This is a genomic window from Nocardioides piscis, from assembly GCF_011300215.1.
GTDB lineage: Bacteria > Actinomycetota > Actinomycetes > Propionibacteriales > Nocardioidaceae > Nocardioides > Nocardioides piscis.
The window spans coordinates 3,703,057-3,759,417 of the sequence record NZ_CP049866.1 but is presented as its reverse complement, the minus strand read 5'-3'; the positions used below and the strand labels follow the sequence as shown (position 1 = coordinate 3,759,417).

The window sequence follows — 56,361 nt, the reverse complement described above, 5'->3', positions numbered from 1 at the left end:
CGGTGGCTCGACCGGTGCAGGCAAGTCCACGCTGGTCAACTCGCTGGTGGGGCGTCGGGTGACCCAGCCGGGCCTGTTGCGCCCGACCACGCGCTCGCCGGTGCTGGTCCACAACCCCGAAGACGCGATGTGGTTCAAGCAGGACCGGCTGTTGCCCGAGCTCGAGCGGGTCGACCGCGCGACCAACGACCCCGAGGCGCTGCAGCTGGTCGCCTCGGACACGGTCCCGCCCGGTCTCGCGATCCTCGACGCCCCCGACATCGACTCGGTCGAGGAACGCAACCGCACCCTGGCTGCCCAGCTCCTCGCCGCGGCCGACCTGTGGCTGTTCGTCACCTCCGCCGCCCGCTATGCCGACCAGGTGCCGTGGGACTTCCTGCGCAAGGCCGCCGACCGCTCGGCTGCGGTGGCGATCGTGCTCGACCGCACCGCCCCCGAGGCCGTCGAGACCGTCTCCACCCACCTGGCCCGCATGCTGGCGAGCCGCGGGCTCAAGGACTCGCCGCTCTTCGTCGTCGTCGAGGGCCAGGTCGACGACGAGGGGCTCTTGCCGCCAGAGTCGGTCGCGGCGATCCGTGGCTGGCTGGAGTCGCTGGCGGCGGACGCCGAGGCGCGCACCGCGGTGGTGAAGCAGACCCTCGAGGGGGCGGTCCGGACCCTCGCCCGGCGCACCCACTTCGTGGCGGACGCCGCCACCGAGCAGATCGATGCCGTACGCCGACTCCGAGACGACGCCAACAAGTCCTATGACCAGGCGGCAGCCCAGATCGCCGAGGCCTCGGCCGACGGCACGCTCCTGCGTGGCGAGGTGCTTGCCCGCTGGCAGGAGTTCGTCGGGACGGGGGAGCTGCTGCGTTCGCTGGAGACGCGGGTCGGTTGGCTGCGTGACCGGGTTGTCAATGCCCTCAAGGGCAAGCCCCAGCAGGCCGAGCGGGTCACCGTCGCGGTCGAGTCGGGTCTCGAGACGCTGATCCTCGAGCACGCCGAGGCCGCGGCCGAGCGCACTGAGGCCTCATGGCGCTCGATCGCGTCGGGCCAGATCCTGCTGGCCGACGCGGGTGAGGACCTCGGTCGGGCCTCACGTGACTTCCGCCGCCGGGCCGAACGCGCCGTACGCGACTGGCAGTCCGACGTCCTCGACATGGTGCGCAGCGAAGGGGCCGACAAGCGGTCGACCGCCCGCTTCCTGGCCTTCGGCGTCAACGGCCTCTCCGTGGCGCTGATGGTGGTGGTCTTCGCCCACACCGCCGGGGTGACCGGTGCCGAGGCGGGCATCGCCGGTGGTTCGGCGGTGCTCGGCCAGAAGCTGTTGGAAGCGGTCTTCGGCGACCAGGCGGTCCGCACCCTGGCCGAGCGCGCCCGCCAGGACCTGGAGTCGAAGGTCTCCGAGCTCCTCGACACCGAGCGACGTCGCTATCTCGACCTCCTCGACAGCCTCGAGATCTCGCCCCAGGCCCCGGAGAACCTGCGCAACGCCTCGCGCCGCGTCGACGACCTGCGGTTCGCCGCCAAGGGTGGCGCACCCAAGGACGGTCGCCCGGATGCATAGGGTGATCCCATGACGTCGCTGCTCGAAGGGCCAAGAAGCTGGTCTCCCGCACCTCTGAGATCGGGACGCGCGTCCAGGGCCTGGAGGAAGCGGTCGAGCACGCGCAGGGGCGACTCGACGACGACGTCGTCTCCGAGGCCCGTGCAGTCGTCGATCGGGCGGCCGGGCGCCTCAAGCTCTCTGCTGAGCACACCGTGGTGGCACTGGCCGGCGCGACCGGGTCGGGGAAGTCGTCGACCTTCAACGCGCTGACCGAGCTGGAGCTGTCGGCGGTGGGCGTCCGCCGTCCGACGACCTCCTGGGCGACGGCGTGCGTGTTCGGTCGCGAGGGTGCCGAGGAGCTGCTCGAGTGGCTCGGCATCCCGGCTCGCCACCAGGTCACCCGCGACTCGATGCTCTCCACGGGCAAGGAGGACACAGCGCTGCAGGGTGTGGTGCTGCTGGACCTTCCCGACCACGACTCGACCGAGGTGACCCACCACCTGGAGGTCGATCGGCTCGTGCGGCTGGCCGACATGTTCGTCTGGGTGCTCGACCCGCAGAAATACGCCGACGCCGCCATCCACGACCGCTACCTCGCGCCCCTCGCATCGCACAAGGACGTGATGCTGGTCGTCCTCAACCATCTCGACACGGTCCCCGAAGCGCGACGAGAAGGCATGCTCGACGACGTCCGCCGGCTGCTCGAGGCCGACGGACTCGCCGGGGTGCCGGTGCTGGGCGTCAGTGCGCGTCACGGCTGGGGGATCCCGGAGCTGCGCAAGCAGATCGCCAAGCGAGTCGCGGAGAAGAAGGCCACCAGGAGCCGGCTCGCGGCCGACGTCCGCGCCGCCGCTGAGCGGATCCAGTCGGCGTCCGGAACCGCCCCGGTGCCGTCCATGTCGCGTGAGCGGGTCGCGGCTCTCAACGACGCCTTCGCTGACGCCGGGGCGTGCCCACCGTCGTGAAGGCCGTGGAGGACTCGACCCGGATCCGGGCCAACCGCGCCACTGGCTGGCCGGTCACCGCCTGGCTGTCCAAGCTCAAGCCCGACCCGCTCAAGCGACTCCACCTCGACCTCGGCGCCGCCGGCAAGCAGCTCACCGGCACCGCCCGCACCTCGGTGCCGAAGGCCTCTGGGGTCCAGCGCGCGCGGGTCGACACCGAGGTGCGCGCTTTTGCCGACCATCTCTCCGACGACCTGGCCCAGCCGTGGGCGACGGCCGTCCGTCGTGCTTCCACGTCGCGGTTGACCGACCTCGGTGACCGCCTCGACCGGGCTGTCGCCTCGACCGACCTCGGCGCCGAGCGGATCCCGGTGTGGGCCGGGCTGGTGCGGGTCCTGCAGTGGCTGCTGATCATGGCTGCCATCGTGGGCGGGCTGTGGCTGGCGTTGCTGGCGTTCGGCTCCTACGCCCGCCTGCCCGAACCCCCGACCCCCGAGGTCTGGGGGTTCGCTCTGCCGACCCTGCTGTTCCTCGGCGGGATCCTGCTCGGGATCCTGCTCGCCCTCGTCTGCCGGGTGCTGGTCGGCCTGACGGCGCGTCGGCGCGCGGCTGCCGCCAACAAGAGGCTGCGAGCGGCGATCGCCGAGGTCTCCGGCGAGCTGGTCATCGAGCCGATCGAGACCGAGCTGTCGGCATACGCCTCGATGCGCAGCGCTCTCGCGGTCGCCCTCAAGTAGCCCCTGGCCGGCCCGGCCGGGCCGCTGCGCGTCCACAGCCGCAGCCGCCACCCGGCCGTCCACAGCCGGCCCACGCGGGTGCGATCGCTGTCCGTGGGTCGCCGCACTCTGGGTGCCGAGGGCGGGCACGCCGTCCTCGACATCGAGGAAGGCACTTTGATGAACGACACCTACATCACCCTCACCGGCTGGGTCGGCTCCGAAGTCTCCCTGCGGGAGGTGACCGGCGGGGCCTGCGTGGCGACCTTCCGCGTGGCCAGCACGAGCCGCAGGTTCCGCAACAACGAGTGGTCCGACGGCACCACGACCTGGTATCAGGTCAAGGCCTGGCGCAAGCTCGCGGAGCATGTCGCCGCCTCGATCAACCGCGGAGAGCCCGTCGTGGTCCACGGGCGCCTCGAGGCCGACGTGTGGAAGAAGGAGGACGGCAGCGTGAGCACCCAGCTCGTGGTCACGGCGACCTCGGTGGGCCACGACCTCACCCACGGCACCGGGGCCTTCACCCGCCAGGTTCGTGGGGAGTCGGGTCAGGCGCAGCCCGGACAGCTGGGCCAGGAGCCGGTCTCCTCCGACCCGTGGATGGCGCCGCTGAGCCAGTCACCTGCCTTCGCCCAGGACGCGCCCACGCCTCGTCCTGCTGCCGAGGTGGACGCGGCCTGAGACCCGATCAGCTCGCCGGACGGGAGCACGAGACGGCGGCCCGTGTCGGTCACCCGGTGAACGCCACGGATCGCCGTCTCGAGGGCAGGCCTGCTTGTGGCGAGCGCCATGTGCGCCTCGGAGTCCGCCGGTTCTCTACGCGGTCGCCCTGACCCGTAGGCTCGGGGACATGGCTGAATACGTCTTTACCCTGCGCAACGTGCGCAAGGCCCACGGTGACAAGGTCGTCCTCGACAACGTCACCCTCTCCTTCCTGCACGGTGCGAAGATCGGGGTGGTCGGTCCCAACGGGACCGGCAAGTCCTCCCTGCTCAAGATCATGGCCGGGCTCGACCACGCCAACAACGGCGACGCGATCCTCGACCCGGACGCGACCGTCGGCATGCTGCAGCAGGAGCCCCCGCTGAGCGAGGGCAAGACCGTCCTCGAGAACGTCGAGGAGGCCGTCGGCGAGATCAAGGGCAAGCTCGACCGCTACAACGAGATCTCCGAGCTGATGGCAGATCCCGACGCCGACTTCGACACGTTGCTGGCCGAGATGGGCGACCTGCAGACCGACCTCGACCACGCCAGCGCCTGGGACCTCGACAGCCGGCTCGACCAGGCCATGGACGCCCTGCGCTGCCCCCGCCTGACGCCCTCGTCGACAACCTCTCCGGTGGGGAGCGGCGGCGGGTGGCGCTCTGCAAGCTGCTGCTGCAGCAGCCCAGCCTGCTCCTGCTCGACGAGCCCACCAACCACCTCGACGCCGAGTCGGTGCAGTGGCTCGAGGGCCACCTGGCGACCTATCCGGGGGCCGTCCTGGCCATCACTCACGACCGCTACTTCCTCGACAACGTCGCCGAGTGGATCCTCGAGCTCGACCGGGGCAAGGCCCACCCCTACGAGGGCAACTACTCCACCTACCTCGAGACGAAGAAGGACCGACTCAAGATCGAGGGGCAGAAGGACGCGAAGCGCGCCAAGATGCTCGAGAAGGAGCTGGAGTGGGTCCGCTCCAACGCCAAGGCTCGCCAGACGAAGTCGAAGTCGCGCCTGGCCCGTTATGAGGAGATGGCGGCCGAGGCCGACAAGGCCCGCAAGATCGACACGGCCGACATCAACATCCCGCCGGGCCCGCGCCTGGGCGACGTGGTCCTGGAGGGACGCAAGCTCGTCAAGGGCTTCGAGGGTCGCACCCTGTGGAACGACATCTCCTTCACGCTGCCGCGAGCCGGCATCGTGGGAATCGTCGGCCCCAACGGCGTCGGCAAGACCACGCTCTTCCGGATGATCACCGGCGACGAGCAGCCCGACTCCGGCGAGCTGCTCGTGGGACAGACGGTCAAGCTGTCGTACGTCGACCAGAGCCGCGGCGGCATCGACCCCAACAAGAACGTCTGGGAGGTCGTCTCCGACGGACTCGACTTCATCAAGGTCGCCAACTTCGAGATGAACTCTCGTGCCTATGTCGCCTCGTTCGGCTTCAAGGGGCCGGACCAGCAGAAGAAGGCAGGGGTGCTCTCAGGTGGTGAGCGCAACCGCCTCAACCTCGCGCTGACCCTCAAGCAGGGGGGCAACGTGCTCCTCCTCGACGAGCCCACCAACGACCTGGACGTCGAGACGCTCTCCGCGCTGGAGGACGCGCTCCTCGACTATCCCGGCTGCGCCATCGTGACTTCGCACGACCGGTGGTTCCTGGACCGTGTCGCGACGCACATCCTGGCGTGGGAGGGCGACGAGGAGGACCCCGCCAAGTGGTTCTGGTTCGAGGGCAACTTCGCCTCCTACGAGGAGAACAAGATCGAGCGCCTCGGCGCCGAGGCGGCCAGGCCGCACCGCGTCACCCACCGGCGGCTCACCCGCGACTGACGAGAGCCGCTGGCCGGTGCGAGCCGGTCAGCGGATCTCCATCTCCGGGTGCCCCGAGATGAGCTCGTCGGCGACGGCGTCCATGACGCGGCCCAACGCGACGAAGTCGTCGTCGGCGGCGACGTCGACAAGGTAGGAGCGGACGCCCTCGACGTGCATCGGCGCGGCCTTCTCCAGGAGCTCCAGCCCGGCGTCGGTCATCGTCGCGACGATCCCGCGCCCGTCCTCGGGCGTGGCCGCACGGACGACCCAGCCGGCGCGTTCCATCCGGGCGATGGTGTGCGTGACGCGACTGCGCGAGTGGGCCAGCGCGTCGGCGAGCTGCGCCATACGCAGGCTGCGGCCCTCACGCTCGGAGAGGCGGACCAGGATCTCGTACTCGGTGAGCGAGATGTTGAAGTTGCGCCGAAGGTCGTCGTCGAGACGGTCCATCAACAGGGTGGTCCCGATGACGAGGGCGCGCCAGGAGCGCTGCTGGACCTCATCGAGCCAACGTGGATCCCGAGACGCATCATTCATGTTCTTGTTTTCTCCCTCTTACGCCGTCCCCACGGCGTTCTGTACCCCTGAGGGTAGCCACCGGCGGTGACAACCGCAGGTGTTCTGGTCGACGTGGCAACGGCCGACGTGAGCAGTGTGCTCGCGCCGGCCGTTGCGTGGAGTCAGCCGGCGGTCAGCTCAGCCGCTCCATGATGAGCGCCATGCCCTGGCCGCCACCCACACACATGGTGATCAGGCCGGTGGACTTGTCGTGCCACTCGAGTGAGTTGAGCAGGGTGTTCTGCAGGCGGGCGCCGGTCATCCCGAACGGGTGCCCGACCGCGATCGCGCCGCCGTTGACGTTGAGCCGGTCGAGGTCGATGCCCAGGTCCTGGTAGGAGGGGACGACCTGCGCGGCGAAGGCCTCGTTGATCTCGACCAGGTCGATGTCGCCGATGGACATGTTGGCGTTGGCCAGGGCCCGCTTGGTCGCCTCGACCGGGCCGAGGCCCATGATCTCGGGCGAGAGACCGGAGACGCCGGTGGAGATGATGCGTGCCAGCGGCTTCAGGCCGAGCTCGGCGGCCTTGGTGTCCGACATCAGCACGACTGCTGCGGCCCCGTCGTTGAGGGCGCAGCAGTTGCCGGCCGTCACGACGCCATCGGGCCGGAACACGGGCTGGAGGCCGGCGAGGCTCTCATAGGTCACCCCGGCACGCGGACCGTCATCGGCCGAGACGACCGTGCCGTCCGGAGTGGTGACCGGCGTGATCTCGCGGGCCCAGAAGCCGTCCGCGATCGCCTTCTCGGCGAGGTTCTGCGAGCGGACGCCGAACTCGTCGAGCTCCTTGCGGTCGAGCCCGCGCAGCCGGGCGACGTTCTCCGCCGTCTGGCCCATCGCGATGTAGGCGTCGGGGAGGAGACCGTCCTCACGCGGGTCGTGCCAGTCCTGGCCGCCTTCGGCGAGCTTGGCCGTCCGGGCAGCCGCGTCGTCGAAGACCGTGTTGCGGGTGTCGGGGATGTGGTCCGACGTGCCCTTGGCGAAGCGCGAGACCGTCTCGACCCCGGCCGAGATGAACACGTCGCCCTCGCCTGCCTTGATGGCGTGGAACGCCATCCGGGTGGTCTGGACCGAGGAGGCGCAGTAGCGGGTGATCGTCGCGCCGGGGACCTCGTCCATGTCGTTGAGGACGTTGACGATCCGGCCCATGTTGTTGCCCATCTCGCCGCCGGGCAGTCCGCAGCCGAGGTAGAGGTCGTCCACGGTGCGCGGGTCGAGGCTGGGGATCTTGTCGAGTGCAGCCTTGACGATCAGGGCGCTCAGCTCGTCGGGTCGGAAGTCCTTGAGGGACCCCTTGTTCGCGCGGCCGATGGGGGAGCGGGCTGCAGAAACGATCACTGCCTCGGGCATGGAATCTCCGAATCTCGAAAGCTGGTGGGATGCATCGCACCCTAGTGCCACCTCTGCGGGCAGCGAACGTGTCCTTCCTCATGCTCCGGGTGCAGCGGGATCGCCGTCGGCGTCGTTGGTCAACGACCGGACGAGGAGGTCGAGCCCGTCGGCGACGAACTGCTTCCTCTGTGCCCCGGGTCGGAGAAGTGCTGTGATCAGCAACCCGTCGACGGCGGCGACGATGATCGCCGGGACGGCACCGGCGTGCGGCTGCCCGCTGCGGGCCAGGATGCCTGCCACGACATCGGTCAGGCCGGCACGGAGGTCGCTCACCTGGGTGGCCAGGGTCTCGTCACGGGTCGCTGCCAGCGTGATCTCCAGGCGGGCCTTGAGCCGGTCCGGCGAGTCCAGCCAGCGCTGAAGGGTGTCGACGGTCGCGGCGATGGCTGGTTCCGGTTCGCCGTGATCGGCCAGACCGGCGGCCAGCTTCTCCACGTCGGCCGTGATGGCGCTGAGGACGTGCGTCGCCAACGCCGCCCGGAGGGCTTGTCGGGAACGGTAGTAGGCGGAGCTGGACCCCTCGGGAAGGCCTGCCTCACGATCGATCGCGCGGTGCGTCAGGCCGCGCCAGCCGTGCTGCGCGAGGACCGTGACGGCGGCGTCGAGGATCTCGCGCCGGCGGGCTGAGAGGTCGTTGGGAGGAGGCAAGTCGGTGGTGCTCCTCGTTCTTGGCTTGCGCCTGGACGCAATGGCTGGAGAGGGACTCGGGTGAGGTGACCGAGGACACTACTCACCCCGCTTGGTCCCTAGGGGTGGAGCGAGTATCTTCTACATATGTAGAAATTCTACAGCCGTAGAAAGGTGGATCGCCATGACTCTCGACTTCCTCATCCCCTTCGCCATCGCCGTCCTCGTGGTCGCCGGGGTCACCGCCCTGCTGACGGTGGGCGCGGCCGCGGAGTTCCTCGCCCGGCACCGCCCGATCCGGATGGCACGCCACGAGTCGATCCCTGCCTACTACGGCGGTCTGATCGGCGTTCGCTGACTGCTGTCGCTGAGGTGGCGCCCGCCTGAGACCATCGAGCGGTGCGCCACCTCTATCAGTGCCCCATGCGTTGGGCCGACCTCGACCTGCTGGGACACGTCAACAACGTCGTCTACGTCGACTACCTCCAGGAGGCGCGCGTCGACATGATGCGCTCCCACGGCCCCGCGATCCGCGACGAGGCCGGTGACGGTCTGGCCGAGGGCGTCGTCGTCGTGCGGCACGAGGTGAGCTACCAGGCCCCGCTGAACTTCCGGCTCCGCCCGATCAGCATCGAGTGCTGGGTGACCGAGATCCGGGCTGCCAGCTTCACCATGGCCTACGAGGTCTTCGACGAGACTCCCGAGGGCCGAGTGGTCCACCTCCGGGCGAGCACCGTGCTGACGCCATACGTCTTCGCCAACGAACGACCGCGACGCCTCACCCCGTCCGAGAAGCAGGCCCTGGCCGTCTTCAAGGAAGAGCCGCTGCCACAGTCGGCGAAGATTCCCCCGGTGGACCCATGGGATCCCGGCCACTACGCACTGCAGGTCCGGTTCTCCGACGTCGACGTCTATGGACACGTCAACAACGTCAAGTACTTCGAGTACCTGCAGGAGGCGCGGGTGCCGATGATGAGCCGGGTGGCTCGCGACCTGCCCGGCGTCGAGGCCCTCCACGTCGTGGTGGCGCAGACCGACGTCGACTACAGACGGCCGATCCTGTTGCGCGCGGCGCCCTACGACATCCACTCCAGGATCACGCACGTGGGCCGGAAGTCCTTCACGATCGCCTCGGAGATCCGTGACGGCGACGAGCTGCTGGCCAGGGCGCGGGTCGTGCTGGTCTGCTTCGACTCCGCGACGCAGCGCTCGGTGGAGCCGCCGCCCGCCTACAGGGACGCCATGATGGCGGTCGTCGCCTGACGCCTTCGCTCAGTCGAGCGTGTTCACCATGAACTGGGCCGCGTGGGTGACATAGGCCCAGAACTGTGCGTCCTGCTCCGGCGTGAGGTCGGCCCCGTCGAGGCCGGCGCGGAAGTGGACGAGCCACCGCTGGGCGGACTCCTCGGTGACGGCGAACGGGGCGTGGCGCATCCGCAGCCGCGGATGACCCCGTGAGTCGGAGTATGTCGACGGGCCACCCCAGTACTGCATCAGGAACAGCGCGAAGCGGTCCTCCGCCGGCCCGAGATCCTCCTCGGGATAGAGCGGTCGCAGGACGGGGTCGTCGGCCACGCCCTTGTAGAACGTGTGCACGATCTGGCGAATCTTCGCCTCGCCGCCGATCTCGTCGTAGAAGGTGCTCACGCCTCCATTGTGGCTGGGACCCGGAGGGACAGGAAAACGGGGCGTGGAAGACTCGATCACCGACCATCTGTTCCCACTGCTCAAGGAGCCTCCATGCCCACCACCCGTACCGCAAGCACCCACTGGGAAGGCACCCTCTTCGAGGGTGCAGGCAAGGTCACCCTCGACTCCTCAGGCCTCGGCACCTATGACGTCTCATGGCCCGCGCGGACCGAGGAGCCCAGCGGCAAGACCAGCCCCGAGGAGCTCATCGCGGCCGCGCACTCGTCGTGCTTCTCGATGGCGTTCTCCAACGGCCTCGCCAAGAACGACACCCCGGCGACCTCGCTCGACACCAGTGCGGACGTCGACTTCACGCCGGGCACCGGCATCACCGGCATCAAGCTCACCGTGCGCGGAGTCGTGGAGGGCATCGACAACGACAAGTTCGTCGAGCTGGCCGAGGCCGCCAAGGCGGGCTGCCCCGTCTCACAGGCCCTGTCCGTCGACATCACCCTCGACGCAGCCCTGGCCTGACGAGATCCTCGCCGGGGGTCCGGCTCAGGCCGGACCCTCGGCCCGGGCCGGACCCTTCGCCGGGGGCTGGTCGTCCTGCTGCTCGGGGCCGAGGGGACGGGTTGCTCCCGGGCGTCTCGCATCCACACGACCCGCTGGGCGAACGGCATCTCGATTCCCTCGTGGTCGAAGCGGGCCTTGATCCGTTGGCGCATCTCGCGTGCGACGGCCCACTGCTCGAGCGGAGCTGTCTTGAGCGCCACCCGCACGACCACCGCGTCGGGCCCGAGGTCCTGGACGCCCCACACGGACGGCTCCTCGATCACCCGGCCCTTGAAGTCGTCGTCGTCCCACAGGTCGTGGGCGACGTCGGTCAGCACGCGCTGCACCCGGGCGATGTCCTCGCCGTAGGCGACGCTGATGTCGAGCACCGTGCGCGCCCAGTTCTGGCTCATGTTGCCGACGCGGAGGATCTCGCCGTTGCGCACATACCAGACGGTGCCGTTGACGTCCCGGAGCCGGGTGACGCGCAGGCTCACGGCCTCGACGGTCCCCACGGCTTCGCCGAGGTCGACCTCGTCGCCGACGCCGTACTGGTCCTCGAAGATCATGAAGATCCCGGAGAGGAAGTCCGAGACCAGGCTCTGCGCACCGAAGCCGATCGCCAGGCCCAGGATGCCGGCACTGGCGATGATGGGGGCGATGTTCACGCCGATCTCGCTGAGCATCATCGTCACGACGACCGCCAGCACGATGCCGGTCACGACGCTCTTCAGCAGCGTCCCCATCGTCTGTGCACGCTGGACCCGTCGGGTCGTCCCTGCCGCCTCATGCAGGTTGAGGGCTGTCCCGACCTTTCCGCCGGTGACTGCGCGACTCAGGCGGTCGGGCAGCATCCCGTGCTCGGCACGCTTGACCAGACGATCGATGATCCTGTGCAGGACCCACCTGATCGCAAGTCCGAGCAGCGCGAGCCCCAGCAGGGCGCTCGGCTTGCCCACCAGCCAGTCGGCGAGGTTGGCCAAGGTGGCGTTGTCGGTCTCGGTGTGGACCCATTCGCAGATGTCTTCGCCTTCTGCGCAGGACTCGGAGAGCGAAAGCATGCCCGCCAGTATGTCGATTGGGTGCCCGAACCCAAGTCGTCGACCTCGTGCGGCGCGCCGGTGTGAGCGATCCGACCCCGACCGGCGGGTGGAGCCGGCCGTCGTTGCCGATATCGTGTGCGGGTGACCACGCCCGCGCGCTCAAACCTCAGCCTCGTCACTGCCCGGTCCCTCGTCCGCGCCAGTCTCCCGCTGGCCGTTCTGGGCGCGGTGCAGCTCGCCACTCCGGCGCACGCCGACCCCGCCGAGGGCTGGAGCGATGCCCCTGGCAGTGTCGACATGCTCGACGCCTTGCTCCTGCTGGCCGGTGTGCCGCTGCTGCTCTTCGTCCTGATCGCCATGGCGGTCTACCTCCCGGCCCTGGTCCGGGGCGAGAAGCTCACCCCGGCCGGTGGCCCGCAGGACCAGTGGCTGGGCGGGCCCCGCTCAGGCACCAAGGAGCTCGCCGCGAGCGAGAGCACGACCAGCGAGACTGGCGGAGCCCGTGGCAGCTGGTGAGCTGAGCTCACGCGACCTGGCGGAGCTGGACAAGACGATCCGCGCCGCCGAGCAGTCCTGCCGCTTCGAGTTCTCGGTCTTCGTCGGCACTGCCGAGGACGACTCGCGTGCTCACGCCACGCGCCTGCACTCGTCACTCGTGGCGCCGACCCGGAGCATCCTCGTCATGGTGGACCCCCGAGCGCGGCTGATCCAGGTCGTCACCGGCAACGATGTGCGCCGCCACCTGACCGATCGCGAGGTCGAGCTGTCGATCTTTGCGATGCAGTCGCACTTCGCCGCCGACGACCTCGTCGGGGGTCTCAAGCACGGCGTCGCGATGCTGGCCGAGCACGCCCGCCCCCAGCACACCCTGCACGCCGGCGTCTGACGCCGGACGAGACCGGCGACAGGGCTGTCAGCCCTGCGCGTCGCGCTCCTGCGCGGCCAGGGCCCGGGCGATGTCTGCACGCGCCTCGGCCACGTAGCGCTGGGCTCCCTTGGGGGCGGAGTTGTCGGCCAGCCACTGGTCGAGGCGCGCGACCACCTCGGAGGAGCCCACGGCTATGGGGAAGCCGTACTCCAGCACCACCGAGGCCTTGTGGAACCCGAGGTCGTCGATCACCGTCTCGGCGGCTGCCAGGAACTTCTCGACGTATGGCGCCACGACCTCGTCCTGGTCGCTGCGGAAGATCGACAGGACCATCTCGCGCGACGTCTCGTTGGGGGTGGCGGGGTCGAGGATCGCTGACCAGCCGGCCGCCTTGGCCTCGGCCGTCGGTCGGGCGACGCGGGCCGCGGCAGCCTTCTCCTTGCCCTCGATGGTGTTGTCGCGGGCCAGCTCGGCGTCGATCTCCGCAGCGCCGAAGCGGCCAGCGCGAGCCAGGGACGTCACCAGGCCCCAGCGCAGGTCCTGGTCGACAGCCAGTCCGTCCACCACCAACGAGCCGTCCAGGAGCGCTGCCAGGTCGTCCAGGGCCCCTTCGCTGTGCGCAGCACCGAAGAAGGTGCGGGCAAACGTGAGCTGGTGGTCGCTGCCCGGCTCGGCGTCGAGGAAGAGCTGGCGTACGCCTTGCTCCCACTCCGACTTCAGCGTGCCGCGGGTCGCGGGGGCGGAGTAGCGGTGGACTGCGGATGCAGCCAGCCCCGGGATCCGGCTCAGGCCCCACGAGTCCGTCTCGGAGCCGATGTTGGCGAGCACGAGCCGCACCCAGTCGGTGGCCGTCATCTCGGCGTCGCGGGTCATGTCCCAGGCGGCGCCCCACACCAGGGCGCGGGCCAGTGAGTCGTCGAGCTTGGAGAGGTTGCCCATCACTGTGGCGAGCGAACGCTCGTCGAGCCTGATCTTGGCGTAGGCGTGGTCCTCGTCGTTGAGGAGGAGCAGCGCAGGCTGGGCTTCGCCCACGAGGGCATCGACCGCGGTGAAGGCGCCGTCCACGTCCACCTCGAGGTAGTCGCGTCGGACGAGGGTGCCGTTGTCGTCATTGTCGTAGAGGCCGATGCCGAGACGGTGTCGACGCAGGGTCGGCCAGTCGGGGTGCGCCGTCTGGGCGACCGAGAACGAGGCGTAGTTGCCGTCGGCGTCGAGCTCGAAGACGGGAGCGAGGGTGTTGACGCCCGCGGTCTGGAGCCATTCCTGGGCCCAGCTGTGGAGCTCGCGCCCCGACGACTTCTCGAGTGCGCTCAGCAGGTCGGAGAACTCGGTGTTGCCGAAGGCGTGGTCCTTGAAGTATTGGCGGATGCCCTCCACGAACGCATCGAGTCCCACCCACGCGACGAGCTGCTTGAGCACCGACGCGCCCTTGGCGTAGGTGATCATGTCGAAGTTGACCTCGACCGCGTGCAGGTCGACGTTGTCGGCCGCGATCGGGTGCGTCGAGGGCAGCTGGTCCGCGCGATAGCCGGTCTGCTTGCGGGCGTTGGCGAAACCCGTCCACGCGTCGGTGAACTCGGTGGCCTCGGCCTCGCACCAGTAGCAGGCCCACTCGGCGAACGACTCGTTGAGCCACAGGTCGTCCCACCACTTCATCGTGACGAGGTCGCCGAACCACATGTGGGCCATCTCGTGGGTGATGACCGAGGCCCGGAACTCGAAGAAGGACCGGGGCTGTCGTGAGCGGGGGAGGTATTCGTCGCGCAGTGTCACGCAGCCCGCGTTCTCCATCGCCCCCATGTTGTACTCGGGGACGTAGAGCTGGTCGTACTTGTGGAAGGGGTAGGGGTAGTCGAACTTCTCCTCGAAGAAGGCGAAGCTCTGCTTGGTCAGCTCGACGAGCGCGTCGGTGTCCATGTGCTCGACCAGCGACTGCCGGCAGTAGTGGCCCAGCGGGATGGTGCCGAACTTGCCCTTGTACGTGTCGAGGACCTCGTGGTACTCGCCGGCCACGACTGCGGTGATGTAGGTCGACATCCGCTCGGTGACCGGGAAGTTCCACACGGCCTTGCCATCGCCGAGGTCGTGCGGCTCGGGGGTGGGGGACGTCGAGACGACCCGCCAGTGACTGGGGGCCGTGACGTTGAAGGTGAAGACCGACTTGAGGTCGGGCTGCTCGAAGGTGGTGAACACGCGGCGCGCGTCCGGCACCTCGAACTGGCTGTAGAGGTAGACGCGGTCGTCGGCGGGGTCGACGAAGCGGTGCAGGCCCTCGCCCGTGTTGGAGTAGGGGCAGTCGGCGGTGACGACCAGTGTGTTGTCGGCCTGCAGGTCGTCGAGGACGATGCGGCTGTCGCTGTAGACGGCCGCCGGGTCGAGCTGGCGGTCGTTGAGCGTGATCGCGCGGACCTCGGCGCCGTCGAGGTCCGCGAAGGTGCTGGCGCCGACCTCCCGGCTGCTGAACGCGAGGGTGGTGGTGGACGTGAAGGTCTCCGCACCCGTGGTCAGGTCCAGGTCGATGGTGTACGACGTGACGTCCAGGAGCGAGGCGCGGGTGGCGGCTTCGTCCCGGGTGAGGTTGGTTCCAGGCATGGGCGCATCCAATCACCCGCCGTGGCCGCGGTCATATCCGAGCAGTTCTCCCCAGTTTGGCAACAGATGTAACGCGCGGTGACAACTTCGTTGACACCAAATGCAAAACCGGTCACATTGAGCCCCGACACACACCGTGTTTCTTCTGGGAGGGAGAAAAATATGCTTGGCAAGAGGTTCATCGCTCGCGTGGTCTCGATCGGCGTCATCGGGGTGGGGGCGCTGTCGGCGGCGCCGGCCCACGCCGACCCGGTCGTCCCGATCGACTGGAAGGTCGACGCGACCACGACGCTGAAGAAGCTGGACCAGACGGTGGTCATCCCCACCGGCTCGTTCGTCGGTGGCTTCGACCTGGGGACCAGTGAGCTGAGCGGCGACCTGTCGCTCCCGCAGGCCAGCAAGCGCCTCGACATCGGGCAGCTTCCGCTCGCGAACATCACGTTCGCGATGAAGCAGGCCGCCCCGGTGACCGGCACCGTCGACCTCGCGACGATGCAGGCTTCGACAGTGGCGTCCTTCAACGTTCAGCTGGTGTCCATCCGACCGGTCATCGCTCCGTGGCTCAACCTGGTGGGCAACACCTGCCAGACCGCCCAGCCCGTCACCACCAGCATCGGCGGCACGGTCGACCTGATCAACGGCAGCACCTTCAGCGGCACCTACGAGCTCGGCAAGTTCGCCCGCTGCGGTCTGCTGGTCACGCCGATCATCAACGCGATCGTCCCGGGACCGGGGAACACGATGACGGCCAAGTTCAGTCCCAAGGCCTGATCGCGCCACACCCCAGCACCACAAGGAGCGGCCCCGGTCTCACCGGGCCGCTCCTTGTGCCCTGCTCAGGTCGGGCGCGCTCAGGAGCCGTGCCCTAACGTGAGACGCATGACTGCTGCAGACTTCTGGTTCGACCCGCTGTGCCCGTTCGCCTGGATCTCCTCGCGCTGGCTGCTGGAGGTGGCGGAACAGCGCGACATCGAGGTGACGTGGCACGTGATGTCGTTGGCATACCTCAACAAGGACAAGGACATCCCCGACGACTACCGCAAGATGCTCGAGCCCGCGTGGGGCCCGGTCCGCGTCTGCATCGCCGCCGAGGAGCGTCACGGCAACACCCGCTTGCTCGACCTCTACACCGCCATGGGCAACCGCATCCACCTGCAGGGCGCCGCCCTCGACCGCGAGATGGTGGTCGCAGCCCTGGCCGAGGCCGGGATGGACGCCGACCTGGTCGAGGCGATGGACGACACCTCCCTCGACGACGCGGTGGCGAAGTCCCACCACGAGGGCATGGACGCAGTGGGGGACGACGTCGGCACGCCGACGATCCACATCGATGGGTCAGCGTTCTTCGGCCCGGTGCTGAGCAAGATCCCCAGGGGTCAGGACGCGGTCGACCTGTGGGACGGGTGCGTGGCCGTGGCCAAGTTCCCCTACTTCTACGAGCTCAAGCGCACCCGCTCCGGCGACCTCGACTTCAGCTGAGTCAGCCGCCCGCGGCGGCGGCCACGGTCGCGCCTGCCACGACCGCGGCGGTCGTGGCCGCCTGGGCAGCCTTCACCGCGTCCCTGACGGCCTGCGCCGCCCAGGCGCCCGCTGCGATCTCCTTGGCCCGCTTCTTGACCTGCCTGGTCGAGAGGTCGCCCCGGTCGACGACCTTGTGGGCGTGATCGACCGTGGACAGCAGGGCGACGATGGCAGCGGTTCTTTCGTCCGGCACCAGGCCCTGCACCAGGACATCCTGCAGTCGCCTGCGCACGGCTGCCTCGTGCTCCCGGTCGATGGCCGGCCAGGTGGTCCGTGGGAAGAGCCCGAGGACCTTGCCGGTGACCGGACGGACGAGACCGCGATCGGCGAGCCGGTCGAGCAGCGTCTCCTTGGAGCCCTTGCCGAGCCGGTCGACGAGGTCCCTGGCAGCCCGCGGCCGGTCGCGGACCAGCTCCAGTGCGGCTCCGAGCACAGGGTCCTGCGCCGCCGGGTCGTCGGGCGGCGGTGTCTCGGGCACCACCACCTTCGCGGTGCTCCACATGCTGGTCTTGTCCTCGACCTCGACCCGGCCCGCCAGCGCGAGCTCGATGAGCAGCGCGCCGCCGAGCAGCGGCCGGATCTTGTCCGAGTGGGCAAGGCGGCCCGTCTCGTCGTCGAGGAGGAGCAGCAGCAGGTCTTCGGCGATCAGCGTCGACACGGCGCTGACGCTAGCGCAGCCGTCGGTGCGGTGCGGCTGGCCAGCGGGGCGTCACTAGGATTCCCCGCATGACACACGTCCTCTCCGCAGTTGCCTGGCCCTATGCCAACGGCCCGCGCCACATCGGCCACGTGGCCGGGTTCGGAGTGCCGTCCGACGTGTTCAGCCGCTACATGCGGATGGCCGGCCACGACGTGCTCATGGTCAGCGGCACCGACGAGCACGGCACTCCGATCCTGGTGACCGCCGACAAGGAGGGCGTGGGCGCGCTCGACCTGGCCAACACCAACAACGCCATCATCGTCGAGGACCTCGCCGGGCTCGGACTGTCCTACGACCTCTTCACGCGCACCACGACCGGCAACCACTACTCCGTGGTCCAGTCCATGTTCGAGGTGTGCCTGGCCAACGGCTACATGGTCGAGCAGACCACGCAGGCGGCGATCAGCCCCTCCACGGGACGGACCCTGCCCGACCGCTACATCGAGGGCACGTGCCCGATCTGCTCGTATGCCGATGCGCGCGGCGACCAGTGCGACAACTGCGGCAACCAGCTCGACCCGACCGAGCTGATCGACCCCCGGTCGAAGATCAACGGCGAGACGCCGAAGTTCGTCGACACCCAGCACTTCCTGCTCGACCTGCCTGCCCTGGCCGACGCGTTGACCCGGTGGCTGGACGCACGTGCGGCCGAGGGGCATTGGCGTCCCAACGTGATCAGGTTCAGCCAGAACATCCTCAAGGAGATCAGGCCGCGAGCGATGACGCGCGACATCGACTGGGGGATCCCGGTCCCGGGCTGGGAGGACCAGCCGACGAAGCGGCTCTATGTCTGGTTCGACGCGGTCGTCGGCTATCTCTCGGCCTCGATCGAGTGGGCGCGGCGGTCGGGCGACCCCGAGGCGTGGCGGGCGTGGTGGAACGACCCCGAGTCGCTGTCCTACTACTTCATGGGCAAGGACAACATCGTCTTCCACTCCCAGATCTGGCCCGCCGAGCTGCTCGCCTACAACGGCCAGGGGACGCGCGGCGGGGAGCCGGGGGACCTCGGTGTCCTCAACCTGCCCACCGAGGTGGTCTCGTCCGAATACCTCACGATGGGCGACCAGCAGTTCTCCACCTCGCGCGGCCACGTGCTCTATGTCGGCGACTTCCTCGAGCGCTACGGTCCCGACGCGCTGCGCTACTTCATCTGCGCTGCCGGGCCGGAGACGTCGGACGCCGCCTTCACCTGGGCAGACTTCGTCACCCGCAACAACTCCGAGCTCGTCGCGGGCTGGGGCAACCTCGTCAACCGCACGGCGACCATGGTCGCCAAGAGCTTCGGCGAGATACCGGCCGCCACGGCGCTGGAGCCGGTCGACGAAGCCGTGCTCGCCGCGGTCCGCGGCGGCTTCGAGACGGTTGGCGACCTGTTGGGTCGCCACCGCCTGCGGGCGGGCATCGCCGAAGCGATGCGGGTCGTGGGTGAGGTCAACAAATATCTCACCGTCACCGAGCCCTACAAGATGAAGGACGAGTCGCAGCGCGAGCGACTGGCCACGGTGTTGCACGTCGCGGCCCAGTGTGTCGTCGACTGCAACACCCTGCTCGCGCCCTTCCTGCCCCACGCCGCCAACAAGGTGCACGCCGTCTTCGGAGGTGAGGGGGAGTTCATGCCGATGCCGCGCATCGACCAGGTCGACGAGCTCGACCCCGACAACGGTGCGGGCCTGGTGACCTATCCCGTCATCACGGGCGACTACTCGTCGACGCCCGCCTGGGCCCCGCGACCAGTCGTGGTGGGGACACCGGTCGGCAAGCCGACGCCGGTGTTCACCAAGCTCGACCCGTCGGTCGTCGAGGAAGAGCTCGCTCGCCTTGGCTGAGGTCGTGTTCGCCCCCGAATCGGCCGACTCGCCGGACTCGCGGCGGCTGCTGTCGGCGTACGAGCAGGAGCTGGTCTCGCTCGGGGTCACGCTCAACCACGGGTGGGCCGGTGGCGTGACGACCGACCAGCTGTCGCCTCCTCGCGGTGGCTGGCTGCTGGGCCGGGCGAACGAGGCCGCGGTGGCATGCGGTGGGGTGCGCCTGCTCTCGCCCGGGGTGTGCGAGATCAAGCGGATGTATGTCGACCCGGACGTGCGTGGACGAGGTGTTGCCCGGCGGCTGCTGAGCGCGCTCGAGGAGCTCGGCGTCCAGCTCGGGGCGGACGTCGCCAGGCTCGACACCGGCCGCGACATGGCGGCCGCCGTCGGGCTCTACCGAGCCTCGGGCTACCTGGAGATCGACGACTACAACGGCAACCCTGACGCCGGCTGGTGGTTCGAGAAGCGGCTCGGCTCCGAGGCTGGCTAGGCTCGCGTCGTGACCGACCAGCCACCCTCCGCCCAGATCTATCTCCCCACCTTCGTCGTGAAGCAGAAGCTCACGATGATGGTCAACCGCTACGAGATCTCCGAGGCCGACCAAGCCTTCAACCCGGTACGCCTGATGGCGCTCGCGGAGCAGAAGCGGATGGCCTTCAAGGAGCAGGTGACGTTCTTCTCCGACGCCGGGAAGTCGCGTCCGGTCTTCGGGTTCAAGGCCCGCGCGGTGATGGACCTTGGCTCCGGCTACGACATCACCGACGAGGCCGGTCACCAGATCGGCTTCTTCCGCAAGGACTTCGGTGCCTCGCTGCTCCGGTCCACGTTCCACATCGAGGGCCCCGGCTTCTCCGGCACCGGTCAGGAGCGCAGCCAGCTGGTCGGCCTCCTGCGCCGCTTCACCGACCTCAGCTTCCTGCCCGTCCACTTCGACTTCGTCGACGCTCACGGCCAGCCGCTCTTCTCGGTCGAGCGGAAGATGTCGATCGGCGACCGCTACAACGTCACCGTGCCCGACCGTCGCGTCGACTTCAGGGTCGCAGCAGCAGTCGCTGTGGCCCTGGACGCGTTGATGGCCCGCTGAGTCCACATGTATCCCGAGGTGAGGGCGGCCCTGGCCGCTGAGGAGGACAGCGACGTACGAGCCCCAGGCTTCGACCTGGCCGCCCACCGCGAGGAGGTCCGCCTCTCCAACCTGGCGCTGCCCCGCGAGGACGTCGCGGACGCCCGCGACGTCGATGCCTCGGGCGTCCCCTGCCGCCTGTTCACGCCCGCCGACGCGCGCGACGGCGTCATCGTGCACGTGCACGGCGGCGGCTTCGTGTTCAACGACATCGACGTCCACGACGAGGTGTGCAGACGCCTGGCCAACCGGTCGCGTCGCCGGGTGCTCAGCATCGGCTACCGCAAGCCGCCGGAGCACCGGTTCCCGGCTGCGGTGGACGACGTCGACACGGTCCTGGACTGGTTGGCAGACCAGGACATCCGCGGACCGTGGGCCGCCCATGGCGACTCCGCGGGTGCCAACCTCGCCCTCGTCGCCGCGCTGCGCAACCCGGGCCGCTTCGCCGCGGTCGCCCTCATCTATCCCTTCCTCGACCCGACGGCAGGGTTTGCGTCCTACGCCGAAGCGTCGTCCTCCGGCTTCGACCGGGACGAGGCCCGCTGGTACTGGGAGCAGTACGCCGATCGGCGCGACTGGACCAACCCGGACCTGGCGCCCCTGCTCTCCGACCGGCTGCACACGTTGCCGCCGACGTTCGTGGCCACCGCGGAGTTCGACCCGCTGCGCGACGAGGGTGAGGAGCTGGCCCGGCGGATCGCCGAGACGGGAGTGGAGACCGTGGCCGTCCGTTGCCTCGGGCAGACCCACGGCTTCTGGCGCCGACCGCAGTTCGCGGCTGCCGAGCCGTTGCTGCGACAGGGCGCCGCCTTCCTCGACATGCACCTGGTCTGAGGCGTGCGCACGGCCTGCGAGAATGGGGGCATGCGCGTACACCTCGGCTCCGACCACGCGGGCCTCGAGCTCAAGGACCACCTGATGACCTGGCTGGTCGACAACGGCTACGAGCCGGTCGACCACGGACCGTTCGTCTATGACGCCGTTGACGACTATCCCGTCTTCTGCCTGCGCGCCGGTGAGGGGGTCGCCGGTGACAGGGCCGAAGGTCAGGCGAGCTTCGGGGTCGTCATCGGTGGCTCGGGCAACGGGGAGCAGATGGCGGCCAACAAGGTCGAAGGCATCCGTTGCGCCCTGGTGTGGTCGGAGGAGACCGCGGTCCTCGCCAGGGAGCACAACGACGCCAACGTCGTCTCCGTGGGTGGCCGCATGCACTCCGTGGACGAGATGACCCGGTTCGTCGAGGTGTTCTTGACCACGTCGTTCAGTGGCGACGAACGGCACGTGCGCCGGATCGAGCAGCTGTCGACATACGACCGGACCGGCGAGCTGCCGCCCCTGCCGGCGTCGGCCCTCCAGGGCGGGAGCGGTGCCTGAGGGGCACACCCTCCGGCGGCTGGCCGACGACATCACGGCCGCCTTCGCCGGCCACCAGGTCCGGGCGGGCAGCCCCCAGGGGCGGTTCTCGGCGGACGCGGAGGTCGTCGACGGCACCCGGCTCCTGGGAGCCGACTCTGCGGGCAAGCACCTCTTCGTGGAGTTCGAGCGTGATCATTTCGTCCACGTGCACCTGGGACTGATCGGGGCGTTCGAGGTCCACCCAGACGTCAGCGAGGTGCTGCCGCCCGTGGGCGCGGTGCGCCTCCGGCTGCTGCGCGCAGACGGTCGCGCCTACGCCGACCTGCGCGGAGCCACGCAGTGCGAGCTGATCGGCCCCGCTCGTCGCGACGAGATCGTCGGCAGGCTCGGTCCGGATCCGCTCCGTGCCGACGCGGACCCCCAGAGAGCCTGGCACCGGATCAAGGTCAGCCACCGGCCCATCGGTGACCTGCTGATGGACCAGGCGGTCGTGGCCGGCGTCGGCAACGTCTATCGCGCCGAGGTCCTCTTCCGCCATCGCATCCACCCGTTGCGTCCGGGCCGGACCATGAGGGTGGGGCAGTGGCAGGCGATCTGGAGCGACCTGCAGGCCCTCATGAGCGACGGGGTGCGCGACAACCGCATCGACACCGTCCGGCCTGAGCACACGCCGGAGGCCATGGGTCGTGAAGCACGTCGCGACGACCACGGGGGCGAGGTCTACGTCTATCGCCGCACCGCCCAGCCGTGCCTGGTCTGCGGCTCGGGGGTGCGCACCGACGTCCTGGTGGGCCGCAACATCTTCTGGTGTCCGCGTTGTCAACCACGGTTTCGCTCCCGCGCCGTACGATCCTGATGGCAACCGTGGGAGAACTGAGGGACATGACGCAACACCGGGGAGGTCGAGCGGCGGCATCGCCGTCCCTCGACCAGCGAGTCGAGTCTGCGCTGCACGGCATCGTGCCGCGTGAGTCCCGACCGCTCGCAGGACTGATCGTCCTGCTGCTCATCGCCGGCGCGTGCATCTATCTGTTGCCCGACTTCGCGCCCTTGACCTCGATCGTGGTGCCGCTCGTCCTGGCCAACCTCGTGCTGGGGCCGCGACAGCTGCCGTGGTTCGTGGTGATGTCGCTGCTGATGCTGGCCGTGCTCGTGCCGCAGCAGCCCGAGGTCACTCCGCGCACAGCTGTCACGGTCGTGATCCTCTTCGCGCTCGGCTTCATCATCCTGCTCTCCAGCTTCCGTCGCTCCAGGCTCGGTGTCGCGGGGCTCCAGGGAGAGTCGATGCTGGTCGACCTGCGCGATCGCATCCTGCGACAGGGAGGCATCCCCGAGCTGCCCGAGGGCTGGTACGTCGGCAGCGAGCTGCGCTCAGCCGGGGGGACGCCCTTCGCTGGTGACTTCGTCGTCGCGGCTCGGCAGGGTGACCGGCTCGACGTGGTCGTGGTGGACGTGTCCGGCAAGGGCGAGGGAGCAGGGACCAGGGCCCTCCTCCTGTCCGGGGCGTTCGGTGGCCTGCTGGGTGCCCTGCCACCTGAGGAGTTCCTCGGGTCTGCCAACGACTTCTTGATGCGACAGGACTGGGACGAGGGGTTCGCCACTGCCGTGCACCTCTCGCTGGACCTCCTGACCGGTGACTACGCGATCCGCTCCGCAGGACACCCTCCGGCGGCCCTGCGGGCTGCTGGTTCGGGCAAGTGGTCGGCCCTGACCGCCGAGGGTCCGGTCCTGGGGCTCATCGACGACGTGACCTACGAGCCCGCCACGGGCACGATGCGGTCGGGCGACGCCCTGCTGCTCTACACCGACGGCATGGTCGAGACGCCCCACCGCGACATCATGCTGGGCGTCGACAAGATGCTCGGACAGGCCGAGCGGGTGCTCCGCGGCGACTTCGAGGGTGGTGCCGCCCGGATCATCGAGCGCATCGGTTCTCGCAACGACGACCGCGCGCTGCTGCTCGTGCACCGGCGCTGAGCCCCGAGACGAACCGGCTCGGTTGTGGTCGATCGCGCCGCGTGTGGCACCATGACAGCGCGCATTTCAGTGGTCTCGAGCCTGTCGGTGAGACCGAGGCGCGCAACGCGGATGTAGCTCAATGGTAGAGCCTCAGTCTTCCAAACTGATTACGCGGGTTCGATTCCCGTCATCCGCTCCAAGGGAGTCAGAACCGCTCTGGACCAGAGCGATTTCGGCCCGCTTGGCGGGGCGTAGCGTAGTGGCTAGCGCGCCTGCTTTGGGAGCAGGAGACCGCAGGTTCGAGTCCTGTCGCCCCGACACAGCAAGCAAGTCCGAGAAGACAACGAAGGAGACCACCTGTGAAGAGCGCCGTCGAGAACTTGAGCCCGACCAGGGCCAAGCTGACCATCGAGGTGCCCTTCGAGGAGCTCAAGCCGAGCCTCGACAAGGCGTACAAGAAGATCGCCCAGCAGATCAACGTCCCCGGCTTCCGTCGGGGCAAGGTCCCGCCGGCGGTCATCGACCGCCAGGTCGGCCGCGGCGTCGTCCTCGACGAGGCGGTCAACGAGGTCGTGCCCCAGAAGTACATCGAGGCGATGCAGGAGAACTCGCTCGAGCCGCTCGCGCAGCCCGAGATCGAGGTCACCAAGTTCGAGGACAACGAGACCCTCGAGTTCACCGCCGAGGTCGACGTCAAGCCCGACTTCGAGCTGCCCTCCTATGACGGCATCGAGGCAAGCGTCGACGACATCGAGCTCACCGACGCCGAGGTCGAGGAGCAGGTCCAGGCCCTCCGTGAGCGCTTCGGCACCCTCGTCGACGTCGAGCGCGCGGCCGCCGAGGGCGACTTCGTGACCATCGACCTGACGGCCGCCCAGCAGGGCGAGGCCGTGGAGGGTGGCGAGGTCAGCGGCATGTCCTACAAGGTCGGCCGCGGCGGGATGCTCGAGGGCCTCGACGAGGCCCTGGCGGGCATGTCGGCCGGCGACGAGAAGACCTTCTCCTCCGAGCTCGTGGGCGGCGACCTCGTCGGCGAGGCCGTCGACGTGACCGTCAAGGTGACCGCAGTCCAGGAGCAGCAGCTCCCCGAGCTCGACGACGAGTTCGCGCAGCTCGCCTCCGAGTTCGACACCGTCGAGGAGCTCACCGCCGACGTCCGTGAGCGTCTTGGCCGGGGCAAGCGCCTCGAGCAGGCCGCTGCGGCTCGCGACGCCGTGCTCGAGTCGCTGCTGGAGAAGGTGGCCATCCCGCTGCCCGAGACGATGGTCACCGATGAGCTCAACGCCCGTCGCGAGAACGTCGAGCAGCAGCTGGTCTACGCCGGCATGTCGATGGAGAAGTACCTCGAGGACGAGGGCCAGACCCAGGAGGAGTTCGAGGCCGACCTCGAGCGTCGGGTCCGCGACGCCGTCGCCGCCCAGTTCATCCTCGACGCCGTGGCCAAGGCCGAGGAGATCGGCGTCGACCAGCAGGACCTCTCCAGCCACCTCGTGCGGCGTGCCCAGCAGTCCGGTCAGGACCCGCAGGAGTTCGCCAACCACATGTTCGAGCACAACCACATCCCGGACATGGTGCAGGAGATCCTGCGAGGCAAGGCACTCGCGACCATCGTCGAGTCGGCGGTCGTCAAGGACGCCTCCGGCAACCCGGTCGAGCTGAAGAACCTGCGTCCCGACGGCACCGTGGGCGAACCAGTGGCCGACACCGACACCGACACCGACGCCGACACCTCCGCCGAGACGGACGAGCCCGACAAGGCCTGACCCAGGATCCATCGGCGCGCCGCAGCCGTTGAGTGGACGAGTGTCCACTCAACGGCTGTAGCTTTTCTCCATGTCGACGCGCACCGAACCCGGCCTGCTCGATGCGCTGGCCCTGCTGGCGCAAGCCACCGACGAGGTTCTCGTCGACACCGCGCGCGACACGCACCTGGCCGTCGTCGACCGGATCCACCGCCTCCTCGACCGCCAGCTCGGCTCTACTAGTGTCGTCACCGGTCGCAGCCACCGCCTGATCGCGGGCTCGGTCTATGCGGGGGTCGGGGTGTCGCTCAGCGCAGTCACGGCCGGTCTCGACCTGGCAGCGCGCAGCGGCGCCGGCCCCCTCCTGGAGACCAGTCCTCGCAGCGAGTTCGTCCGCTCGGCCGTCAACGGCCTGATCGGGGACCGCATCGAGCGGGAGCGTCCTCGGCTGGCCATCACGATGGCGCCGCGGGCTGCAGGAAGGGACGTGCCGCTGACCAGCGAGGGGTTGGCATCGACGTACGCCGACGCGAGCGGGCGGGTCGTGGTGTTCCTCCACGGGTTGTGTGAGAACGAGAACTACTGGCGCCGTGGCGCGTCGCGTCGCGGCACGACGTATGCCACCGAGCTCGCCGCCCGGGGATGGACTCCCGTCATGCTGCGTGCGAACACCGGTCTGGCAGTGCGGAGCAACGGCGTGACCCTGGCCGCCCTGCTCGAGAAGCTGGTCGAGCAGTGGCCGACCGACGTGACCCGGCTCGCGCTGGTGGGGCACTCCATGGGGGACTCATCATCCGGGCCGCGACGGCGGTGCAGGGGGAGTGGGCCTGGCGCGACCGGGTCAGTGACGTCGTCACGCTCGGCACGCCCCACCTGGGGGCTCCGCTCGCCGGCGGCATCAAGCGCAGCAGCAGCCGGCTCGGTCGGATCCCGGAGGTGGCGGGTCTCGGCCGGGTCCTGGACCAGCGGGCCGCGGGAGTCGACGACCTGATCGAGGGCCTCGACGAGGACTTCGCCCCGCTGCCCCACGCCCGCTACCGACTCGTCTCCGCGACCCTCACAGCCTCCCCGCGCCACCCCGTGGGCGCCTATCTCGGAGATCTCCTGGTCCGCCAGCCCTCGGCCTACGGCCGCGACGACCGTGGTCGCGATCTCTTCCCCGCCGGCGAGGTGCTGCACCTGCGCGGACACCACTTCGACCTGCTCAACGACGCAACAGTCGCATCGGCCCTGACCCGCTGGCTGGGCTGACCCGCCCAGTGGCTGGCCCCCGGCCACCCACCCCGGGCGGTGCTGTGCGCTGTGGGCGAACAGGGGTGAGTATCGCGTGGAAGTGTCGGTGCTTCGGGCTAGTGTCGCTGACGTGAACCAGAACTCCAGCCCAGCTCTCTCGCCCGAGATGAACGGCGGCGGGTCGATGTACGGCCTCGACGACCACATCTACCAGCGGCTCCTGCGCGAGCGGATCGTCTTCCTCGGATCCGAGGTGCGCGACCAGAACGCCAACGCGATCTGCGCCCAGCTGCTGCTGCTCTCGGCCGAGGACCCAAAGGCCGACATCTTCCTGCACATCAACTCGCCGGGTGGCTCCGTCGACGCCGGGATGGCGATCTACGACACCATGAACTACATCCCCAACGACGTCGCGACCGTCGGCATGGGACTCGCCGCCTCGATGGGCCAGTTCCTGCTGTGTGCGGGCACCAAGGGCAAGCGCTACGCCCTGCCGCACGCGCGGATCATGATGCACCAGCCCTCCTCCGGGATGGGCGGCTCGGCCTCCGACATCAAGATCCAGGCGCAGCAGTCGCTCCACATCAAGAAGGTGCTGCTCGACCTGATCGCCCAGCACACCGGCCAGAGTGTCGAGCAGGTCGTCGCCGACGCCGACCGCGACCGCTGGTTCACCGCTGAGCAGGCGGTGGAATACGGCCTGGTCGACAAGGTCGTCACCAACGCCCGCGAGGCCGCCGACGAAGGCCGCCCGGCGCGGCAGAAGGACTGATCGCGATGAATTACTACATTCCCCAGTGGGAAGAGCGCACCGCCTACGGCTTCCGCCGGATCGATCCCTACACCAAGCTCTTCGAAGAGCGGATCATCTTCCTCGGCACGCCGATCAGCGACGACATCGCCAACGCGGTGATGGCCCAGCTGCTGTCCCTGGAGTCGATGAATCCCGACCAGGACATCAGCATCTACATCAACTCCCCGGGTGGCTCCTTCACCGCCCTGACCGCGATCTACGACACGATGCGCTTCATCAAGCCCGCCGTCCAGACCGTGTGCCTGGGCCAGGCTGCGTCGGCCGCCGCGATCCTGCTCGCGGCCGGTGCTCCCGGCAAGCGTCTGGCGCTGCCCAACAGCCGGATCCTCATCCACCAGCCCTACACCGAGGGCACGTTCGGCCAGACCTCCGACATCGAGATCCAGGCCAACGAGATCCTGCGGATGCGTGAGCTGCTCGAGCGGATGATCTCCGAGCACAGCGGCAAGGACGTCGAGCAGGTGAGCCGTGACATCGAGCGCGACAAGATCCTCACCGCGGAGCAGGCCGTCGAATACGGCCTGATCGACGCAGTGCTGGAGTCCCGCAAGAGCATTCCGGCGCTCGCCTGAGCCTGGCGACCCAATGATCATGTGGCGGCACCTCGTGTCCGGACCCGACCGGGGCCCGGCACGGGGTACCGTCAAGGAGCTCGAGAAGCCGGGATCCCGACCTGGCAGGACCGGAGGACACACCCGTGGCTCGAATCGGTGACGGTGGCGACCTGCTGAAGTGCAACTTCTGCGGCAAGAGCCAGAAGCAGGTCAAGAAGCTCATTGCTGGCCCGAACGTCTACATCTGTGACGAGTGCATCGAGCTGTGCAACGAGATCATCGAGGAGGAGCTCTCCGAGGGGGGCGAGGTCAGTCTCGACGAGCTGCCGAAGCCGCGCGAGATCTTCGAGTTCCTCAACTCCTACGTCATCGGGCAGGAGCACGCCAAGAAGTCGCTCGCGGTGGCTGTCTACAACCACTACAAGCGGGTGCAGTCCGGCTTGGCGCCGCTCAACGGCAAGCACAGCAAGGAAGAGTCCGTCGAGGTCGCCAAGTCCAACATCTTGGTGATCGGCCCCACGGGCTGCGGCAAGACCTACCTCGCGCAGACCCTCGCACGGATGCTCAACGTCCCGTTCGCCATCGCCGACGCCACTGCTCTCACCGAGGCCGGCTATGTCGGCGAGGACGTCGAGAACATCCTGCTCAAGCTGATCCAGGCCGCCGACTACGACGTCAAGAAGGCCGAGACAGGCATCATCTACATCGACGAGATCGACAAGGTGGCTCGCAAGTCCGAGAACCCCTCGATCACGCGTGACGTCTCGGGCGAGGGTGTCCAGCAGGCGCTGCTGAAGATGCTGGAGGGCACGACGGCCTCGGTCCCGCCCCAGGGTGGGCGCAAGCACCCCCACCAGGAATTCATCCAGATCGACACCACCAACATCCTGTTCATCGTCGGCGGCGCCTTCGCCGGGCTCGAGGACATCGTGGAGCAGCGGGTCGGCAAGAAGACGCTGGGCTTCACCGCCGAGGTGCGCGGCGAGGCAGAACGTGACGCCGACGACCTGATGGCCCTCGTGCGGCCCGAGGACCTGACGAAGTTCGGGCTGATCCCCGAGTTCATCGGTCGACTCCCGTTGATCGCCAGCGTGACCAAGCTCGACATCGAGGCACTCGTGCAGATCCTCACCGAGCCGCGCAACGCGTTGGTCAAGCAATATCAGAAGCTCTTCGAGCTCGACGGTGTGGAGCTGGAGTTCACCGACGAGGCCATCATCTCGATCGCGGAGAAGGCGCTCGATCGGGGCACGGGTGCCCGCGGGCTGCGGGCGATCATCGAGGAGGTCCTCCTCCACGTGATGTACGACGTGCCGTCGCGAGACGACATCGCCAAGGTGATCGTCACCCGCGAGGTGGTCGAGGACGACATGGCCCCGACCCTCGTGGCGCGAGAGTCGGACTCGAAGAAGAAGAAGTCCGCCTAGCTCGATTGCTCGTCCCTGCCTCCTAGGGGTGAACGCGGCCGCTCTCGTGGACTGTTCTTGGTGCGATCGGGCACTGTGCAAGCGAGAATGGCGCTAGTCACCGGTGCCACGAGGGAGGGGTGCGCGTGAAGACGGAGCACGAGCGACCCACAGTCGCCTTCGTCCTCGTGTCGGTCCTGTGCGCCCTCATGCTCGCCCAGGGCATCCGGAGCGACGTCGTGGCGGAGCGCCTGGGACTGCGCGACGGCGAGACGACCGCTCAGCCCTCCGAGACCGAGGTGCCCGGCCAACCGGCACCCGGGCCGTCCACCGGCCCCGCGCCGGCCGGCCCGCCCGCGGCTGAACCGTCCGCAGCCGACCCCAGCCCGGCGCCGTCGGTCGAAGTCCTGGGTGCGCAGGCCACGGCTGGCAGTGAGCCGGAGCCTGAGCCGGTCGCGCCTGATCCGGCGCCGTACTCATACACGCAGCTGCGGGGCTCAGGGCTGTCACTGGCCGACCTGCTCGCCCAATGACGTGTGTGACCAAGGCAGTTCGACTGCCCCAACAGGGTGGTGCGGCATAGTCCGTTCGGGCCATCTTTGGGCCGGGGCCTTCGGTGCAGGCCGGTCTGCGGCGAGACTGGAAACCAGTCCTGTCCACACAGGAGGGAACTCGGGGTGAACCCAGAGCACAAGCGGCCGTTGGTCGCGTTCGTGATGGTGTCGTTCCTGTGCGCCCTGACCCTGGGACAGGGGGTGCGCGACACCGCCAAGGACGCAGTGCTGGACGTGCGCCGCAGCGTCGTCGCCAGCCAGCAACCCGCCATCATCACCCCCGCCCCCCAGCCGCCGGCGTCGCCGGTGACCGAGGAGGCCTTCGTGCCGGCGCCATCGTTCGCGGCGACCCTTCGGTCCTTGGCTTCTGACTCCTCGACCTCGCAGCCGAGCCCCTCCGGCAACACGTCGTCAGCAACGCCGACGGCCAGCCCGGTCAGCCCGGTCAGTGCGACACCGACGGCCGCCCCGACTGCAACTCCGTCCGCAGCTGCAGGCGGCAATCCGCAGCCTACGAACGCCGCTGACCCAACCGATCCCACTGACGCGCCTGTCGCCAGTCCGGCCCCGGTGCCGGTCGTTGCTGGTGCGCCTGTCGACGGCGGCGAGGAGCCGACGGTGCAGGTCGCTCGCAAGACAGCGCGAGAGTCGGACAAGGCCGCCAAGCAGGCCGAGCGTGACGGCGACCGGGCTGGCAAGGGCCAACGCCAGGAAAGCGCTCTGGCGCCCCAGATCGAGTTGTCCGAAGGGTCAAGCCTGCAACAGGCCGACGCGGACAAGGCCCCCAAGGCCCCAAGGCGGACAAGGGCCCCAAGGCGGACAAGGGCCCCAAGTCCACCAAGGCGGACAAGGGCCCCAAGGCGGACAAGGGCCCCAAGTCCACCAAGGCGGACAAGCGCGGCAAGAGCGACAAGTCGACCAAGACGACGGAGGCAGCGGCGCCGGAGAGCGCCGTCACGGGGCCGGGCAAGTCGAACGGCGCCGGCAAGGGCCGCTGAGACCCCCTAGGCAGGCGGGTCGGCCACCTCGGCAAGCTCGGCATCCACCGAGATCTCCTGGGTCGAGTCGTCGACGGTGAAGACCAGGTCGCCGGTGATCTTGCCGGCCCGGCGCAGGTCGTCAGCCGCCGACTCGACACCCGCGACCAGCGCGGACGGCCCGGAGATCTCCACCCGGGAGAGCTCGGCCTTCATCGACACCTTTGCCTTCGACTTCGCGCCGCGGACCCCGATCAACGCCGCAGCCACCGCCGAGACGGCGGTCGGATCAGCGGCCGCGGCCGCACCGAGGTCGGTGGGAACCGGCCAGGTGGAGCGGTGGATGGACCCTGTCTGCCACCACGACCACACCTCCTCGGTGACGTAGGGCAGGAACGGCGCCAGCAGGCGCAGCTGGACGTGGAGGGCGATCGCCAGCGCGGCTCGTGCGGAGTCGGTGGCAGCCCCGCCGTCCTCGTCGTAGGCGCGCTCCTTGACCAGCTCGAGGTAGTCGTCGCAGAACTCCCAGAAGAACTTCTCGGTGACCTCGAGGGCGGTCGTGTAGTCGTAGGCCTCGAACGCCTCGGTGGCGCGGCGCACGACCACCTCGAGCCGCCCGAGCAGGGCGCAGTCGATGGGTGCGCTGACCGCGAAGTGGTCGAGGGCTGAGGCGCCGACGTTGCCGAGCACGAACTTCGAGGCGTTGAGGACCTTCATAGCCAGTCGGCGGCCGACCTTCATCTGCGACTCGTCGAAGGGGGAGTCGAGTCCCGGTCGTCCGAGCGCGGTGCGCCAGCGGACGGCGTCGGCGCCGTACTTGTCCATGATCTCGGTCGGGACGACGACGTTGCCCCTGGACTTCGACATCTTCTTGCGGTCGGGGTCGACGATGAAGCCCGAGATCATCGCGTGCGTCCACGGCGCCGTGTGGTGCTCGAAGTGTGCCCGGACCACCCGGCTGAACAACCAGGTGCGGATGATGTCGTGGGCGTGGGTGCAGAGGTCGTAGGGGAAGACCCGGTCGAAGAGGTCCTCGTCGGTGAGCCACCCTCCGGCGATCTGCGGGGTCAGCGACGACGTGGCCCAGGTGTCCATCACGTCCGGGTCGCCCATGAAGCCGCCCGGCTGGTCGCGCTGCGACTCGTCGTAGCCCTCGGGGGCCTGCGTGGACGGGTCGACCGGCAGGGCGTCCTCACGCGGCAGGAGCGGGTGGTCGTAGTCGGGGTCGCCGGCGTCGTCGAGGGGATACCAGACGGGGAACGGGATGCCGAAGAAGCGCTGGCGCGAGATCAGCCAGTCACCGTTGAGCCCGCCCACCCAGTTGTCGTAGCGGTGCTTCATGTGGGTGGGGATCCAGGTGACCTCGTCGGCACGCTCGAGCATCTCGCCGCGCACCTCCGCGTCCCGGCCGCCGTTGCGGACATACCACTGGCGGGTGGCCACGATCTCGAGCGGCTTGTCGCCCTTCTCATAGAAGTTGGCCATGCGTTGGGTCGCCTTCGGCTCGCCGTCCAGGTCGCCCGACTCGCGCAGGGCGGCCACGACGGCCTCGCGGGCGCTGAACGCGGTCTTGCCCTTCAGCTCCTCGTACGCCGATGCGGCACCCGGCTCGGAGAGCCACTCGGGCGTCTCGCGAGACATTCGGCCGTCCCGGCCGATCAGCGTGCGGACGGGGAGATTGAGCTCGCGCCACCACATGACGTCGGTGAGGTCGCCGAAGGTGCAGCACATCGCGATGCCGGCGCCCTTGTCGGGCTCGGCGGCGGGGTGCGCCACCACCGGGATCTCGACCCCGAAGACGGGCGACGTGACCGTGGTGCCGAAGAGCGACTGGTAGCGCTCGTCATCGGGGTGGGCGATCAGTGCGACCACGCTCGGGATCAGCTCGGGCCGGGTGGTCTCGATGTGGACCGGAGATCCGTCGGGACGGTGGAACGCCACCCGGTGGTAGTGGCCCGGATAGTCGCGGGCCTCGAGCTCGGCCTGGGCGACAGCGGTCTGGAAGGTGACGTCCCACAGGGTGGGTGCCTCGGAGAGGTAGGCCTCACCGCGGGCGAAGTTGCGCAGGAACGCGGTCTGGCTGACGAGTCGGGCCTTGGGACCGATCGTCGTGTAGTTCTCGTTCCAGTCGACCGACAGCCCCAAGGTGCGCCACAGCGCCTCGAAGACCTTCTCGTCCTCCTCGACAAGCTGCTCGCACAGCTCGATGAAGTTGGGCCGGCTGATCGGAACCTGCTTCTTGGGGTCCGGCTTCTCCGGTGGGGTGAAGTCGGCGGCGTAGGGCAGGGAAGGGTCGCAGCGCACGCCGAAGTAGTTCTGGACGCGCCGCTCGGTCGGCAGCCCGTTGTCGTCCCAGCCCATCGGGTAGAAGACGCTCTTGCCGGTCATGCGGTGGTAGCGCGCGATCAGGTCGGTGTGGGTGTAGGAGAAGACGTGCCCCACGTGCAGGCTGCCGCTGACGGTCGGCGGCGGCGTGTCGATGGAGTAGACGTCGGCGCGCGCGGCCGTGCGGTCGAAGCGATAGGTCTGGTCGGACCTCCACTGCTCCGACCACTTGGCCTCCAGTCCCTCCAGGGCGGCCCGGTCCGGTACGACGACGTCGCGGCGTGTGGACGTCGTGGACTCGGGCTCGGAGCTGGGGGAGGTCATGCCGCGCAGTCTATGAGCGCGGCTCGGGCGCGAGAAAACGCGTTCCAGCTTCGACGACCGGTGATTAGCGTCAGACCATGCGCCTCGACTTCTTCACGGACCCCGGCGGCTTCCTGGAGCTCGCTGCCCGTCACCTCGCCCGGGAGCCGGTCGTGTCGACCGTCGTGTCGTCGGTGGCGGAGCGCGCGCTGGCCGACCTGTCCGAGGGTGTCACCCCGGATCCCCGGGACTGGTATGTCGTGGCGCGAGAGGGTGCAGCGCTGCGCGGGGTGGCCATGCGCACTGCCCCGTTCGGTGCACGGCCCCTGTTCTTGTTGCCCATGCCCGACGAGGCCGCCCTCCTGCTGGCGCGGACGCTGCACGAGCGCGGTGAGACTGTCGGGGCGGCCAACGGGGCCCTGCCAGCAGTGCGGACCTTCGCCGACGAGACGGCGCGACTGGTGGGTGCCTCGGTCGCAGTGGCGCAGCACACCCGACTCTTCGAGCTCGACAACCTGGTCGAACCGGCTGCCGTGCCCGGACGGCTGCGGGTCGCCGACGAGCACGACGTGGACCTGGCGCTGGCGTGGTTCGCCGCCTTCTCGCACGACGCCGACGAGCAGAGCGCTCGTGAGCCGGGCAGCAGCTTCCACGAGCTTCCCGACGAGGCAGACATGCGCCGCCGCATCGGCCGTCGCGGGATCTGGTTGTGGGAGGACGAGGAAGGACAGGCCGTGCACCTCACCGGAGCCAGCGCCCCGGCCTTCGGAGTCGTCAGGGTCGGGCCGGTCTACACGCCCAGGACGCAACGCGGTCGCGGATATGCCAGCGCGACCGTCGCTGCAGTGTCGCGGCAGATCGTGGACGAAGGCGCGCGAGCGTGCTTGTTCACCGACCAGGCCAACCCCACCTCGAACCGGATCTATGAGGCATTGGGCTATCGCCCGGTCGTCGACATGGTCAACCTGCTCGTCGAGTGAGCGGCACGCCACGCCCTAGACTCAGGCGTGACATGAGCCAGCCTTCCACGCCCCGCCTCGCCCAGACCTGTGCCGAGGTCGAGGACGCCCTGCTGTCCCGCTGGCCCGAGAGCCGGCTCGAGCCGAGCCTCGACCGGATCCGCGCCTTCACCGAGCTGCTCGGCGAGCCGCAGGCGTCCCTGCGGGTCATCCACCTGACCGGCACCAACGGCAAGACGTCCACCAGCAGGATGATCGACACGCTGCTCCGTGCTCTGGACCTGCGGACCGGTCGTTTCACCAGCCCACACCTGGAGCGGATGAGCGAACGGATCAGCATCGACGGGGAGCAGCTCACCGACGACGAGTTCGTCCGCGCGTTCAACGACGTCGCTGCCTACACCCACCTTGTCGACGCTGAGCAGGAGCACCCGCTCTCGTTCTTCGAGACCATGGTCGGGATGGCGTTCGCGGCCTTCGCCGACGCGCCCGTCGACGTGGCCGTGCTCGAGGTCGGGATGGGGGGCAGCTGGGACGCCACCAACGTCGCTGACGCCGACGTCGCGGTCGTGCTGCCGATCGCGGTCGACCACGCCAAGTACCTCGGCGAGTCACTCGCGGCGATCGCGCAGGAGAAGGCCGGGATCATCAAGCCGGGCTGCACCGCCGTCCTGGCGGAGCAGTCAGCCGAGGTGGCCGCGGTGCTCCTGGAGAGGGCCGCCGAGGTCGGGGCGACCGTCGTGCGTGAGGGGATGGAGTTCGGCGTCATCTCTCGTGTCCCCGCGATCGGCGGCCAGCTGCTGAGCCTGCAGGGCCTTCGAGGCCGCTATGACGACGTCTTCCTGCCCCTCCACGGGGCACACCAGGCCAACAACGCCGCCGTCGCGCTGGCTGCGGTGGAGGCCTTCGCGGGCCAGGCGCCGCTCGACGCCGACCTCGTCCGGGCCGCCTTCGCCGACGTCACCTCTCCCGGGCGACTCGAAGTGGTCCGGCGCAGTCCGACCGTGGTCCTCGACGCGGCCCACAACCCGCACGGCGCAGAGGCGACCGGGGCTGCGCTGGAGGACTCCTTCAACTTCTCCCCGCTCATCGGCGTGATGGGCGTGATGAGTGACAAGGACGCCGCGGGGCTCCTCGCGGCCTTCGAGCCGCACTTCAGCCACCTCATCTGCACGCAGAACTCCACCCCCCGGTCGATGACCGCCGCCGAGCTGGGCAGGGCGGCGGTCGACATCTATGGCGAGGACCGGGTGACGGTCGTCCCCGACCTTGCTGACGCCATCGACCGTGCGGCAGCCCTGGCCGAGGCCGGCGAGGCGTTCGGTGCCGCACTCGGGTCCGGGGCCGTGCTGGTCACCGGCTCGGTCGTCACCGTCGGGGAGGCCCGCACGATGCTGAAGCGGGGTCGCAGGCAGTGAACAGCGACGCGCAGGTCCAGCACCCCCACAACACCGAGCGGTCGCCTCGTCGAGGGATGTGCGCAGCCGTCCTGAGCCTCGAGGCGATCACCATCGCGCTCACGACTCCGGTGATGATCCGGATCGCCGACGTCCCCGTCTCCACGGCGCTCGGCGTCGGGCTGGGGCTGGCCCTGGCGTGCCTGCTCCTCGCCGGCATGCTGCGAGCCCCTTGGGCCTATGCGGTCGGCTATCTCATCCAGGTCGCCGCGATCGGCCTGGGCTTCGTCATCGCCATGATGTTCGTGCTCGGCGGCATCTTCGCGCTGCTGTGGGGCATGGCGGACTTCCTCGGTCGCAAGATCGAGCGCGAGAAGGCGGCCGCGTGGGCGGCCTATCGCGCCGAACAGCCCTGAAGCTGCTCGGCCGGTGGCGCGGGAGCGGCACTACCATTCGGGTGGGGGACCCTAGGGGGGCGGTGTGCGCTGCAATGTCCGCGCCACCGGGGTCCGGGGTAGCGCCACAAATGTGGCCTGAATCCCAATGAACCACGTCTCGCGGAGTTTGGCAAGGCTCCTGTCGACCGACCCTGCCTGGGAGGTCGCTAGGCTCGCGCCATGACCGAGCGCTCCCTTGTCCTTGTCAAGCCCGACGGCGTACGCCGAGGCCTCACCGGCGAGGTGATTCGTCGCGTGGAGGCGAAGGGATACCGTCTCGTCGCACTCGAGCTGCGGACCGCGACCCGCGAGCTGCTGGCCGAGCACTACGCCGAGCACGAGGGCAAGCCCTTCTACGAGCCGCTGGTGGAGTTCATGCTCTCCGGTCCGGTGGCTGCGATGGTGCTCGAGGGCGAGCGCTGCATCGAAGGCTTCCGTTCGTTGGCGGGGGCCACCGACCCCACCGTCGCCGCACCCGGCACCATCCGGGGCGACCTGGGCCGCGACTGGGGCGAGAAGGTCCAGCAGAACATCGTGCACGGATCGGACGCCCCCGAGTCCGCGGAGCGCGAGATCGCGATCTGGTTCACAGACCTCGCCTGAGCACCGTCAGGCCCTGCGGCCACCTCCGAGGAGGCCGCCGAGCAGGTCGCCCAGCACGCCGCCCACACCGCTGCCACCGGAGCCCGTCGAGCCTTCAGTGCCCTGGGCCGCTCCGCCCAGGATGCTCGAGAGGATCGATCCCAGAGCGCCACCGTCAGCGGCGCCCCCCTTCTGGCCCAGCTGCTTGGCGAGGTAGGACAGCACGATCGGCGGCCGGGTCGACGTCGGCGATCTCCACCGGTGGCGTGGCGACAGCCGGGTCGTGCTGGCCGACCGCCCCGGAGAGGGATGCCTCGCCGGCCGGGTCCTGGGCGTTGGCCTCCACCTAGCCCGAGCTGGGCCGCTGCGGCAGGGCGTGTCCTGCCGGGAACGGGGTCGGACCCTACCTACGCTGAGGTCGGGTCGACGGCCACCATCCTGCGCCGGCCCGCCTTCCTTCGTACACACGCAACTCTTTGCGAGGCAGCGCGCATGGCTTCTAGCTTCATCGGCCGCGACATGGCCGTGGACCTCGGCACCGCCAACACGCTGGTCTATGTCCGGGGCAAGGGCGTCGTGCTCGACGAGCCGTCGGTCGTGGCGATGAACACCAACACCGGCGAGGTGCTGGCCGTCGGTCACGAGGCCAAGCGGATGATCGGCCGGACCCCCGACAGCATCACCGCCATCCGACCGCTCAAGGACGGCGTGATCGCCGACTTCGAGGCCACCGAGCAGATGCTGCGCTACTTCATCCAACAGGTGCACCGCCGCCGCTACTTCGCCAAGCCCCGCATGGTCATCTGCGTTCCCAGCGGCATCACCGCCGTGGAGCAGCGCGCGGTCAAGGAGGCCGGCTACCAGGCCGGTGCCCGGAAGGTCTACATCGTCGAGGAGCCGATGGCGGCCGCGATCGGAGCCGGGCTGCCGGTGCACGAGGCGACCGGCAACATGATCGTCGACGTCGGCGGCGGCACGACCGAGGTCGCGGTGATCAGCCTCGGGGGGATCGTCACCAGCATCAGCGTGCGCACGGCAGGCGACGACCTCGACCAGGCGATCATCGCGTGGATGAAGAAGGAATACTCCCTGATGCTGGGGGAGCGGACCGCCGAGGAGGTGAAGCTGACCATCGGGTCGGCCTTCCCGCTGCCGAGCGAGCCCGAGGCAGAGATCCGCGGTCGGGACATGGTCTCGGGCCTGCCGCGCACCGTCGTCGTCTCCAGCTCCGAGGTCCGGCAGGCGCTCGAGGAGCCGCTGCACAACATCATCGACGCGGTCCGCACGACGCTCGACCAGACGCCTCCCGAGCTGGCCGGCGACATCATGGACCGCGGGATCGTCCTCACCGGGGGAGGTGGACTGCTCCGCGGTCTCGACGAACGCCTCCGGCACGAGACCGGGATGCCCGTCCACGTCGCCGAGCACCCGCTCTCCAGCGTCGCCTTCGGCGCCGGGAAGTGTGTCGAGGAGTTCGAGGCCCTGCAGCAGGTCCTCGTCTCGGAGCGACGGCGCTTCTGATGGCCGGTCTGGGGGGAGGCGGTTCGCTGTTCGGCAGGGAGCGCCGCTGGCGCGGGATGGACCGGCTCGACGCCCGGAGCCGTCCGCCCCGCTCGCTGCTCGTCGCCCTGGTGCTGGCCAGCGTCACCCTGATCACCCTCGACGTCAGCGGCGGGAGCAGCTCTCCGGTCGACCCGGCCCGCCGCGCCCTGGGGGAGGTGTTCGGGCCCGTGGAGGCTGCCACGGCGACCGCCGTCCGGCCCTTCACCGCCGTACCCTCCTGGTTCCGCGACCAGGGCTCGCTCAGCCAGGAGATCCGTGACCTCTCCGCGGAGAACTCCGAGCTGCGGGCCCAGGCCGCGACGGTCGACCTCGACCGCAACCGCCTCGAGGAGTACGACGGGCTCACCAAGGCTGCCGAGAACCTCGGGCGAGCGCTCGTCCCGGCCCGGGTGGTGGCCTACGGCCCCTCCCAGGCGTTCAGCAACACCGTCACCATCGACGCAGGCTCGAGCGCGGGCATCGGCCCCGACATGACCGTGATCAACAACGACGGCCTGGTCGGGCGGGTGCTGCGCGTCACCCGCACCACCGCGACCGTGCTGCTGATCATCGACACCGAGTCCATCGTCGGTGGTCGAGCCGGGTCGAGCATGGAGATCGGCTTCGTGCACGGCACCGGCTCCCTCGGCGACGACGAGCTCGACCTGCGCCTGGTCGACGACGCGGTCGTCCCGGCCAAGCACGAGACGGTCGTGACGTGGGGCAGCGCCGATGGTCCCTACCAGGAGGGTGTGCCCGTGGGTCGGGTCACCGACGTCTTCACCAGCCTGCGGGAGAGCTCGCAGCGTGCGGTGGTCGAGCCGTTCGTCAACTTCTCTGCCCTCGACGTGGTCGGGGTCATGGTGCCGACCGGCACGACCAGTGACCGGGCCGTGATCGAGGCCGACGGAGCGCTGCGATGACCCGGACCCAGGGATTCCTCGCGATGCTGGCCCTCGCGGTCGCTCTGGTGCTGCAGGTCTCGGTGTTCCCACACCTGGCCTGGCACGGCATCGTCCCCAACCTGTGCCTGCTCGTCGTGGTCGCGGCCGCGCTGACCATGGACGCCCCCTCGGCAATGGTCCTCGGCTTCGCCGCCGGAGTGGCGCTCGACCTCGTGCCACCCGCAGACCACGTGGCTGGACGCTGGGCCCTGGCACTGACCGTCGTCGCCTTCCTCGCCGCCCGGGTGCGCCAGGACGTCAAGCCGACCGCCACCGCGGTCATCGCCACGGTCGCCGCCGCATCGTTCGTCGGCACCTCGATCTTCGCCCTGACCGGACTGGTCCTCGGGGAGGGTGGTTCGGTCCCCGATCTCCTCCTGGTCATCGCCGTGGCGCTGGTCTGGGACGTCCTGCTGACCCCCCTCGTCCTGCCGCCGCTGATGAAGATGTTCGACCGGCTCGACCCGCGTGCGGTGACCGCCTGATGGCGGCCACGGGCTCCCAGCGCAGCCGGCTGCGCCTCGTCGTGGTGCAGGCCCTCGCCTTCTCGCTCTTCGTCACCCTCTTCGCCAGGCTCTACTACATCCAGGTCGTTGACGGTGAGGGCTACCAGGCGATGGCGGCCGACCAGTCGGTGCGCGACATCGTCGTCCAGCCCCAGCGGGGCCTGATCGTCGACGACCAGGGGCGACCCCTGGTGGCCAACCGGCCCGCCTGGGTGATCTCGATCGACCGCAACGTGCTCGACAAGCTCCGGGAGCGCCAGCGTGAGGAGCTCGTCCGTCGGGTGTCGGTCGTGGTCAACCAGACCCCCGAGGCCCTCGAGAAGCGCCTGGTGACCTGCGGGCACGAGGGCAGCCTTCGCGGCACCTGCTGGAACGGCTCGCCCTACCAGCCGGTCCCGGTCGCGCGTGACGTGCCCAAGGACGTGGCGCTGCGGGTGCTCGAGCAGCCCGAGGACTATCCGGGCGTGCTGGCCGAGCAGCAGGACGTCCGCGCCTATCCGCGGCCGTTCGGCGTCAACCTCGCCCACGTGCTCGGCTATCTCAGCCCCATCACCGAGGAGGAGTACGACGTCGCCAAGGCCGCCGACGACCGGTCGCTCAACGGCGCGTCCAGCGTGGGCCGGGCGGGGGTCGAGAAGCAGTACGACCAGTGGCTGCGCGGGCTGCCGGGATATCGCCGGGTCGCCGTCGACTCCATGGGTCGCGTGCGGGGCGACGACGGGACCGTCGAGGCCACCCCGGGTGACACGCTCGTGACCTCGATCGACGCGAAGGTCCAGAGCGTGGTGGAGAAGTCGCTGGCCGAGCGGATCGCCTTCCAGCGCACGCAGTTCGACGACGTGACCGGGCGCAACTATGCCGCCGACTCCGGCGCCGCCGTGGTGCTGGAGGCTCGCACCGGCCGTGTCGTGGCCATGGCCAGCCAACCGACGTACGACCCGGGCGTGTGGGTGGGGGGCATCAGCAGCACCCAGCTCGACCGTCTCTATTCGGAGAAGGCCGGCACACCGTTGCTGAGCCGCGCCATGCAGGGACAGTTCGCCCCCGGCTCGACGTGGAAGCCGTTCATGACCGCCGGCGCGCTGAAGAACGGCTATCGCACCGACACCAGCCTGCCGTGCTCCAGCGGGTTCCAGGTGGGCAACCGGGTGTTCAAGAACTACGAGTCGGGCGCCTACGGCAACATCGGCTTCGCCAAGGCGCTCGAGGTCTCCTGCAACACCTTCTTCTATCGCATCGGCCACGACTTCTGGCAGCGCTTCGGCTCCGACGTCGACGACGTCGACGCCAAGGACCCGCTGGTCGAGGAGGCGCAGACCTTCGGCTTCGGGTCCCGCACCGGGATCGACATCCCCGGCGAGGCGCCGGGGCGGATCGCCGACCGGCAGTGGAAGCGCGACTACTACGAGTCGATGAAGGACTACTACTGCGAGCTCGCCGACAAGCCGCAGACCAAGGACACCAGCGACTTCGTCTACAAGTTCGCGCGTGAGTTCTGCATCGAGGGCTACGCCTATCGCGCCGGGGACGCAGTCAACTTCGCCATCGGTCAGGGCGACACGATCGTCACCCCGCTCCAGCTGGCGCGCGCCTATGCCGCGTTGTCGAACGGCGGGACGCTGTGGCAGCCCACCGTCGCCAAGGCCGTGGTGAGCCCGTCGGGCGAGGTGCTGCGACGGATCGCTCCGACGAAGTCGGGCACGGTGGACGTGCCGAAGAAGTACCTCGACTACATCGACGGTGCCCTGGCGAACGTCAGCCGGGTCGGCACGATGGCGTGGAAGCTGGGGGGCTTCCCGCTGGACGAGGTGAAGGTCCGGGCCAAGACCGGTTCGGCCGAGGTCTACGGCAAGCAGTCGACCGGCTGGGTCGCCTCCTACACCGAGGACTACGTCGTGGTGATGATGATCAGCCAGGGCGGCACCGGCTCCGGCTCCACCGGGGACGCGATCCGCAAGATCTGGGAGACCCTCTACGGCGTCAAGGGCGAACGGGTGGTGCCGGCGGCGGCGGCGATCCCCGGTGTCGTCGCCCCCCGGACGCTGCCGACCTTCCTCGACGACGGCTCGATCCTGCCCCCGGCCGAGGCGAAGCGATGAGCGTGTCGAGGGCCCCGGCGGTCCCGGGGCGGGCGACGTTGAAGGCTCCCGGGCTCGACTGGTTGTTGATGGGCGCGGCCGCCGGGCTGATCGTCCTCGGCACCCTGCTCGTGTGGTCGGCGACCTCGACCCGCGACGACCTCACCGGCGGGGAGGCCACCGCCTACCTCACCAAGCAGCTGGTCAACGTGGCGATCGGACTGGTGCTGATGGTCACGGTGATGGCCACCGACCATCGGTGGGTGCGGATCGTCGCTCCGGTCTTCTACCTCGGCTCGATCGTGGGCCTGGGGCTGGTGCTGGTCGCAGGATCGACCATCAACGGATCTCGTTCGTGGCTCCAGGTCGCAGGCATGTCGATCCAGCCGTCGGAGTTCGCCAAGCTGTCGGTCGTCGTGGGCATGGCCCTGCTGGTGGCCGAGCGCACGGAAGGTCGCTGGCGCCGCGGCGTACGAACACCGGAGGTGTTGGGCATGCTCGCCCTCGCCGGCGTGCCCGCGGCCCTGATCATGCTCCAGCCCGACCTCGGGACGATGCTGGTGCTGTCGGCGACCGTCTTCGGGGTGCTGGCGGTCTCAGGTGCCGACCGGCGCTGGCTGGCGGGCCTCACGGTCACCGGCATCGCGGGAGCGGCCGCCGCCGTGAGCGCGGGTGTCCTGAAGGACTATCAGGTCGACCGCTTCCTCGCCTTCACCAATCCCGGTCTCGACCCACGCGGCGCCGGCTACAACACCGAGCAGGCGCGGATCGCGGTCGGCAACGGCGGGCTCTTCGGCCAGGGCCTCTTCGACGGTTCCCAGACGCGGTCGGGGTTCGTGCCCGAGCAACACACCGACTTCATCTTCACCGTCGCCGGTGAGGAGCTCGGACTGCTGGGCGCAGGGCTCGTGATCGCCCTGCTCGGGATCGTCATCTGGCGGGCCCTGGCCATCTCCGCCGACACCGACGACATCTTCGGCCGGGTGGCGGCGGGCGGGATCGCCTGCTGGTTCGGCTTCCAGGCCTTCCAGAACATCGGCATGTGCCTGGGCATCATGCCGGTGACCGGGGTGCCGCTGCCGTTCGTGTCGTACGGCGGGTCGTCGATGTTCGCCGGGATGCTCGCCCTCGGGCTGCTCCAGAACATCCACCTGCGATCGTCTGCGGCGCTGCCGACCAGGCTGCTGGCGGCGCCACGCGTGCTCACGCGCCGCTAGGCATCACAGCCAGGGGGTGGCCGGCCGGGCGCCTCAGTCGGCCGCAGGCAGGGTGAAGGTGATCGTCGCTCCGCCGTGCTCGTTGTTCCTGGCCGAGATCGTGCCTCCGTGCCGGGTGACGATGCTGTGGCACAGCGACAGGCCCAGGCCGGTGCCCTCGATGCGGGTGGAGCGCCCGGGTGCGCGGTGGAACTCCTCGAAGATGCGGTGCTCCTGGCCCGTCGGGATGCCCACCCCTCGGTCGGCGACCTCGACCCGCACCCAGCCGGCCTCGGTGTCGTCCGTGGAGGTGATCTCGATGTGGGCGGGCGTGCCGGGCGGCGAGAACTTCACGGCGTTCGCGACCAGGTTGGCGATCAGCTGTCGCGTCAGGCCGCGATCAGCACGCACGAGGTGGGGGGCGCGCACCGCGATGCGGGTGCCGACGTGGGGGCTCTCGCGATAGGTGCCGCACACGTCCTCGGCGACATCGGTCAGGGAGACGTTCTCCGGGGTCAGTCGGCCCTCTCGGACCAGCGTGTAGTTGATCCAGCCCTCGACCACGCGCTCCATCCGCGCGCTCGCCCCCTCGGCCCGCTCGATGAGGGGAGCGAGCTCATCGGTCTTGCCGTGGGCCACCTCGTAGGCCGCAAGCTCGAGGAGGCCCCGCAGGCTCATCAGGGGGGTGCGAAGGTCATGCGCCACCACCCCCGCGAACTGGGCGAGCTCGGCGGTGCGTCGACGCTGATCGGTCACGTCTGCCACCAGGACCAGGATCTCGGAGTCCGAGATCGGCCATGAGCCCATCTCCACGAAGCGCCGGTCGCCGCCGCGACCGATGACGGCGTCGATCTGGTGTCGGCGCAGCCCCGGGCCTCCGGGGAGCTCGTTGTCCTGGACCGGTGTCCCGTCCTCGTGACAGAGCCCGAGGTAGTCCGACCACAGACCGGGGGTCAGCGTCTCGGGGATCGGTCGGCCGAAGATGTGGCGAACCGCCGGGTTGTAGCGGAGCAGGTCCCCTTCCCAGCTGAACAGCATCATGCCGTCCGACATGGAGTCGAAGACCTGTCCCAGGAGGGTGGCGCGGGCGTCGGCCTGCTGCCGGAGCTCCTGCTCGGCGCTGTTGGCGCGTTCACGCTCGTCGCGGAGCAGCGCGATCTGGATGGTGACGAAGGTGCTGACGGCGAGGAGCAGGTCGACCAGCAGCGACGGTGGCAGGACGCCGACGTAGGCGAACTGGTCGAACGGCAAGAAGGCCATGGCACCGGCCGTGAGGGCCTGGGCCAGGGCGTGCACGGCTGCGCCGAAGGGAGTGAGCGAGACTCCCGCGGCCACAGCGGGGAGGAGCAGGAACCACGTCAGGGGCAGCTCGGGATCGACGAAGACCAGGAAGACGCAGATGGGGGACACCACGACGAGCACTGCGAGGGCGAGGCGCGACGGTGGCGTGGTGCGGCGCCACCGCTCACGGTCACCGTGGAAGAAGATCAGGAAGGTGGCGCCGCCGATGAAGGCGAAGATCGTGCTGCGGATGGCCCACCACAGCGTGAGCGGCTCGAACCTGCCAGCCGCGAGGTCGGGGAAACCACCCACGAGGGCGAGCAGGCCGGAGGCCACGACCGCACCCAGGACCATGCCGAGGAGCGCGAGCCCACGCCGCGGCGCCCAACCCGCCTGGTCCTTGGTCACCGCATAGGCGAGGGTCATCAGGACGGCCGCCAGGGTGTTGGTGACGGCCATGAATGCCGCCTCCACCACCGGGTGGGAGAACACCAGTGCGAAACCGAAGAAGGTCGCCGCCATCAGGGCGCTCACGCCGATCGCCGACTGGTCTGGACGGGACCTGCCGTCCCAGACCAGGGTCAGGAGGACGAACCCGACGCCCACGGGCGGCCACAGCTCGGTGGGCAGGCCCGGGGACGGGGTCTCTGCGAGCGCGACGATGCAACCAGCGACCCACCACGTCAACAGGAACAGGACATGGCGAGGCGCCCTGCGTGTCTTTGTCGGCATCAGTCCCTCCCCTGGGAGGCGAGCCTATGACGACTTCGCTGGCCCCGTACTTGATTGAATTTTTTATCGCGCGACCCGGCTCTCAGCCGCGGCGCCTGGTCGGACAGTCGGTCGAGGCAGGGACCACGAAGTCTGCGACCAGCCGCGCGTGGTCGGAGACTCCCGAGCGCAACACCTGGGCCCGCTGCGGCTCGATCGTGGGGCTGGTCAGCAGGAAGTCGATGCGCGACCCGTTGGGGCCGGTGCCCTCGGGCCCCGAGCCGGCCGTCCAGGCATCCACCAGCAGGCTCGTCAGCGGGGCCAGGGTCGGCGTGCCGATGGTCGCGTTCATGTCACCGCCCAGGATCATCGGGTTCTCCTCGTTGGCCAGGATGCCTGCGACGTGGCGGGCCTGGGCCTCTCGCAGCCCCACCAGCTTGTTCTGCAGGTGGGTGTTGTAGACGCGGACCTCCTGGCCGCCGATCTCCACCCCGACGCGCAGCAGGCCGCGGGGCTCCCCGCCGGGACCGTTGGGCAGCGGGTAGTTCTCGCTGTTGAGGATCTCGAACCTGGACAGGATGGCGACGCCGTACTCACCACCGCCGGCCGAACGCACGTTGGCGCCGAAGGCGTGGCTCATGCCGAGCTGCTCGGCGAAGTAGGCGGCCTGGTCGACCCGGCCGGTGCGGCCGTGGAGCCGGTCGACCTCCTGGAGCAGCACGATGTCGGGGTCCAGGGACGAGATCGCGCTGTTGACGGCGCTCAGCCCGGCGAAGGACCTCTTGGTGTTGAAGGAGAGGACCCGGATCTCCATCGAGGTCTGGAGCTTCTGGCACGCGATCGCCTCGATGCCCGGTGGCGGCGTCGGGATCGCGTCGGTCGAGTTCTTGCCGCCGCGGGGGACCGGGCTCGTAGTGGGCAGGGCCTCGACGGTCCCGGTGGGAGTGGGGGTCGGCGTGGTCGTGGCCGACGCCGCGGGCCGGTCGTCGCCCCGGGAGCGGTCGAGGACCACCAGCGTCGCGATGATGCCGAGCACGAGGACCAGCAGGCTCGCGCGGACGATGAACTCGCGCTTGATCACCGGGCCAGTGTGCCTGCCTGCTGCCCGTCACGGCATTTTCGTCCACCTCGACACGCGTCGTAGTCTTGAGGGTCTTCGCTCTTCCCCGATCCCTTGAGGTGTCCGTTCCGTGTCCGCTTCGGTGTTCCATCGGTTGGAGACGCACCTCGCGTCGGTCCAGAAGCCGATCCAGTACGTCGGCGGCGAGCTCAACTCGACGCTCAAGGACTGGGACTGCGGGGCCGGCACGGACGCGGGCCAGACGGTCCGGTGGGCCCTGATGTATCCCGACGCCTACGAGGTGGGTCTGCCCAACCAGGGTGTGCAGATCCTCTACGAGGTCCTCAACGAACGCGACTGGATCCTCGCCGAGCGCACCTATGCGGTGTGGCCGGACATGGAGGCTGTCATGCGCGAGCACGACATTCCCCAGTTCACCGTCGACCAGCACCGTCCGATCCGTGACTTCGACGTCTTCGGGCTCTCGTTCTCCACCGAGCTCGGCTACACCAACATGCTCAATGCGCTCGACCTGGCCGGCATCCCCCTCCACGCCGCCGACCGCACCGATGACGACCCGATCGTGCTCGCCGGAGGCCACGCCGCCTTCAACCCCGAGCCGATCGCCGACTTCATCGACGCCGCCGTGCTCGGCGACGGTGAGGAGGTCGTGCTCGCGATCTCCGAGGTGGTGCGCGAGTGGAAGGCCGAGGGCGAGCCCTCCGGTCGCGACGAGCTGTTGCGCCGGCTGGCGGTCAGCGGGGGTGTCTACGTCCCGAAGTTCTATGACGTGGCCTACGCCGCCGACGGCACCATCGAGGCCGTCGTGCCCAACCGTCCGGGCATTCCGTTCCGGGTCTCCAAGCACACCCTGATGGACCTCGACGCCTGGCCCTATCCGGCCAAGCCGCTCGTGCCGCTGGCCGAGACCGTGCACGAGCGCTTCTCCGTCGAGATCTTCCGCGGCTGCACGCGCGGCTGCCGGTTCTGCCAGGCGGGAATGATCACGCGCCCCGTGCGGGAGCGCTCGATCAAGACGATCGGCGACATGGTCGAGAACGGCATCCGCAAGTCCGGCTTCGAGGAGGTCGGCCTGCTCTCGCTCTCCAGCGCCGACCACACCGAGATCGGCGAGGTGGCCAAGGGACTGGCTGACCGCTACGAGGGCTCCAACGTCTCGCTCTCCCTTCCCTCGACCCGGGTCGACGCCTTCAACATCACCCTGGCCAACGAGTTCTCCCGCAACGGTCGGCGCTCCGGGCTCACCTTCGCGCCCGAGGGCGGCAGCGAGCGGATGCGCAAGGTCATCAACAAGATGGTCAGCGAGGAGGACCTGATCCGCACGGTCGCGACGGCCTACTCACACGGCTGGCGCCAGGTGAAGCTCTACTTCATGGTCGGCCTGCCCACCGAGACCGACGAGGACGTGCTGCAGGTCGCCGACCTGGCCAAGAAGGTGATCGCCAAGGGGCGCGAGGTCACCGGTCACAACGACATCCGCTGCACGGTCTCCATCGGCGGCTTCGTGCCGAAGCCGCACACCCCCTTCCAGTGGGCGGCCCAGCTCGACCATGACACGACCGACCTGCGGCTCAAGAAGCTGCGCGACACCGTGCGCGAGGACAAGCGGTTCGGTCGGGCGATCGGCTTCCGCTACCACGACGGCAAGCCCGGGATCGTCGAGGGACTCCTCTCGCGGGGCGACCGTCGGGTGGGTGGCGTCATCGAGCAGGTATGGCGCGACGGTGGCCGGTTCGACGGCTGGAGCGAGCACTTCTCCTACGACCGCTGGATGGGTGCGGCAGCCTCCGCGCTCGACGGCACCGGCGTCGACGTCGACTGGTACACGACCCGTCAGCGCGACTACGACGAGGTCCTGCCCTGGGACCACCTCGACTCAGGCCTCGACAAGGACTGGCTGTGGGGTGACTGGGAGGACGCGCTCGCCGCAGCCGACGGTGCCGACATCGAGATCGAGGACTGTCGCTGGACGCCGTGCTACGACTGCGGCGTGTGCCCCGAGATGGGCACCGAGATCCAGATCGGTCCGACAGGTCAGACGCTGCTGCCGCTCGCCGTCATCTGACCCGCGAGCGGTCGACCCGGACCGTCTCGGCTCAGTCGAGGAGCTGGTCCTGCTCGCCGAGCAACGAGTCCTGCTCAGAGGTGGTCTCGACGCACTCGTCCTTCAACCCCAACGCCACCGAGCCGGGGTCACGCCGCGACTCGCCGAGAGCGAGCCGCAGCCCGTCCTTCTCGAGGTTGGCGTAGGGCTCCGGGTCGGTGCCCTGGGTCTCCACGACCCAGCCACCGTCCTGCAGGACTTCGACGATGGCGGCGACCGCCGCGTCCACCGAGGCCGCCTGCGGTGAGGTGACCAGTCCGCCGGCGGAGTACTGCCACGACGCCACCGGCTCGGCACTGCAGACCCGCCACTTCCCGGTCGCCCCGGTGATCTGGTGGCCGGCTGCCGACAGCACGTCGGCCACGTCCGCCAGCGCGGTCCGCACGTTGGTCCGGGAGGTCTCGACCGACATCGCTGCCTCCTCGGGTCGGGGTCCGTCCGCGCAGCCGGCGCAGGAAAGGGCCAGCGCCATCGCCATCGTCATCGCGAGGCCTGCTGGGCCCCAGGATCTCATCACCTGCATCGTCCCACCTTCAGTCGGGCTCGTTGGTGCGGGACCGGCCCGGCACGTCCTGGGACGGGTCGCGATCCCACTCGGGGTCCCTCCCTGTGCGCCACCAGGGGTCCTCGCTCAGGTCGGCCCCGTTGATGTCCTCGCCGTGGCCGTCCACGATCCGGCCGAGGTTGTAGAGCGACTCGCTGTCGGGCTCGAGGTAGGAGCCGTGGGACTCCCCGAAGTCGCGGTGGTCGCCACGGCCGGTGTCCTCCGCCTCGAACCGGGTCGCACCGAAGCCCTCCGACGACGGATCGGCGCCCAGGCCGACCGGTCCCTTCCCGACCCACCCCTCGTCGCCGAGGAACGCCACGCCGTCACGGCTGTTGCGCCCGACATAGACGTGGTCCTCGCCGACGCCCAGGTCGGAGGCGTGGTCGGCGGGGCCGGCTCCCGGGCTCCCGATCAGCACGACGTCGTCGGCCCTGGCTCCGTGCTCTCCGAACGCGTACGCAGTGGTCGTCGACCCATAGCTGTGGCCGATGGCGGTCAGGTGGGCCGGGTCGTCGGCGCGAGACGCGCGGAGCCCGTCGATCGCGGCTGCGAGGCGCTCGCCACCGTCGTGGGCGCGCCCCTCACCCAGGGTCGCGAGGTCTGCCGGGCCGTCTGGGGTGTCGTAGCCGAGCCAGAACATGGTGGCCACGCTGGAGCCGTCCCCGTTGTAGCGGGCTGATTCGTGGAGGTTGGCCATCAGCCCGGTGTAGCGCTCGGCGTCGGCCATCTCGGTGTCGATGCCGGGGGTGAAGACCGAGACGTCGTCGGCGGTGTCCAGGTCGCCCACCGAGATCGCCACTTTCCCGTCACCGTCGTGCAGGCCGGGTCGATAGAGCCACAGCTTGGCCCCCACCGGCTCGTCGGTCAGCGGGTCGACGTAGTCGTCGGCCCGGGCGAGAGCGTTGTACGCATGTGTCGCGTTGGCGAGGATCTCTGCCTCGCGCGGGTCGATCGAGCCGTCCTGCTGCTTGGCCCCCAGCCGGACGATGTCGTCCTGCAGCAGGATCCGGTTGGCGTCGTCGCGGGCGCCGGCCGGCAGTCCATCGGCGCTGCCGATCACGTCCGGGTAGGCAGCGGTGACGGCCTCGCGCTGCTCCTCGGTGATTGCTTCCCACCAGGTGGCGACCTCCCGCGGCGAGGCACCGGAGGCGGGTGCGCCCCACATCTGCATGGCTTCGTCCGCCGACGGTGAGCGGCCGCCCGTCTCGGACACCGCCTCGGCCAGGGCGTCGCCGCCCGCGAGACAGGTGCGCACGAGCTCCTCGGCGTCGCGGACCCTCCGCTGCAGCGCGTCGTGGTCGAGGACGAGCCTTGCGTAGTCGTTCTTCAGGTGACCAGCTGCGAGGCGCCAGCCGATCTGCTGTGCCTCGGACGCCTCCACCGACGACTCGATCTCGTCAGCCAGGGCCGCCCGCCGCCCGTCCAGGTGGCGTTTGCGCTCGACCAGGTCGTCGTGGGTGCGGCCCAGGTCACGCAAGGTGTCGGCGTGGGCCGCACACGTGCGCGCGACCCGACGCGCAGTCTGCGCGAGGGCCTCCTGCTCCGCCGAAGCTCGTCCCGCCGCCCTGACGTAGGCGCGGCGTGTCCGTCCGAGGTAGTGGGGGACGGCTGTTGCGGCGTGAGCGCGGTCGGCGAACTCCGCATGGCGAGAGCACACGGCGAAGACGACCGTCGCGAAGTCGTCGATCCCGGCGGGGTCGCCCTTCGGCTCGAGCAGCTCGGCCGGCTCCGAGGCCGGGACGATGATCGTGCTCATCCGGCGGGGCCCAGGAGGAAGTCGAAGCCGTCCCGGACGACGTCGTCGACCGCCCGCTGGTCATCGACGTTGAGCTCGAGCGCGTCCGCGAGCCCGTTCGCGACGCCGGCGCTGTCGCGGGCGAAGCCCTGCCACGCCGACAGGAAGGCAGCGGCGGCACCACGCACCGAGGGCGCGAACACGCCCGGGGTCGCGGACGACAGCCGGTCAGCGGTGTCGTCCATCAGTTCGCCGAGGTCACGCCACTCCTGGCTGGCTCCCGCCAGGGAGTCGTAGTCGATCTGGACGTTCATCGCGCGCCGCCCAACAGCGTGTCTGCGGTGATCCGTGGGGCCGGGATCGGCTCGCTGCGCACGACGAGGAGCAGTCGTCGCGGCTCTGGCACGTGCACCACCTGGGCCGTACGGCGACCGGTGCGCCGCGCCTGCCCGGCGGCCACGCGGGGGATCCCGCCGGGCGGCACCAGGACGTGCCAGCCCTCCCCGGCCAGGCGCTGGACGGCCCGTCGCAGGGTGGCGGCAGCCACATCCGGCGCGACGTCCTCAGCGGCGACGCGACCCTCGAGGGCGACCGCGCCGCGGTTGGGAGCAGGTGTCCATCGGACCCCGGGGCGAGTGTCGGGCTGCCCGAGGTGCTTCCACAGCTCGGCCACGTCCTCGTCGAAGGCCGCCCGCAGCGTGTCCGTGTCGCCCGGCACGTCTCCCGGCGCCGGAGTCAGGTCGGGAACGTCGCCCGGTGGCAGCACCACGATGTCGACGTCGCGATGGTGGCGGCGTACGACGGACCAGAACGGGTCGGCGGCGACGACGGCGGCGGCGTCGGGACCTTCCAGAGGACGGTCTGCTGGCGGTGGCATGGGCTGACCCTGCCCAGGATCCACCACGACCACGCCTGCCGGTGGCCGAGCTGTGGAGAGGGGCGCGACGGCCCGCGGTCAGCCGAGACGGCGGTCGAAGTAGCGGATCGTCCGGTCCATGCCGGCGTCGAAGGCCGGCCCGAAGGCGTGCCCGTCGTCATACCACTCGAGGGTCGAGTCGACGCCCGCCCTGCGCATCGCGGCCTGCGTGGCCCGGGCCCAGCGCGGGGGACAGATGTCGTCGAAGCGGCCGTGGACGATCAGCACCGGCTCGGTGATCCGGTCGAGGTAGGGCCGTGCGGAGGCGGCACGCCAGAACGCGGGTCGCTGTTCGGGCAGCCCGTGGGCGCGCACGATCGCGCTCTGTCGGGCGTCGCGGTCGTCGCGGATGAACTGGTCGAAGTTCTCGCCCTCGAGCGAGGACACCGAGGCCCACAGCGAGGCTGCCTGGACGAGCCCGGGCTCGGCGATGAGGGCCTTCATCACCACCCCGCCTCCCATCGATCGGCCCATCAGGGCGATGCGGTCGTCGTCGACAGGCACCTGCCGCGAGGCCCGGAGCGCCTTGACGGCGGCGACGACGTCGGCGGAATAGCCAAGGCGCAGGTCGGTGTCGGAGCGGGGGTCGTCGGTGGACTCGGCGTGGCCCCGGTAGTCGACGTGCAGGGCGATGTATCCCCGGCTGGCCAGCACGCCGCGCTCGCGGGTCATGCCCTGTCCGCGGTCGTAGACGGCCGGATCGATGTAGCCGTGCGCCAGCACCACCGCCGGGAACGGGCCGCGGCCGCTGGGCACGTTGAGGACGCCGCTGATCGTCAGCGTCTGTGGTCCGGTGCGGGCGCGATAGGTGACGTCGTACGACGTGTATGTCGCCGTGCGCTCGCGTACGGTCCCGACCCGAAGTCGGTCGCCGATGTGCTCGGCCGCTGCCAGGGCGGCCACCGAGCCCGGGCGAGGTGGCTGTGCGGCCGCAGATGGCTCGCGTCGCGAAGGGGTCGCGGTCGTCGACGGCGCTGAGGAGGTGGCACCCGCCGGGGGTCAGGGGGCCCCTGTGGCCGCGAGCTGGTGCAGGCTGGCAGCAGGAAGCAGGCGAGCGCCACGGCGGTGACTTGGCCCACACACCTCATGGGCGCATCCTAGGGCGGACGATAGGGTCCTGCCGTGACTGTGCGCCGCCCAGAGCCCGACGCCGAAGAACTCGCAGCGGAGCTGAAGGCCGTGCGAGCCGAACTGGCGGAGTTGCACTCGGACCAGGAGAAGGTGGCCGAGCGGGAGGCCGAGCTTGTGGCGGCCAGGGACGCTGCGGACCGCGCCGCCCGGTCGCTCTCACAGGCGCTTGCCGACCGGCTGCGGATCGACGGTGCTGGCCGCGGACGGGGGAGCGCGATGATGAAGGCACGCCAGAAGCCGGTCACCAGGGAAGAAGCGGCGCACCTGGAGCTGCTGCGCGGATCGCCACTGTGGGACGCCGCGTGGTACTTGCGTACCTATCCCGACGTGGTCGAGCTCGGTGAGGACCCCGCGATCCACTTCCTGCGACACCCCTACTACCCGGTGCGGCACCCCAGTCAGCGATTCGACGTCCGCCAATACCTGATCGACCACCCGGATGCCGTCGAAGAGCGGGTCAACCCCTTGGTGCACTTCCTGCTCACGGCCGAGTCGCAGGGCGCGGACGCCTACCCGCCTCGACGTGCCTGACATGGATGCGCTGATCGCACAGCGCCGGGGCGAGGTCGCCGACTTCCAACGCCGGTGGCACCGCTTCGCCCGCCGATGGCGAGGCGCAGCCGGCCGCGACCTGGCGGAGGCCCGATCTCTCGTCGAGTCGGCGTTGGCCCGGGGGCTGCCGACGGTCGGCGACGACGTCCCGATCCCCCGCCGGAGACTGTCCAGCTTGCGTGCGCGAGGGCCGTCGTCGCTGTGAGCGGGATGCTGGACGGGGAGGAATACTCGCTCCACAACCGTCTGCGCCGCGGCACGGACCCAACCCGTCACTTCGTTGAGGAGGGTTGGCGCAGCCTGCGCACACCCAGTCTCCGCTTCGACCTGTGGAACTACTGGGTCGAACATCTTGACCCCACCGACGACTCGGTCAACCCCCTGATCCACTACCTGCTGCGCGGCCGGCACGACGGACTCGCAGCGCTGCCGGCGCCGTCGCCGCCGCGGCCGCCGATCCAGCTCTCGCGCCCCCCGCGCCGCGCCGCGCTGTTCGCGGGCTACGACCGGGACGGCCTCATCGACGACACCGTGGTCGCCTACCTGACCGAGCTGTCACGGCATGCCGATGTCTACTACTTGGCCGACGGCGTCCTCAGGCCCGGCCAACTCGCCCGGCTTGCCGGTTTCACAAGGGGTGCCTGGAGTGTCCCGCACGGCGCCTACGACTTCGGCTCCTTCTCGTTGCTCGCCCGCGATCTCGTCGGCTGGCAACGGCTCGAAAAATATGACGAGATCGTCCTGGCCAACGACAGCTGCTACCTGCTGCGCACCCTCGATGACGTGTTCGACCAGATGTCGGGTCGTGCCTGCGACTGGTGGAGCTTGCAGGCGACCTCGATGCAGCACGACGAGTCCTACGTCCGCGACGACTCCCCGATCCCGTTGGCGGAAGCGAAGCAGCGCTTCGTCGGTCCTCGCTACTGGACCGACGACCGGTTCCTGCACCTGAGCTCTTACTTCCTCGTGTTCCGCCGCCCGGTGCTCGACGACCCCGGCTTCCGCTGGCGATTGGACACCGTCACTCCGCAGGCTGAGAAGCGACTGGTCATCCACAAGTACGAGGTCGGCATCAGTCGATACCTGGTCGACGCCGGCTTCGAGTTCGACACCTTCCTTCCCGACCTGTGGGCCTTCCACCCCCTCTACGGACGCCACTTCTTCGAGCTGGTCGAGCGCGGTTTTCCCTTGGTCAAGCGCAACTTCCTGGGTGAAAACCCTCGCCACGTGGCCCACCTGGGGGACTGGGAGGAGCGCTTGCGCAGACTGGTCCCCGAGGCGCCGTACGCCGCGATGCGGGTCCATCTCGAACGAGTCACGCCGCCCGCCTTGCTGCACGACGCCCATCGCGCGGGAGTTGACACCGACGGCAGGCGACACATTCCACCAAGGGCGACGCGCGGATTCGGGTTGCGCCGGCTCGACCGGGAGACGCCGACGTTCTCTCACTGGTGGGCGTTTCCTGCCTCTCCGTCCGGCCGTCTGGACCCGGGCCTGCGCGCGGTGTTCGAGGAGGTCCGTGAGGACCCGAGCGTGCACAAGATCGTGCTCACGCGGGCGCGTCCTCTCGCCGACACACTGGGCGGTGTGCGAGTCACGGTGATGCCCATGGACACCCCCGACGGGCAGGCCGCGATGGTGCGCTGCGGTGCTCTGCTCAGTGCCGAGACACCCGACGTGACCTATCCCTTTCCCTTCCCGCGGGGGCGGCACGATCACGTGCACCTCGGGCTCGGGTTACCGGTCCTGGCTGATCCGCTTTCCGCGTCCGGCGGGCGCGACTGGGGCAGGCTCTTGGGGCTTGCCGTCTGCTCGTCCGGCGAAGCACTCGTGCGGGCCGCGACGATCCCTGACCTGGGTCTCGAGCGCACCTGGGTGACCGGCCTGCCCCGCCACGACCACCTGGTGCTCGAGCTGTCGCTGCTGCCAGCCGACCTCCGGGACGCGGAGCATCATCTGAGGGAGACGCTCGACGGCCGCCCCCTGGTGGTCTGGTGGGCACGTGGTGCGGCCCGGCCCATACCGGCGGGCCTCGCCGCCTGGGCCCGTGAGCACGACGCGGTCATCGGGGTTCGAGAACCGCGGCTCGACCGAGCCAACGGCTGGATGAGGGCCATGGTCGATCTCGACCTGCCTCACCTCCTGGACCTGTCCGACCGTGCCCTCTCTTCGCCAGTGCCGGTACACCGGGTCGCTGCTGCGGTCGTCACGGACGACGATCCGCACGCCCTCGACGCGCTAGCCACGGGAGTCCCCCTGCTGCAACTGACTGGAACAGCCCCAAACGATGGACCGGAGGGGGCGCTGCCCGTCGGGTGGGCCCGTCCGATCAAGTGTGAGAACCCGGATGCGGTCGTGCGCGAGCTCACCGTGCTCTCCACGGCAGGCTTCGCCCGTCATGAGGTGACAGTGCCGGCCGGTGCCCCGGCCATCGACGGAGCAGCAGCGCGTCGGTTCGCGCACAGGGTGCGACTCCTCAGGGACCGGTGACCTCGGCGGATCCGGGACCGGAGCCCTCCTCGGTGAGCCAGTCGTCCCACGGCAGGTAGGTCTGTTTCAGCCGGTGGACCAGTCGGGCGGCGCTGCGACCGTCGGAGAGTGCGTGCAGGTCGTGCCCCCAGACCGCGTAGTCCCGGTTGACGTGGCCGTCGAGTGCCTCCGCGACCGCGCCCAGCAGGGCACCCGTGTCGCTGGGGAGGGCGAAGGGCACCCCGACGGTGCCAGGGACGGCGACAGCTGGACGACCAGTCGGGGAGAAGTCCGCGAGATCGGCGGCGGTACCGCTGACGAACACATCGGCCAGCCGCCACGCCATCTCTGTGACCGGAGGGACGCGTAGGCCCAGAGCCCCTTCGAGCCAGTGAGTGTCCATGAGGTCCACGAGCGGGGGAGGCACGCGTGGCACGACGCCCGATGTCGGCAGCACCGCCGTCACGACGTCGTCCCAGTGCTGGTCCGTCCAGGCCGCGAACGCGCCGAGATCGATCTCCCCCCCTCGCCGCGGGGAGAGCAGGACGAGCCGCCGCCCGCCGAGCATCTTGCGCAGGGCGACCAGCTCGGTGCGCAGCTCGTTGGAGAGGGCTCCCTCGTCCCACAGGAGCAGGTCGACGCGGGGCGAACCGAGCTCCCACACCCCGCCGGACTCGAGATCGGGGAAGCGACCCTTGCCCGTCTCGCTCCCGCCGTCGCACGAGGTGACGACGGCGCGCGTCAGCCGTGCGTCGTATGACGCGTCCGGCATCGGCCGATCCCCGGTCAGACCGTGGCCTCCGAGTGCGACGAATGCCGGCTCCAGACCGGTTGGTCGCCCGACGTCGAGG

The 56,361-nt window shown here is 69.5% G+C and carries 54 protein-coding genes, 2 tRNA genes and 2 pseudogenes (2 of these 58 cut by a window edge); 41 read left to right on the top strand and 17 right to left on the bottom strand.

What is annotated here, in order from left to right; all coding sequences use genetic code 11:
- From G7071_RS18465 to ettA, 5 genes and pseudogenes are all read left to right on the top strand, one after another.
- Positions 1 to 1,549 carry the 3' portion of a dynamin family protein gene (locus tag G7071_RS18465; protein WP_246210201.1) on the top strand. Its footprint begins 200 nt before the window's first position, so only the last 1,549 of its 1,749 coding nucleotides appear in the window; the start codon falls outside the window, past its left edge; its stop codon occupies positions 1,547 to 1,549.
- 197 nt (positions 1,550 to 1,746) lie between these two features.
- A complete protein-coding gene (locus G7071_RS19525) occupies positions 1,747 to 2,496 on the top strand; it encodes a YfjP family GTPase (RefSeq protein WP_246210190.1) in 750 nt (249 codons plus the stop codon).
- On the top strand, positions 2,481 to 3,212 hold the full coding sequence (locus tag G7071_RS19520; protein ID WP_246210188.1) for a hypothetical protein: 732 nt from the start codon (positions 2,481 to 2,483) through the stop codon (positions 3,210 to 3,212). The genes G7071_RS19525 and G7071_RS19520 overlap by 16 nt, the downstream gene beginning before the upstream one ends.
- Positions 3,213 to 3,305: 93 nt before the next feature.
- Positions 3,306 to 3,872: a single-stranded DNA-binding protein gene (locus tag G7071_RS18455; protein ID WP_166320810.1), complete on the top strand. Its 567-nt coding sequence runs from the start codon at positions 3,306 to 3,308 to the stop codon at positions 3,870 to 3,872.
- A 169-nt stretch (positions 3,873 to 4,041) separates the two neighbouring features.
- Positions 4,042 to 5,723, top strand: a pseudogene (gene ettA, locus G7071_RS18450) (energy-dependent translational throttle protein EttA).
- A 27-nt stretch (positions 5,724 to 5,750) separates the two neighbouring features.
- Here the strand turns inward: ettA and G7071_RS18445 are convergent.
- The 3 genes from G7071_RS18445 to G7071_RS18435 all read right to left on the bottom strand — a co-directional run bounded on the left by G7071_RS18445 (position 5,751) and on the right by G7071_RS18435 (position 8,304).
- On the bottom strand, positions 5,751 to 6,242 hold the full coding sequence (locus G7071_RS18445) for a MarR family winged helix-turn-helix transcriptional regulator (RefSeq protein ID WP_166320809.1): 492 nt from the start codon (positions 6,240 to 6,242) through the stop codon (positions 5,751 to 5,753).
- A 154-nt stretch (positions 6,243 to 6,396) separates the two neighbouring features.
- A complete protein-coding gene (locus tag G7071_RS18440) occupies positions 6,397 to 7,614 on the bottom strand; it encodes an acetyl-CoA C-acetyltransferase (protein ID WP_166320808.1) in 1,218 nt (405 codons plus the stop codon).
- Positions 7,615 to 7,692: 78 nt separating this feature from the next.
- Positions 7,693 to 8,304 (bottom strand): TetR/AcrR family transcriptional regulator, encoded by a 612-nt coding sequence (locus G7071_RS18435; protein ID WP_166320807.1) that lies wholly within the window; start codon positions 8,302 to 8,304, stop codon positions 7,693 to 7,695.
- Between the two features lie 163 nt (positions 8,305 to 8,467).
- Between G7071_RS18435 and G7071_RS18430 the strand changes: the two genes are divergently transcribed.
- Both G7071_RS18430 and G7071_RS18425 read left to right on the top strand, forming a co-directional pair.
- Positions 8,468 to 8,641 (top strand): hypothetical protein, encoded by a 174-nt coding sequence (locus G7071_RS18430; protein ID WP_166320806.1) that lies wholly within the window; start codon positions 8,468 to 8,470, stop codon positions 8,639 to 8,641.
- A gap of 65 nt (positions 8,642 to 8,706) precedes the next feature.
- Positions 8,707 to 9,546, top strand: a complete 840-nt coding sequence (locus G7071_RS18425; protein ID WP_206062849.1) for an acyl-CoA thioesterase — start codon at positions 8,707 to 8,709, stop codon at positions 9,544 to 9,546.
- A gap of 9 nt (positions 9,547 to 9,555) precedes the next feature.
- Here the strand turns inward: G7071_RS18425 and G7071_RS18420 are convergent, their stop codons facing one another.
- Positions 9,556 to 9,930 (bottom strand): globin, encoded by a 375-nt coding sequence (locus G7071_RS18420; protein ID WP_166320804.1) that lies wholly within the window; start codon positions 9,928 to 9,930, stop codon positions 9,556 to 9,558.
- A 93-nt stretch (positions 9,931 to 10,023) separates the two neighbouring features.
- Here G7071_RS18420 and G7071_RS18415 point away from each other — a divergent pair, with 93 nt between their 5' ends.
- A complete protein-coding gene (locus tag G7071_RS18415; protein ID WP_166320803.1) occupies positions 10,024 to 10,446 on the top strand; it encodes an OsmC family protein in 423 nt (140 codons plus the stop codon).
- A gap of 206 nt (positions 10,447 to 10,652) precedes the next feature.
- On the opposite strand, the pseudogene G7071_RS19515 reads toward G7071_RS18415, so the two are convergent.
- Positions 10,653 to 11,153: pseudogene (locus G7071_RS19515) on the bottom strand (mechanosensitive ion channel family protein); the annotation flags it as partial.
- Between the two features lie 498 nt (positions 11,154 to 11,651).
- On the opposite strand from G7071_RS19515, the gene G7071_RS18405 reads away from it, so the two are divergent.
- Positions 11,652 to 12,026, top strand: a complete 375-nt coding sequence (locus tag G7071_RS18405; protein WP_166320802.1) for a hypothetical protein — start codon at positions 11,652 to 11,654, stop codon at positions 12,024 to 12,026.
- On the top strand, positions 12,013 to 12,396 hold the full coding sequence (locus tag G7071_RS18400) for a DUF5130 family protein (RefSeq protein WP_166320801.1): 384 nt from the start codon (positions 12,013 to 12,015) through the stop codon (positions 12,394 to 12,396). Before G7071_RS18405 ends, G7071_RS18400 begins: the two co-directional genes overlap by 14 nt.
- Positions 12,397 to 12,423: 27 nt before the next feature.
- Here the strand turns inward: G7071_RS18400 and pepN are convergent, their stop codons facing one another.
- On the bottom strand, positions 12,424 to 14,970 hold the full coding sequence (gene pepN, locus G7071_RS18395) for an aminopeptidase N (RefSeq protein ID WP_166320800.1): 2,547 nt from the start codon (positions 14,968 to 14,970) through the stop codon (positions 12,424 to 12,426).
- Between the two features lie 162 nt (positions 14,971 to 15,132).
- Between pepN and G7071_RS18390 the strand changes: the two genes are divergently transcribed.
- Together G7071_RS18390 and G7071_RS18385 are read left to right on the top strand one after the other, a co-directional pair.
- Entirely contained in the window at positions 15,133 to 15,741 is a 609-nt protein-coding gene (locus G7071_RS18390; RefSeq protein WP_166320799.1) for a hypothetical protein, read from the top strand.
- A gap of 108 nt (positions 15,742 to 15,849) precedes the next feature.
- Positions 15,850 to 16,449: a mycothiol-dependent nitroreductase Rv2466c family protein gene (locus G7071_RS18385; protein ID WP_166320798.1), complete on the top strand. Its 600-nt coding sequence runs from the start codon at positions 15,850 to 15,852 to the stop codon at positions 16,447 to 16,449.
- A gap of 1 nt (position 16,450) precedes the next feature.
- Here G7071_RS18385 and G7071_RS18380 read toward each other — a convergent pair whose 3' ends face one another.
- Positions 16,451 to 17,149, bottom strand: coding sequence for a GOLPH3/VPS74 family protein (locus G7071_RS18380; RefSeq protein ID WP_166320797.1), 699 nt, complete (start codon positions 17,147 to 17,149; stop codon positions 16,451 to 16,453).
- A gap of 68 nt (positions 17,150 to 17,217) precedes the next feature.
- Here G7071_RS18380 and metG point away from each other — a divergent pair, with 68 nt between their 5' ends.
- The 16 genes from metG (at position 17,218) to G7071_RS18300 (ending at position 29,716) form a co-directional block, all read left to right on the top strand.
- The gene (gene metG / locus G7071_RS18375; protein WP_166320796.1) at positions 17,218 to 19,017 is read left to right on the top strand and encodes a methionine--tRNA ligase; all 1,800 of its coding nucleotides are present in this window, start codon (positions 17,218 to 17,220) and stop codon (positions 19,015 to 19,017) included.
- A gap of 4 nt (positions 19,018 to 19,021) precedes the next feature.
- Positions 19,022 to 19,486, top strand: a complete 465-nt coding sequence (locus G7071_RS18370; RefSeq protein ID WP_166320795.1) for a GNAT family N-acetyltransferase — start codon at positions 19,022 to 19,024, stop codon at positions 19,484 to 19,486.
- Between the two features lie 9 nt (positions 19,487 to 19,495).
- Positions 19,496 to 20,080, top strand: a complete 585-nt coding sequence (locus G7071_RS18365) for an LURP-one-related family protein (protein WP_246210180.1) — start codon at positions 19,496 to 19,498, stop codon at positions 20,078 to 20,080.
- A 6-nt stretch (positions 20,081 to 20,086) separates the two neighbouring features.
- Positions 20,087 to 20,953, top strand: a complete 867-nt coding sequence (locus tag G7071_RS18360; protein WP_166320794.1) for an alpha/beta hydrolase — start codon at positions 20,087 to 20,089, stop codon at positions 20,951 to 20,953.
- Positions 20,954 to 20,983: 30 nt separating this feature from the next.
- Entirely contained in the window at positions 20,984 to 21,493 is a 510-nt protein-coding gene (locus G7071_RS18355) for a ribose-5-phosphate isomerase (protein WP_166320793.1), read from the top strand.
- A complete protein-coding gene (locus G7071_RS18350) occupies positions 21,486 to 22,331 on the top strand; it encodes an Fpg/Nei family DNA glycosylase (protein ID WP_166320792.1) in 846 nt (281 codons plus the stop codon). Before G7071_RS18355 ends, G7071_RS18350 begins: the two co-directional genes overlap by 8 nt.
- Positions 22,332 to 22,357: 26 nt before the next feature.
- Positions 22,358 to 23,452, top strand: a complete 1,095-nt coding sequence (locus tag G7071_RS18345) for a PP2C family protein-serine/threonine phosphatase (RefSeq protein ID WP_166320791.1) — start codon at positions 22,358 to 22,360, stop codon at positions 23,450 to 23,452.
- A gap of 107 nt (positions 23,453 to 23,559) precedes the next feature.
- Positions 23,560 to 23,633 (top strand) — tRNA-Gly (locus G7071_RS18340).
- A gap of 46 nt (positions 23,634 to 23,679) precedes the next feature.
- A tRNA-Pro gene (locus G7071_RS18335) sits at positions 23,680 to 23,752 on the top strand.
- A 41-nt stretch (positions 23,753 to 23,793) separates the two neighbouring features.
- The gene (gene tig / locus G7071_RS18330; protein WP_166320790.1) at positions 23,794 to 25,197 is read left to right on the top strand and encodes a trigger factor; all 1,404 of its coding nucleotides are present in this window, start codon (positions 23,794 to 23,796) and stop codon (positions 25,195 to 25,197) included.
- A 70-nt stretch (positions 25,198 to 25,267) separates the two neighbouring features.
- On the top strand, positions 25,268 to 26,167 hold the full coding sequence (locus tag G7071_RS18325; protein ID WP_166320789.1) for an esterase/lipase family protein: 900 nt from the start codon (positions 25,268 to 25,270) through the stop codon (positions 26,165 to 26,167).
- Positions 26,113 to 26,427 carry a hypothetical protein gene (locus G7071_RS18320; RefSeq protein WP_166320788.1) on the top strand — a complete coding sequence of 105 codons (315 nt, stop codon included), beginning with the start codon at positions 26,113 to 26,115 and terminating at the stop codon, positions 26,425 to 26,427. Before G7071_RS18325 ends, G7071_RS18320 begins: the two co-directional genes overlap by 55 nt.
- A 166-nt stretch (positions 26,428 to 26,593) precedes the next feature.
- Positions 26,594 to 27,181, top strand: a complete 588-nt coding sequence (locus G7071_RS18315; protein WP_281351789.1) for an ATP-dependent Clp protease proteolytic subunit — start codon at positions 26,594 to 26,596, stop codon at positions 27,179 to 27,181.
- Positions 27,182 to 27,186: 5 nt separating this feature from the next.
- Complete coding sequence (locus tag G7071_RS18310) at positions 27,187 to 27,795, top strand: ATP-dependent Clp protease proteolytic subunit (RefSeq protein WP_166320787.1); 609 nt, start codon at positions 27,187 to 27,189, stop codon at positions 27,793 to 27,795.
- A gap of 125 nt (positions 27,796 to 27,920) precedes the next feature.
- Complete coding sequence (gene clpX / locus G7071_RS18305) at positions 27,921 to 29,204, top strand: ATP-dependent Clp protease ATP-binding subunit ClpX (protein WP_166320786.1); 1,284 nt, start codon at positions 27,921 to 27,923, stop codon at positions 29,202 to 29,204.
- Positions 29,205 to 29,329: 125 nt separating this feature from the next.
- Positions 29,330 to 29,716, top strand: coding sequence for a hypothetical protein (locus tag G7071_RS18300; RefSeq protein ID WP_166320785.1), 387 nt, complete (start codon positions 29,330 to 29,332; stop codon positions 29,714 to 29,716).
- Between the two features lie 1,025 nt (positions 29,717 to 30,741).
- Here G7071_RS18300 and valS read toward each other — a convergent pair.
- Positions 30,742 to 33,363: a valine--tRNA ligase gene (gene valS, locus G7071_RS18295; protein ID WP_166320784.1), complete on the bottom strand. Its 2,622-nt coding sequence runs from the start codon at positions 33,361 to 33,363 to the stop codon at positions 30,742 to 30,744.
- 77 nt (positions 33,364 to 33,440) lie between these two features.
- Here valS and G7071_RS18290 point away from each other — a divergent pair, with 77 nt between their 5' ends.
- The 4 genes from G7071_RS18290 to ndk all read left to right on the top strand — a co-directional run bounded on the left by G7071_RS18290 (position 33,441) and on the right by ndk (position 36,738).
- Positions 33,441 to 34,322 (top strand): GNAT family N-acetyltransferase, encoded by an 882-nt coding sequence (locus G7071_RS18290; RefSeq protein ID WP_166320783.1) that lies wholly within the window; start codon positions 33,441 to 33,443, stop codon positions 34,320 to 34,322.
- 32 nt (positions 34,323 to 34,354) lie between these two features.
- Positions 34,355 to 35,719, top strand: coding sequence for a bifunctional folylpolyglutamate synthase/dihydrofolate synthase (locus tag G7071_RS18285; RefSeq protein WP_166320782.1), 1,365 nt, complete (start codon positions 34,355 to 34,357; stop codon positions 35,717 to 35,719).
- Entirely contained in the window at positions 35,716 to 36,114 is a 399-nt protein-coding gene (locus G7071_RS18280) for a DUF4233 domain-containing protein (protein ID WP_246210178.1), read from the top strand. The genes G7071_RS18285 and G7071_RS18280 overlap by 4 nt, the downstream gene beginning before the upstream one ends.
- A gap of 201 nt (positions 36,115 to 36,315) precedes the next feature.
- Complete coding sequence (gene ndk, locus G7071_RS18275; RefSeq protein WP_166320781.1) at positions 36,316 to 36,738, top strand: nucleoside-diphosphate kinase; 423 nt, start codon at positions 36,316 to 36,318, stop codon at positions 36,736 to 36,738.
- 6 nt (positions 36,739 to 36,744) lie between these two features.
- On the opposite strand, the gene G7071_RS18270 is transcribed toward ndk, so the two are convergent.
- Entirely contained in the window at positions 36,745 to 36,942 is a 198-nt protein-coding gene (locus tag G7071_RS18270) for a hypothetical protein (protein ID WP_166320780.1), read from the bottom strand.
- 267 nt (positions 36,943 to 37,209) lie between these two features.
- Here G7071_RS18270 and G7071_RS18265 point away from each other — a divergent pair, with 267 nt between their 5' ends.
- The 5 genes from G7071_RS18265 to rodA are packed head-to-tail and all read left to right on the top strand — an operon-like array spanning position 37,210 to position 43,004.
- Positions 37,210 to 38,238: a rod shape-determining protein gene (locus tag G7071_RS18265; RefSeq protein ID WP_166320779.1), complete on the top strand. Its 1,029-nt coding sequence runs from the start codon at positions 37,210 to 37,212 to the stop codon at positions 38,236 to 38,238.
- Complete coding sequence (gene mreC, locus G7071_RS18260; protein WP_246210176.1) at positions 38,238 to 39,182, top strand: rod shape-determining protein MreC; 945 nt, start codon at positions 38,238 to 38,240, stop codon at positions 39,180 to 39,182. The genes G7071_RS18265 and mreC overlap by 1 nt, the downstream gene beginning before the upstream one ends.
- On the top strand, positions 39,179 to 39,688 hold the full coding sequence (gene mreD, locus G7071_RS18255) for a rod shape-determining protein MreD (protein WP_166320778.1): 510 nt from the start codon (positions 39,179 to 39,181) through the stop codon (positions 39,686 to 39,688). The genes mreC and mreD overlap by 4 nt, the downstream gene beginning before the upstream one ends.
- Positions 39,688 to 41,808, top strand: coding sequence for a penicillin-binding protein 2 (mrdA, locus tag G7071_RS18250; RefSeq protein WP_166320777.1), 2,121 nt, complete (start codon positions 39,688 to 39,690; stop codon positions 41,806 to 41,808). Before mreD ends, mrdA begins: the two co-directional genes overlap by 1 nt.
- Positions 41,805 to 43,004: a rod shape-determining protein RodA gene (gene rodA, locus G7071_RS18245; RefSeq protein ID WP_166320776.1), complete on the top strand. Its 1,200-nt coding sequence runs from the start codon at positions 41,805 to 41,807 to the stop codon at positions 43,002 to 43,004. Before mrdA ends, rodA begins: the two co-directional genes overlap by 4 nt.
- Positions 43,005 to 43,037: 33 nt before the next feature.
- On the opposite strand, the gene G7071_RS18240 is transcribed toward rodA, so the two are convergent.
- Both G7071_RS18240 and G7071_RS18235 read right to left on the bottom strand, forming a co-directional pair.
- Positions 43,038 to 44,996 (bottom strand): sensor histidine kinase, encoded by a 1,959-nt coding sequence (locus G7071_RS18240; RefSeq protein WP_166320775.1) that lies wholly within the window; start codon positions 44,994 to 44,996, stop codon positions 43,038 to 43,040.
- 82 nt (positions 44,997 to 45,078) lie between these two features.
- Positions 45,079 to 46,056: an endonuclease/exonuclease/phosphatase family protein gene (locus tag G7071_RS18235; protein ID WP_166320774.1), complete on the bottom strand. Its 978-nt coding sequence runs from the start codon at positions 46,054 to 46,056 to the stop codon at positions 45,079 to 45,081.
- Positions 46,057 to 46,165: 109 nt separating this feature from the next.
- On the opposite strand from G7071_RS18235, the gene G7071_RS18230 reads away from it, so the two are divergent.
- Complete coding sequence (locus G7071_RS18230) at positions 46,166 to 48,121, top strand: TIGR03960 family B12-binding radical SAM protein (RefSeq protein WP_166320773.1); 1,956 nt, start codon at positions 46,166 to 46,168, stop codon at positions 48,119 to 48,121.
- A 31-nt stretch (positions 48,122 to 48,152) separates the two neighbouring features.
- Here G7071_RS18230 and G7071_RS18225 read toward each other — a convergent pair whose 3' ends face one another.
- The 5 genes from G7071_RS18225 to G7071_RS18205 all read right to left on the bottom strand — a co-directional run bounded on the left by G7071_RS18225 (position 48,153) and on the right by G7071_RS18205 (position 52,261).
- Positions 48,153 to 48,683, bottom strand: coding sequence for a hypothetical protein (locus tag G7071_RS18225; protein ID WP_166320772.1), 531 nt, complete (start codon positions 48,681 to 48,683; stop codon positions 48,153 to 48,155).
- A gap of 10 nt (positions 48,684 to 48,693) precedes the next feature.
- On the bottom strand, positions 48,694 to 50,463 hold the full coding sequence (locus tag G7071_RS18220; RefSeq protein WP_166320771.1) for an alpha/beta hydrolase: 1,770 nt from the start codon (positions 50,461 to 50,463) through the stop codon (positions 48,694 to 48,696).
- Positions 50,460 to 50,756, bottom strand: a complete 297-nt coding sequence (locus G7071_RS18215; RefSeq protein ID WP_166320770.1) for a hypothetical protein — start codon at positions 50,754 to 50,756, stop codon at positions 50,460 to 50,462. The genes G7071_RS18220 and G7071_RS18215 overlap by 4 nt, the downstream gene beginning before the upstream one ends.
- Positions 50,753 to 51,319, bottom strand: coding sequence for a hypothetical protein (locus G7071_RS18210; RefSeq protein WP_166320769.1), 567 nt, complete (start codon positions 51,317 to 51,319; stop codon positions 50,753 to 50,755). The genes G7071_RS18215 and G7071_RS18210 overlap by 4 nt, the downstream gene beginning before the upstream one ends.
- A gap of 78 nt (positions 51,320 to 51,397) precedes the next feature.
- Positions 51,398 to 52,261 (bottom strand): alpha/beta hydrolase family protein, encoded by an 864-nt coding sequence (locus G7071_RS18205; RefSeq protein ID WP_246210168.1) that lies wholly within the window; start codon positions 52,259 to 52,261, stop codon positions 51,398 to 51,400.
- Positions 52,262 to 52,480: 219 nt separating this feature from the next.
- Here G7071_RS18205 and G7071_RS18200 point away from each other — a divergent pair, with 219 nt between their 5' ends.
- The 3 genes from G7071_RS18200 to G7071_RS18190 are packed head-to-tail and all read left to right on the top strand — an operon-like array spanning position 52,481 to position 55,531.
- Positions 52,481 to 53,020 (top strand): hypothetical protein, encoded by a 540-nt coding sequence (locus G7071_RS18200; RefSeq protein ID WP_166320768.1) that lies wholly within the window; start codon positions 52,481 to 52,483, stop codon positions 53,018 to 53,020.
- 1 nt (position 53,021) lies between these two features.
- Positions 53,022 to 53,246, top strand: a complete 225-nt coding sequence (locus G7071_RS18195; RefSeq protein WP_166320767.1) for a hypothetical protein — start codon at positions 53,022 to 53,024, stop codon at positions 53,244 to 53,246.
- Between the two features lie 5 nt (positions 53,247 to 53,251).
- Positions 53,252 to 55,531, top strand: a complete 2,280-nt coding sequence (locus tag G7071_RS18190; protein WP_246210670.1) for a rhamnan synthesis F family protein — start codon at positions 53,252 to 53,254, stop codon at positions 55,529 to 55,531.
- Here the strand turns inward: G7071_RS18190 and G7071_RS18185 are convergent.
- Positions 55,518 to 56,361, bottom strand: the final stretch of a protein-coding gene (locus tag G7071_RS18185; RefSeq protein ID WP_166320765.1) for a rhamnan synthesis F family protein. It continues 1,724 nt past the right edge of the window; the window shows 844 of its 2,568 coding nt (coding positions 1,725–2,568); the start codon falls outside the window, past its right edge — the gene reads right to left on this strand; the stop codon is at positions 55,518 to 55,520. The genes G7071_RS18190 and G7071_RS18185 overlap by 14 nt on opposite strands.

Excerpts from the sequence above, each read along its gene's own strand:
- G7071_RS18445 (WP_166320809.1), bottom strand. The coding sequence starts at position 6,242 with ATGAATGATGCGTCTCGGGATCCACGTTGGCTCGATGAGGTCCAGCAG.
- G7071_RS18440 (WP_166320808.1), bottom strand. The coding sequence starts at position 7,614 with ATGCCCGAGGCAGTGATCGTTTCTGCAGCCCGCTCCCCCATCGGCCGC.
- G7071_RS18430 (WP_166320806.1), top strand. The coding sequence starts at position 8,468 with ATGACTCTCGACTTCCTCATCCCCTTCGCCATCGCCGTCCTCGTGGTC.
- G7071_RS18425 (WP_206062849.1), top strand. The coding sequence starts at position 8,707 with ATGCGTTGGGCCGACCTCGACCTGCTGGGACACGTCAACAACGTCGTC.
- G7071_RS18415 (WP_166320803.1), top strand. The coding sequence starts at position 10,024 with ATGCCCACCACCCGTACCGCAAGCACCCACTGGGAAGGCACCCTCTTC.
- pepN (WP_166320800.1), bottom strand. The coding sequence starts at position 14,970 with ATGCCTGGAACCAACCTCACCCGGGACGAAGCCGCCACCCGCGCCTCG.
- G7071_RS18390 (WP_166320799.1), top strand. The coding sequence starts at position 15,133 with ATGCTTGGCAAGAGGTTCATCGCTCGCGTGGTCTCGATCGGCGTCATC.
- G7071_RS18385 (WP_166320798.1), top strand. The coding sequence starts at position 15,850 with ATGACTGCTGCAGACTTCTGGTTCGACCCGCTGTGCCCGTTCGCCTGG.
- metG (WP_166320796.1), top strand. The coding sequence starts at position 17,218 with ATGACACACGTCCTCTCCGCAGTTGCCTGGCCCTATGCCAACGGCCCG.
- G7071_RS18360 (WP_166320794.1), top strand. The coding sequence starts at position 20,087 with ATGTATCCCGAGGTGAGGGCGGCCCTGGCCGCTGAGGAGGACAGCGAC.
- G7071_RS18355 (WP_166320793.1), top strand. The coding sequence starts at position 20,984 with ATGCGCGTACACCTCGGCTCCGACCACGCGGGCCTCGAGCTCAAGGAC.
- G7071_RS18345 (WP_166320791.1), top strand. The coding sequence starts at position 22,358 with ATGACGCAACACCGGGGAGGTCGAGCGGCGGCATCGCCGTCCCTCGAC.
- G7071_RS18325 (WP_166320789.1), top strand. The coding sequence starts at position 25,268 with ATGTCGACGCGCACCGAACCCGGCCTGCTCGATGCGCTGGCCCTGCTG.
- G7071_RS18315 (WP_281351789.1), top strand. The coding sequence starts at position 26,594 with ATGTACGGCCTCGACGACCACATCTACCAGCGGCTCCTGCGCGAGCGG.
- G7071_RS18310 (WP_166320787.1), top strand. The coding sequence starts at position 27,187 with ATGAATTACTACATTCCCCAGTGGGAAGAGCGCACCGCCTACGGCTTC.
- valS (WP_166320784.1), bottom strand. The coding sequence starts at position 33,363 with ATGACCTCCCCCAGCTCCGAGCCCGAGTCCACGACGTCCACACGCCGC.
- G7071_RS18290 (WP_166320783.1), top strand. The coding sequence starts at position 33,441 with ATGCGCCTCGACTTCTTCACGGACCCCGGCGGCTTCCTGGAGCTCGCT.
- G7071_RS18285 (WP_166320782.1), top strand. The coding sequence starts at position 34,355 with ATGAGCCAGCCTTCCACGCCCCGCCTCGCCCAGACCTGTGCCGAGGTC.
- ndk (WP_166320781.1), top strand. The coding sequence starts at position 36,316 with ATGACCGAGCGCTCCCTTGTCCTTGTCAAGCCCGACGGCGTACGCCGA.
- G7071_RS18265 (WP_166320779.1), top strand. The coding sequence starts at position 37,210 with ATGGCTTCTAGCTTCATCGGCCGCGACATGGCCGTGGACCTCGGCACC.
- mreC (WP_246210176.1), top strand. The coding sequence starts at position 38,238 with ATGGCCGGTCTGGGGGGAGGCGGTTCGCTGTTCGGCAGGGAGCGCCGC.
- mreD (WP_166320778.1), top strand. The coding sequence starts at position 39,179 with ATGACCCGGACCCAGGGATTCCTCGCGATGCTGGCCCTCGCGGTCGCT.
- mrdA (WP_166320777.1), top strand. The coding sequence starts at position 39,688 with ATGGCGGCCACGGGCTCCCAGCGCAGCCGGCTGCGCCTCGTCGTGGTG.
- rodA (WP_166320776.1), top strand. The coding sequence starts at position 41,805 with ATGAGCGTGTCGAGGGCCCCGGCGGTCCCGGGGCGGGCGACGTTGAAG.
- G7071_RS18240 (WP_166320775.1), bottom strand. The coding sequence starts at position 44,996 with ATGCCGACAAAGACACGCAGGGCGCCTCGCCATGTCCTGTTCCTGTTG.
- G7071_RS18225 (WP_166320772.1), bottom strand. The coding sequence starts at position 48,683 with ATGCAGGTGATGAGATCCTGGGGCCCAGCAGGCCTCGCGATGACGATG.
- G7071_RS18220 (WP_166320771.1), bottom strand. The coding sequence starts at position 50,463 with ATGAGCACGATCATCGTCCCGGCCTCGGAGCCGGCCGAGCTGCTCGAG.
- G7071_RS18215 (WP_166320770.1), bottom strand. The coding sequence starts at position 50,756 with ATGAACGTCCAGATCGACTACGACTCCCTGGCGGGAGCCAGCCAGGAG.
- G7071_RS18210 (WP_166320769.1), bottom strand. The coding sequence starts at position 51,319 with ATGCCACCGCCAGCAGACCGTCCTCTGGAAGGTCCCGACGCCGCCGCC.
- G7071_RS18195 (WP_166320767.1), top strand. The coding sequence starts at position 53,022 with ATGGATGCGCTGATCGCACAGCGCCGGGGCGAGGTCGCCGACTTCCAA.
- G7071_RS18190 (WP_246210670.1), top strand. The coding sequence starts at position 53,252 with ATGCTGGACGGGGAGGAATACTCGCTCCACAACCGTCTGCGCCGCGGC.